Origin of the sequence: Luteimonas rhizosphaerae (genome assembly GCF_002849595.1) — a bacterium.
GTDB classification, from domain to species: Bacteria; Pseudomonadota; Gammaproteobacteria; order Xanthomonadales; family Xanthomonadaceae; genus Luteimonas; species Luteimonas cellulosilyticus.
This window is the reverse complement of sequence record NZ_NRQR01000020.1, coordinates 1-54,819: the sequence shown is the minus strand read 5'-3', so window position 1 is coordinate 54,819 and position 54,819 is coordinate 1. Positions and strand designations below refer to the sequence as shown.

Sequence of the window (54,819 nt, the reverse complement as noted above, 5' to 3'; positions counted from 1 at the left end):
AGCGGTGCGCGCGGCGGCGCGGATTCGGGTGCGGTCTTCGGGCGTCGCGGCGTGCTCATGCGGCAATTAGAAACGATCCGCGGCGGCGACGTGCGGATCGATTCTCCCCGCACTGTTGCGACGCTGGGCCTGAATCCCGCGGATTCCGCGGTTTGTACCCGCGCGGCCGAGCCGGTATCGTGGTTGGCGTTCCATCGCTGTTGCACCGTGAATCGACCGGTGCCTATCCGCTCCACCTCCCTTCATTCCATTCCAAGGAGATCCCCATGGAGATCGCCGCTGCGCGTGTTGCCAGCTTCCATTACACCCTGACCGACGACGCCGGTGAGGTCATCGACAAGTCACCCGAATCGCAGCCGCTGGCGTATTTCCACGGCGCGGGCAACATCGTTCCGGGTCTGGAGAAAGCGCTGGAAGGCAAGCAGGCCGGCGATGCCCTGAAGGTCGAGGTCAAGCCGGAAGAAGGCTATGGCGTGCGCAACGACAGCCTGATCCAGTCGGTGCCGCGCGAGGCGTTCCAGGGCATCGACCAGGTCGAGCCCGGCATGCAGTTCCAGGCACAGACCGGCAACGGCCCGCTGCTGGTGACCGTGGTCGACGTCGACGAGGCGCAGGTCAAGATCGACGGCAACCATCCGCTCGCCGGCAAGACCCTGCATTTCGCGATCGAAGTGACCGATGTGCGCGATGCGTCCGAGGCCGAGAAGCAGACCGGCCAGGTGGCCGCGCCGCAGGCCTGATCCACGCTGCGGTGTCGCGCGACGTGGGCCGGAGCGGCCACGTCGCGCGGCGCGGCGGACCGCGTCCGGCGTCCGCCCGAGCTGCGACCGCGACTCAGCTCGCCACGGCGACCCGTTGCCGCGCCGCCGCGGTATCGCGCACCGGCGGCAAGCCGAACATGCGCCCGTATTCGCGGGTGAACTGCGGCACGCTCTCGTAGCCGACGGCGAAGGCCGCGCTGCGCGCAGAGACGCCGTCGGCGAGCAACAGCCGGCGTGCTTCGATCAGGCGCAGCTGCTTCTGGAACTGCAGCGGCGACAGTGAGGTCACGCTGCGGAAATGCTGGTGGAACGACGACGGGCTCATGCCCGCGACCGCCGCCAGCCGTTCGACCGGCAGCGGCTGGGCGAACTCGGCCCGCAGCACGGCCACCGCACGCGCGACGCGTTGCGCATGCGTGTCGACACCGCCGAGGCGACGGATCGCCGCGCCGTGGCGGCCTGCGAGCAGCCAGTAATGCAGCTCGCGCACCAGCGTCGGGCCCAGCACCGGGATCGCCTCGGGCCGATCGAGCAGCCGCAGCAGCCGCAGCGCGGCGTCGGCGACTTCGTGGTCCGTCGGCTCCACCCGCACCGGCGACGCATCGTCGAGCGGCGCGCCCTGCATCTGCAGCGCGAGGTCGGCGACGAGGGCCAGGTCCAGGGCCAGCACCAGCGACAGATAGGGCGCCGCCAGGCTGGCGCGGGTGATCTGGTTGACCGTCGGCACGTCGGCGGTGATCAGCAGCGAATCGCCCGCCGAGAACGCGAAACTGTGTGCGCCGGCCGTCACCGCCTTGCTGCCCTGGACGACCAGGCAGACCATCGGGTTGGAGATCGCGTGCAGCAGGCCGCTGGGCGCGGTCGCCCGCACCAGCGACAGGCCGGGAATGGCGGTCGGCACGGGCCCGTCGGTCGCCTGCGTGGCCGCGTACTGGCGCACGGCATCGAGAAGTGTCGTCATGCGGGCTACGGTACGCCGCGCGCGACCCGCGCGCATCCCGGTCTGGAGGATCGCGCAAGCAACGGCGAGATTCCGGCAACCCGGGCCGGGGCCGGCGGTCGACACTGTGGCTCCCCCCGACCCGGAGCATCCACATGTCCCACATCACCCTCGTCACCGGCGCCAGCCGTGGCCTCGGCCGCAACACCGCGCTCGCGATCGCCCGCCGCGGCGGCGATGTCATCGTCACCTACCGCGCCAACGCCGACGAGGCCGAGGCCGTCGTCGCCGAGATTCAGGCAACGGGCCGCCGCGCCGCCGCACTGGCCCTCGACACCGGCGACATCACCAGCTTCGCGCCGTTCGTCGAGCGCCTGCGCGCCACGCTGCAGGACACCTGGCAGCGCGATCGCGTCGACCACCTGGTCAACAATGCCGGGCATGGCGACACCGAGGCGCAGTTCGACCGTCTGGTCGACGTGCACTTCAAGGGCGTGTTCTTCCTGACCCAGGCGCTGCTGCCGCTGATCGCCGACGGCGGTCGCATCGTCAACCTGTCCTCGGGACTCACCCGCATGTCGCTGCCCGGCTACGCCGCGTACGCGGCGGCCAAGGGCGCGGTGGAAGTGCTGACCCGCTATCTCGCCAAGGAACTCGGCGGCCGCGGCATCGCCGTCAACACGGTCGCGCCCGGCGCGATCGAAACCGATTTCGGCGGCGGCGTGGTCCGCGACAACCCGGACCTCAACGCGCAGCTCGCCTCGGTCACCGCGCTCGGCCGCGTCGGCGTGCCGGACGACATCGGGCCGATGATCGCCAGCCTGCTGACGCCGGACCAGCGCTGGGTCAACGCCCAGCGCATCGAAGTGTCGGGCGGGCAGGGGCTCTGACGCGCGGCGACGGCGACCGGTGGCGCGACGCGGGATCATGCCGCGCCGTTCCGCGTCCGGTCCGCCGTGCGCCTGCTGTTCGATCCCGTCCATCCGCGTTGTCCCGCGCAGCCCGCCGCCGTGCTCGAGCGGCGGGCCGCGCGCGACATCGTGCTGCGCGGCCGCGGGATGCTGCTGCTCCACACCGCGTGCGACGACGACAGCCCGCCGGGCGGCGGCGTCGAGGCAGGCGCAACGCGGGAAGGCGCGCGTCTGTGCGAACGGCAGGAAGAATCGGGCGCGCGCGATGTGCGCGTGCTGTCGGCTTTCAGCCGCGTCGACGACGCCCGCCCGATCGGGGCGGTTACGACGCGATGCACCTGCAGCCCTTCGCCCATCTCTGCGCGATCGATGCCGAGCCGGACGCGCCGCGTGTCGAGTCCTACGAGCAGGCCAACGGCATGCGCGTGGTCTGGCATGACATCGACGCGGCGATCGCCCACCACCGTGCGGTGATGGCGCGCGGCGATGCGACGATGGGCATGAGCATCGACCGCGAGACCCGGCGGCTGCAGCGCATCGCCGACGACCTCCTGGCGGCGTAGCCGCGCGCCGCGTCAGCGCGGCGCCAGACGCTGCAACGCCAGCCAGCACAGCGCGACCGTCGTCGCATCGCCGAGCGCGCTGTGGCGGCCCAGCACGGGCACGCCGAGGGCGTCGGCGATGTGCTCGAAGGCGAGGTTCGGCGGCACGTCAGGGCGCGCCCGGCGCGCACGCGAGGCGAAGGCATCGGCCAGCTCCACGCGCCGGTTCGGCAATGCGAAGCCGGTGATCGCGCGCACGTGCGGCGCCAGCATCGCCGCGTCGAACTGCAGGTGGTAGCCGAGCAGCGACCGGCTGCCGAGCCACGCCAGGAACTCGCGCACCGCCGGCGTCACTGCGCCGCCATCGGCCGCTTCGCCGGGCAGGATGTGGTGGTGGCGGATCGACTCGATGCCGAACACGCGGTCGGGACGGATGCGGCGCTCGAAGCGTTCGGAGAGCACCGCGCGGCCGTCGCGCACCGGCACCGCGGCGAGGCTGAGGATGTGGTCTTCGCGCGGATCCAGCCCGGTGGTTTCGAGATCCAGGCTGACCCACTCGTCGGCTGGCGGCGCCGCCAGCAGCGCCTGCCAGGGGCCTGCGCCGTGCCGTTGCCGCAGCCACCAGCGTTGCAGTGCGTGCATCAGTCGGTGACGTGGAAACTGCGGCGGATGTGCTCGCGGAATTCCTTGACCACGTGCAGGGCATCGCGCAGCAGCTCGCGATCCAGCCGCCGCAGCCGGCCGGCGTCGACGTGGCTGTCGACCGGCTTGCCGGCATCCAGCGCGGCGAGCTGCGCATCGAGGCGCATGCGCTGGAACACGTGCAGCGCCTGCGGCAGGTCGCGGCCCAGCGCCTCGGACAGCTCGCCGGCGCGCGCCAGCGCCTCGCAGCGCGCCACGCTGCCGGTGGCGGGAATGCCGCGGCGCAGCGCCAGGCAGCGCAGGCCGTGCACCACCGGGAAGATGCCGCTCTTCTTGAGGTCGGTGCCCTCGGCCTCGCTGCGCATGCGGCCGAAAAAGGTCAGCGGCGGGCCGAACTGCAGCGCCGCCCGCGCCAGGTGGTGCAGCAGGATCTCGTCGCCGCCCATCGCCATCAGGCTGGCCTTGACCGGCGCGAACAGCGCGGGATTGCCGGCGACGGGGCGCGCATCGAGCGCGATCGACAGGTCGAGCGCGGCGTCGCCGCCGTAGTGCTGGCGCCAGTGCTCGGTGCGCGCATGCCACTGCGCGGCGGTCATGCGCCAGTGCGGATTGTCGACCATGACCCGGCCCGGACAGGGTGGATACCCGACCTCGGCCAGCGCCTCGCTGAAGGCGGCCATCGCCGCGTCCAGATCGGGCCAGTCCAGATCGTCGGCGACGACGATGGCATTGTCCTGGTCGGTCTTGAGCAACTGTTCGCGCCGGCCTTCGCTGCCCATGACCAGCAGGCAGATGCGGTCGTGGAATTCCGCCGGCACGAGCAGGGCGAACAGCTGGCCCATGATGCGGCTGTTGAGCGCGCTGACCAGATCGCCGAGATAGGGAATGCGCGCGCCGTGCGCGTGCAGGCTGCGCACCAGGCCGGTCATGCCGGACGCGGCCGCGGCGATGTCCTCGCGCGTGCGCGCACGCGCCAGGCGCAGGCTGATCAGGTGCGAGTGGCTGGCGAACTGCGACAGCACTTCGGCCATGCCCAGGGTGCCGGTGATCGTGCCGTCGTCGTCGACGACGACGCGCTCGACATGCCGCTCGGTCATCGCCACCAGTGCCTGGAACAGCATGTCGCCGGTGCCGACACGGATCAGCGGGCGGTGCGCGAGCGGGCCGACGGCGCTCTCCAGCGGCAACCGGGCCAGGGTCAGCGCATCCAGCAGGTCGGTGCGGGTGACGATGCCGGGCGCCTCGTGGGCCGGATCGTCGACCAGCAGGCAATCGACGCGACGGTCGCGCAGGCGGGCGCCGGCCTCGGCGATCGTCGTCGTCGCCGGCACGCGTTCGGCGGGCGCGGGCTGGGCCTCGCCGACGCGGGTGACCAGCAGCTCGGCCGATTCGCGGTGCTCGTTGTTGTCGGCGGCCAGCTGGCCCTTTACTGCCAGGCCTTCGTTGAAGTACGCGGCGAAGCGCGGGTTGTCGGCCAGCAGCCGGCGGAACACGTCGGCCGGAATCAGGAAGCACAGCACGTCGCTGCCGGCGCGGTAACTCAGCCGCGCGCGGCCGACCATGACCGCCCAGGCGCCGAACACGTCGCCGGGGCCGTAGTCGGCGAAGCGGCGCTCTTCGCCGTGATCCAGCGCGTGCGCGTGCACCAGTCCCTTGAGCACCACGAACGCGTGCGGCGAGGGCTGGCCGGCTTCGATCAGCGAGGTGCCGGCGGCATGGAACGCCATGTCGACGCTGGCCTGCAGCCGCGCGCGACCGGCGGCATCGAGCAGATCGAACGGCGGCAGGCTGAGGTCGAGGCCGGGAACGGGATCCATGGCCCATTGTGGACCGATGCCGCGGCCGGGGTCATGTCGCGACGATCGGCGCCGCGCCGCGCTGGCGGGCATGCGCGACGCCGCGCTCCCGCGGATCCGGCCCGTGCCGGACGCCGCGTGCGCGACCTGCGCGCCGGGTCAGCCGGCGCGTGACGCGTGGGGCCCGAGCCCCGACGCCACGATCGCGTGCACGCGCGTGGCCAGCGACTTGCGGTCGAGGTCGTCGTCCAGCGCGATCGGTGCGTGGAAGGTCACGCGCACCCGCGCACCGGAGAGCTGCAGGAAGCGCCGCACGTGCGCGCCCGCGTCCATGTCGCCGTGGAACGCGTAGGCATCGCGCGCGCCGCCGTCGGCCAGCGGCCGGCCATCGACGGCGAGGATCGCCAACGTCACCGGCTGCAGTGTCCAGGCGCCGCCGGCGCGCGGGTCAAGGAACAGCGCGAACAGGCTCGACTTGAATGGCGCGACCTGCACGCCGGACGACGTCGTGCCTTCCGCGAACAGCACCACGTCGTCGCCCGGCCGCAGCTGCGCGGCGACGGCCGCGGCCACGGCAGCCGCATCGCGCCGGCGACGGCTGACGAACAGCGTGCGCCCCAGCGCCCCGATGGCCGGCATGCCGGGCCAGCGCGCCATGTCGTCCTTGGCGATGAAGCGCGCCTGCAGCAGGCTGCCGAGCACCGGGATGTCGAAATGCGACACGTGGTTGGACACGAACAGCGTGCCGCCGCCGCGCCGCGGCGTGCCGACGACCTCGACGCGGATGCCCAGCGCGTGCCGCAGGCTCGCGAACCACAGCCGCGGCAGCACGGTGACCGGGCGTCCGGCGGCGACCCGCATCAGCCACCACTGCGGCGGCATCAGCACGAGGCTGGCGAGCAGCATCAGCAGCAATCTGGCTGCGGTGCGGAGGTGGTGCATGGGCGCTCCTGTCGAGGCGGCGGGCTGCCAGACCGGCTGGGGGCGCATCATCGTCGCGGCATGCGGTGACAGGCAATGTGCACGACGGCCCGCAGGCGCCCGGTTGACCGGGCCTCGCGGGGCGGGCTGCTAGAGTGCGCCGCTTTCCGCCTGCTGGAGCGCCCCATGAAGACCTCTCCCGATGCCCGCTATCCCATCGGCACGCCGGGTGTGCCCTGGGGCGATGCCGAGCGCGACCAGTGGCGCAACCGCCAGGTCCGCAGCCGCCGGTACGCCGACGACGTGGTGCCGGTCGTCGACGCGCTGCGCACGCGCTTCGACGTGATCGAGTACGGGCAGCTGCAGTACGCGCCGGATGTCTATCCCCTGTTCGCGATCCGCAGCCGCGACTGGGATGACGCGCTGCCCTGCGCGCTGGTGACCGGCGGCGTCCACGGCTACGAGACCAGCGGCGTGCGCGGTGCGCTGCAGTTCGTCGACCGCCATGCCGGCGACTATGCCGGCAGGCTCAACCTGCTGGTCGCGCCGTGCATCAGTCCCTGGGGCTACGAGCGCGTGCAGCGCTGGAATCCCGATGCGGTCGATCCCAACCGCGCCTTCCGCGACGGCAGCCCGGCGCCGGAATCCGTCGCGCTGATGCGGCTGGTCGCGCCGTTGCGGCACCGCGTGCGAGTGCACGTGGACCTGCACGAGACCACCGACAGCGACGAATCCGAATTCCGCCCGGCGCTGGCGGCGCGCGATGGCGTCGCATTCGAGCCCGGCGGGATCCCGGACGGTTTCTATCTCGTCGACGACAGTGAAAATCCCCGGCCCGCGTTCCAGCAGGCGATCATCGCGGCCGTCGCGGCGGTGACGCATATCGCCCCGGCCGATGCGCGAGGCCTGATGATCGGCTCGCCGGTCGTCGCGCCCGGCGTCATCGAATATCCGGTCAAGCAACTCGGCCTGTGCGCCGGCATTTCCGGCGCCGACTACGTGACGACGACCGAGGTCTATCCCGACAGTCCCCGCGCGACGCCGGCACAGTGCGACGACGCCCAGGTCGCCGCGATCCGTGCGGCGCTGGATTTCGTGCTGGCGCAGGGCTGAGCCGTTCGGCGAAGAAAATGGATCGGCGCCATGTAGGAGCGCGCTCGCGCGCGACCGGGCATGCCGAGAAACGCCCATCGCGGGCGCGCTCCTACAGGAGCGGATGCCACGATCTTGACCGGCTGGGTAGGACGGAACCGGTAGACGCACTGAAAAGGGGGGCGCTCATACGGAACCTGAGGGCAGACGAAAAACAAAAGGCCAGCGCGGAAGCGCTGGCCTTTCGCCTGTCACATCGCGTTGCAGCGGGCGATCAGAAATCCGCGCGCAGCCCCAGCGAGATCCGGCGGCCCGACAGTTCGTACATCGTCGGGAACGACGGGTCCATCGTGTAGCCGGTCGTCGCCTCGTCGGTCATGTTGATGCCCTTGAGACTCAGCTTGAGGTTCTCGGCCAGGCGCAGGCCGATCGAGACGTCGAGCTGGCCGTAGGCATCGCGATAGATCGGATACATGTTGTAACCGATCGACTCGACGTACTCGCTCTTGTGGTTGTAGGACACGCGGGCGTCGAAGCGGTCGTTCTCGTAGTACGCGGTCAGGTTCCAGGTCTTCTCGGCCAGGCCCGGCATCGGCGTCTGGATGCCGAGATCCGACTCGCCGGCCAGCGAGCTGTCGAGCATCGTGTAGTTGGCGTTGATGCCGAAGCCTTCGAGCACCGGGTGCAGCATCGTCAGCGGCAGCTGCGCGATGAGCTCGACGCCGTCGACCTCGTACGAACCCGCCGCATTGACCGGCTGGTAGACGTCGAAATCGAAGATGCCGTTGAGCGTGCCATTGGCGTTGTAGACGGGGACGTCCTCGACCACGCCGGTCAGCGCGTTGATGACCACGCCGTCGATCTTCTTGCGGAAATACGACGCCGCGAGCAGCCCGCCGTTGTCGAGATACTGCTCGAGGCCGACTTCCCACTGGTCGGCGTAGGTCGGCTTGAGCGCCGGATTGCCGTCGGTGAAGCGGTAGGAGCTCCAGCTCGCGGTGCGCTTGTAGGCGATGTCGGTCATCGCCGGGCGGATCAGCGTCTCCGAGGCCGCGGCGCGCAACAGCAGGCCCGCGCGCAGTTCCGCGGTGAGGTTGATGCTCGGCAGCACGTCGCTGTAGCTGCCGTCCATCGAGATCGGCGTGTCGGTGTAGCCGGTGCTGCCGTCGGGGTTCTGCACCGGGTGGTAGCCGAACGACGTCACCGAGGTGTCGACGTAGCGCACGCCCGCGTTGATGTCGACCGGCACGGGGCCAAGGTCGAACGCGATGTCCGTCATCGCGTACAGCGCGGTCGCCTGTTCGTCGACGCGGTAGTACTGGCTGTCGTCGAACGGGGTCGAGAAGCCGGCATAGCGGAAGGTGTCGCGCGCGTAGTCGTTGCCGATCATCTGCCAGTCGAGATCGCGCGCGGTATAGGCGCCGCCGGGGACGATGTCGCCGATCGGCTGCAGCTGGCTGTCGGCCAGGGTGCGCGTATTGACCCAGCTGTTGTCGCCGGCCGACGGGCCGCCGATCTTGGCCTCGCCGTACTCGCGTTCCTTGGACTTGTCGGTGTGGCGCGCGCCGAACTGCACGCCGCGCAGCGCCGGCAGGAAGGCCAGGTCCAGGGTCTTGGCGATGTTGACCTGGGCCGCGTACTTGTCGTCGTTGATCTGCTCGAGCGTGGTCTCGTAGGCCTCGAACAGGTAGCGCTCGGGCGAGTCGTACATGTCGAAGCCGTTCGACGACGCGCTCGCGATCGTTTCGCCGCTCGGCCCGTTCCAGCGCGTGCGCGACGGCGCGTAGGCGACGTGCTTGAGGTTCGCGTAGTCCAGCGATTTCTTCGCGCCCGAGTAGCCGAGCAGGGCGTCGATGGTCCAGGTGTCGCCGCGCCAGTCGAGCGCCGCGCTGTACTGGCGGAAGTCGGTCTCGTTGCGGCGTTCCTTGCTCAGGAACTCGTGCTGGGTCGCGGTGTAGGACACGTCGCGCAACACCAGGATGCCGTGCTCGGCCAGCGTGGTGTCGTCGTACTCGTGGATGGTCTCGAGCGTGCTGCGGCTGGACGCGGAATAGGCGGCCGCGTCGTACTCGTCCTCGTTGGAATCGTAGCCGCCGACCAGCGCGTCGAAGGTCAGGCTGAAGTCGTTGCTGGGCTTGAACTGCAGCGAGCCCGTCGCGCCCCACTTGTCCTGCTCGTTGAGGAACACGCGGTCGCCGACCTTGTCCTGGAACACGATCAGGTTCGATTCGGCGGTATCGGTGCGGTCGCCGATCTGGCGGCCGGTGTCGCGCTCGATGACGGCCTCGGCCTGCTCGCCGCGCACGCCCGAGGCGCCGAGGAAGCGCGACATCGGCCGGAAGTTGATGCCCGAAGTCGCGTCGGTGCGGTTGGTGCGCTTGGCCTTCGAGAACGACACCAGTGCGCCCCAGTCGCCCCAGGTGTCGGACGCGAGGAACGAGACCTTCGGGTCGTTCTCCTCGGAGATCGAGTTGTGTGCACCTTCGACCGAGGCCACCAGCTGGCGGCTGTTGTAGTCGAACGGACGCGCGGTGGAGATCTTCACCGAACCGGCGATGCCGCCTTCCTCATCCGCCGCCGTCGGCGACTTCTGCACGGTGACCTGCTGGATGATCTCGGACGCGAAAATGTCGAATTCCACTTCGCGGCCGCCGCTGCCCGAGGCTGTGGCGAGATCGTTGATCGAGACATGCGTGTAGTCGGAGGGCAGGCCGCGCACGTTGACGCGCGAGCCCAGGCCCTTGTTGCGTTCGATGGTGACGCCTGGCATGCGCTGCAGCGCCTCGGCGAGGTTCTGCTCGGGGAAATCGGCGACGTCGGTGGCGACGATGGAATCGGAGAAACCGACGTTGTCGCGCTTCAGATCGACCGCCTGCTCGAGGCTGCGGCTGTAGCTGCCGGTCACGGTGACCGCGTCCAGCGACTGGACCGTCGCATCTTCGGCGGCGGTCTGCGCGAGCACGGGCAGCGGCGCGGCGAGGGCGCCGGCCAGCAGGGCGAGATGGATGCGTCGGCTCAGCAGGCAGCGGCGCGGCCCGGGCGTGCTGCGCGCCGGGAGGTCGTACGTCATGCGGGTTCCCCAAGTGGTCGTGATCGTGTGGTGCGAGGTGATGGCGGCGATGCACGCCATCGCGAAAGCGCCCGGAGGCGGCGCCGAGGCTAGCGACGCAAGGTGTTGGTTTTGTTGCAGTGCGGCAGCAGCGTCGTGACAGGCGGGCTGCGTTGGCCTGGCGTTCGGATCGGCACGCACTGGCGCGCAGCGCGCAGGCGAGGGCGGACCGGACTACGATGCGGGTCCCGTCGTCGCCAACCGGAGTCCGTCATGTCGCAGCCGCCCCGCAAGACCGCCCGTGATTTCGATCCGGACGTGCTCGAGCTGTTCGACCAGTACGTGCACGGGGCGATCGACCGGCGCGGATTCCTCAGCGGGGCTGCGCGTGTCGCCGGCGCCGCCGGTGCGGCGGGACTGCTGGCCGCGCTGACGCCGCAGTTCGCGCAGGCGCAGCAGATCGCACCCGACGATGCGCGCCTGGCCACGTCGTACGAGGCGTTCGACGCGCCCGCGGGCAACGGCCGCGGGCGCGGATATCTGGCGCAGCCCGCGGATGCGACCGGGCCGCTGCCGCTGGTGCTGGTGGTGCACGAGAACCGCGGTCTGAACCCGCACATCGAGGACGTGACGCGGCGGATCGCGCTGGCGGGCTACCGCGCGTTCGCGCCGGATGCGCTGTTCCCGCTGGGCGGCTATCCCGGCGACGAAGACCGGGCGCGCGCCCTGTTCGCGACGCTCGACCAGGACAAGGCACGACAGGACTTCATCGCCGCGGCCGGGTGGCTGCTGGCGCGCGAAGGCGGCAACGGGCGCATCGGCGTGGTCGGCTTCTGCTACGGCGGCGGCATGGCGAACTACCTCGCCGCGAAGGTCCCGTCGCTGCGCGCCGCCGCGCCGTTCTACGGCCCGGCAGCGCCGCTCGAGGACGTGCCGGCCATCGAGGCGGAACTGCTGGTCGTGCTGGCCGCCAACGATGCGCGCGTCAACGCGCAATGGCCGGATTACGAGGCCGCGCTGCACGCGGCGGACGTGACCTACACGCTGTTCCAGCCGGCCGGCACCGAGCACGGCTTCAACAACGACACGACGCCGCGCTACGACGAAGCGGCGGCGGCCGAGGCCTGGTCGAAGATGCTGGCGCTGTTCGCGCGCACCCTGCAGACGCCGGCGCCTGCGGCGACATGAGTCCGCGCACGACGACCGGCGCCGCGCGGCCATCGCGCTCGCGGCGTACGATGCCGCCGGCATGCTGAAGCGCGTCCACCATGTCGCCATCATCTGCAGCGACTACGCGCGATCCAAGGCGTTCTACACGGCGACGCTGGGGTTGACCGTCGTCGCGGAGCAGTACCGCGAGGCGCGTCGCTCCTGGAAGCTGGATCTGGCTTTGCCGGATGGCGGCCAGATCGAGCTGTTCTCGTTCCCCGACGCGCCGCCGCGCCCGTCCTGGCCGGAAGCGCAGGGGTTGCGGCACCTGGCGTTCGCCGTCGATGACGTCGCGGCGTGCGCGGCGCGATTGCAGGCGGACGGACTCGTGGTGGAACCCGTGCGCGTCGACCCTGACACCGGACGGCGCTTCGTGTTCTTCGCCGACCCCGATGGCCTGCCGCTGGAGCTGTACGAGGCGTAGGCGGATGGACGGCTTCTTCCGGGTGTTTCAGGCGCGTCCGTCGCGCGCGAGCGCGCGCCTGCAGGCGACTGCCCGCCCAGGTCGTCCCGGGTAGGCACGCGCTCGCGCGCGACCGGCCTCACGCCGCCAGCGAAAAATCCAGCGCCGGCCCCTTCGGCACAATGCCGGTCGGATTGATGTGCCGATGGCTCTCGTAGTAATGCCGCTTGATGTGATCGAAATCGACTGTCGGTGCGACCGCCGGATGCGCGTACAGGCGACGCGTATGGGCCCACAGGGCCGGGTAGTCGACCAGGCGCCGCAGATTGCATTTGAAATGGCCGTGGTAGACCGCATCGAAACGCAGCAGCGTCGTGAACAGACGCCAGTCCGCTTCGGTGAGCACGTCGCCGCACAGCGTGTCGCGGGTGGCGAGCCGGGCTTCCAGCCAGTCCAGTGTCTCGAACACCTGGGTCACCGCGTCGTCGTAGGCCGACTGGCGCTTGGCGAATCCCGCCTTGTAGACGCCGTTGTTGAGCCCGTCGTAGACCCGCGCGTTGACCGCGTCGATCTCGCCGCGCAGCGCGGCCGGATAGTAGTCGCCCGCCGTCGCACCGACCTCGTCGAAGGCGCTGTTGAACATGCGGATGATGTCGGCGGATTCGTTGCTGACGATGCGCCCGGTCGCCTTGTCCCACAGCACCGGCACGGTCACGCGGCCGGTGTAGGCCGGATCGGACGAAACGTAGAGCTGCCAGACGGTGTCCGCCTGCTGCAGCGGATCGGGGATCACGCCGGGACCGGGCGCGAAGGTCCAGCCGTCGTCGGCCATCAGCCAGTGGGTCACCGACAGGTCGATCATCGACTGCAGACCCTTGAGCTCGCGGAAGATTGCCGCGCGGTGCGCCCAGGGGCAGGCGCGGGCGATGTAGAGATGGTAGCGGCCGGGCTCGGCCTTGAAGCCGCCCTCGCCGGTCGGGCCCGCACTGCCGTCGGCGGTGACCCAGTGGCGGAACGCGGAGTCGGGCCGCTGCAGTTTGCCGTCGCTATCGACCAGTGCATCGTCGTCCGTGGTCCAGCGACCGTCGACCAGCATGCCCATGGGGTGCTCCCGTATCCGTTGCAGCGCATCGCGCGAAGTGGACAGGGTCGACGATGCCGCGTCAACGCGGCGTCCGGAGCGGATCCGGCAGATGCGGCGAGACCGGAACTCCGTGTCGCAAGCGCCGGGTGCGACGCCGCGCGCAGCACGCGTCGGGTGACCGGCCTCGCGCGCACGAGCGCGATGGCGAACTGCCGCGCGGCCATGCGTTCGCGCCGTCCCGAGGCGGCACCACGCGGGGCGCAACACGCAACCCGCGCAGCGCTGACTTCCCGGTCACGCGCGCGGCGGCAGACTGCAGCCCCCGGTCCGACCCGAGTTCCCATGCGCAGCCCGCCGCAGAATCCGCACGATCTCAGCCGCCACGACATCCAGGACATCCTGTCGACGATCCACGGCGAGGTGCGCGAGCGGTTCGGCAAACACAAGGGCAAGGTCGCCGACTACATCCCGGCGCTCGCATCGGTGTCGCCGGATACCTTCGGCATGGCCGTCGCCACGCTCGACGGCGATGTCTACACGGTCGGCGAGGCGCACGCGCCGTTCTCGATCCAGAGCATCTCCAAGGTCCACACGCTGACGCTCGCCCTGGATCTCGCGGGCGACGACCTGTGGAAGCGGGTGGGCCGCGAACCCTCGGGCGATCCCTTCAATTCGCTGATCCAGCTCGAGCACGAGAGCGGCATTCCGCGCAATCCCTTCATCAACGCCGGCGCGATCGTCATCGCCGACGTGATCCTGTCGCATTGCAAGGATCCCGAGCAGGAACTGCTCGAGTTCATGCGCGCGCGTTCGGGCAACGACGCCGTCGGCCGCGACGAGGAGATCTGGACGTCGGAGCGCAAGAGCGGCTATCGCAACGTGGCACTGGCGAACTTCATCCGGAGCTTCGGCAACATCGAGAACGACGTGCAGGCGGTGCTGGATTTCTACTACCTGCAGTGCTCGCTGAAGATGAACTGCGTGGATCTCGCGCGCAGCCTGCAGTACCTGGCCGACCGCGGCGCATGCCCCATGACCGGCGAGCAGGTCACCAGCAAGGAGAGGGCGACGCGGATCAACGCGATCATGATGACCTGCGGCACCTACGACGCGGCTGGCGAGTTCGCCTTCCACGTGGGGCTGCCGGCGAAGAGCGGCGTCGGTGGCGGCATCGTCGCGGTGGTGCCGAATGTCCTGAGCGTCTGCGTGTGGTCGCCCGCGCTCGACGACAAGGGCAATTCGCTGCTCGGTGGCTATGCGCTGCACCGTTTCACGCGGATGACGGAACTGTCGGTGTTCTGAGCGGCGCGGCGGCGATCGTTCGCCCGCCGCGCCTGGTCCGAAGCGGGTTCCGGAGATCAGGGACTCTGGTAGTACACGTTGTCGATGAAGAGCTCGACGTTCTGGCCCGGCGGGTCGGCCACGACCATGAACATCTGCTTCACCGCGTGCAGGTCCAGGTCGTAGAAGTCACTGAACGGGATCGTGACCTGGTGCCAGGCGCCGTCCCGGACCAGCCCGTACTGCGGACCGCCGGCGACGAAGTCGACCCAGCTGTCGCCGAACGACGTACTGATGCCGATCTTGAACGTCGAGTCTGTCGTCGTGCGCATGTGGAACTTGAGGCTGCCGTTGGCATAGGCGCTCATGTTGCGCACGTCGTTGAGCACCCCGAGGCCGTACCACGCGCCGGCATTGGCGCGGAACGCCATGCCTTCGTTGCCCTCGAACGGCGACGCCGCGATCGGCGTCAGGTTGTTCCACAGGAACAGTTCGGCGTTGCTGCCGTAATCGAGCGCGCCGGCCAGTCCGGCCTGCTCGGAAAACACGCCGAACCGCCCGGCCGGCGTCGCGGCATCGCTGCCGATGTAGAGCTCGCTGTCCGGATGGTCCTGGTAGAGGCGGATGTAGTCGACCTCCATGCGCCCGGGCAGCGGCGCGGTGATGCCGTTCGGATCGAAGATGCCGGTGTAGGTGCCGCCGACCGCGAGATTGAGCAGCAGAAAGTGCGGTTGGTGGAACTCGTGCAGCGACGCGCCTTCGATGTCCGAGATCGCCATCTCGAAGTACTGCAGGCCGTCGACCGTGACGCGGATGAACTCCGGATCCCAGGTCATGCGGTACGTGCGGTAGTCCTCGTGCAGATTGGTCGGGAAGTCCGCGAAATCGCCATGACTGGCGTGACCGCCGCCGTAGTTCCAGTGCACCGCGCCGCCGACGCGGCGGTTGACCATGCCGGCGGCGATGCCGTCGACGTGGCCGATCTCCATGATGTCGATCTCGCCGCGGTCGGGCCAAACGCCGATCGCGCCGAGCATCCAGTAGGCCGGCCAGATCCCGTTACCGGCTTCGGGGGTCTTGATCCGCGCCTCCAGCGTGCCGTACTTGAAGTGCACGCGCCCCTCGGTCTTCATGCGTGCCGAGGTGAACGGGCTGCCTTCGAAGTTCTCGCGTCGCGCTTCGATGACCAGACGGCCATTCTCGACGCGCGCGTTCTCGGGGCGGCTGGTGTAGTACTGCAGCTCCGAATTGCCCCAGCCGCACAGGCCGATCTGGCAGCCGGTGCCGACGTCGTAGATCCAGTTGCTGCCATTGATGGTGGAGCCGTCGAAATTCTCTTCCCAGACGGGGGTCTGGGCATGTGCGGCGGTGAATGCGCCGGCGCCGAGCAGGGCGGCGGCGGACACGGCGAACAGGCGTGCGCGATCCATACGGAAACTCCTTGTGGTGAACGATGACCCGTGCGGTCGCGAACGACGCTAGGCAGCGCTGACAGCGCTGTCAAAGCGCAAACGGTCGAATGTGCCGAGTTGCGGGCGACATCACGCAATGGTGTTCAGTGCAGGTGAAAGGACCGGGAAAAACGCGTCGCGCGTGTTGCGCGGCAACATCGCAAACGCGCGTGGTTCGCGCGCCGCATTCGGTCGCCCGAGGCGGGCGTGCCCATCAGAAGCGGCCGTCGGCCGGCAGATAGCGCCACGTACCGACGTCCATCTTCGCCAGACCCACGCGTCCGATCCGCAACCGCTTCATGCCGGTGACCTGCAGCCCGACGCGGTCGCACATGCCCTGCAGCTGGCCCGGCCGCACGTGCTTGATCGCGAACCGCAACCGCTGCTCGCTCTGCCAGCTGACCTTGCACGGCGGAATCGGCCAGCCGTTGGCATCCTGGCCGCCTCGCGCGAGCTGTGACAGGCCGTACGGCCCCAGCGTGCCGACGACGTCGACCACGTATTCCTGCTCCAGCAACGCCGCGTCTTCGGTCAGGCGTCGCTTCGCGCGGTGGTCCTGGGTCAGCACCAGCAGGCCGCTCGCGGCGTCCTCGAACGGAAGCGGTGCTTCGAGCCGATGGAAGTGCCGCTTCAGCACCTGCTGGTCGACCGGATCCAGCGGGCTGCGCGTCGCCGGTGTCGCCAGCGCGATCGCCGCGGCGATGTCGAGCCCGGCCGGCTTGTGCAGCAGCAGCGTCGCCGGCTCCGTGTCGCCGAGCCGCGCTCCGGGCGCGAGCACGACGGACTCGTCCTCGACCGGATGCTGCGGCGCGTCCACGACCTCGCCCTCCACTAGGACCCAGCCGCCTTCGATGTACTGGCGCGCGTCCGCACGCGAGCAGTCGAGCAGGGCGGCGAGGTGCTTGTCGAGGCGGATCGGAGGCATCGGGCAGGTCGGTGCAACGGGTCCGGGAGTGTACGCGGCGGGCGCCGTCGGCGCCCCGGGCGCTGACGTAAGCTGTCGGCCCCCGCCGCGATGCCGGAGACCGCATGCGCCCACCGTCCCTCCTGCTGCTGTGTCTGCTCGCCGGCTGCGCGGCGACGCCTGGCGAGCGCCCGGCACCGTCACCGTCCACCCCGTCCGAGGAATCCCGCATGTCCGACGCGCCGCCCCGCGGTACTGCCTTCGCCCTGCCGGCGCGCTACGCCGAGCGCCTCGCGACGACATCGGTGACACCGGCCGACGTCACGCTGCCGGAGGTGCCGGGCCTGCGTCTCGGCACGTTCGCCGGCCTGCAGGCGCTGCTGATCGAGACGCCGCAGTCGACCGCCGCCATCGCGCTGTTCGGCGGCCATCTGCTGTCCTTCGTACCCACCGGTCAGACCGATGCGCTGTGGGTCTCGCCGGCATCGGCCGGGCCGCCGCAACCGATCCGCGGCGGCACGCCGATCGTCTGGCCGTATTTCGGCAAGCAGGACCAGGACGCCGCACTGCCGTCGCACGGGTTCGTGCGCACGATGCGCTGGCAGCTCGACGATGCGCGGCGCGAAGCCGACGGCACCCTCGTCGTGACGCTGTCGCCGCCGGTGTTCGAGGATCTCGACCTGCGCGTGCGGACCGAGTTGCGCATCGGGCGCTCGCTGGAGCAGCGGCTGATCACCGAGAACGTCGGCGACGCGCCGGTGCGCATCACCCAGGCGCTGCACACCTATTTCCGCGTGTCCGACGTCGCGAACGTGCGCGTGCAGGGACTCGACGGGCTGACTTATCTCGACAAGAACGACGGCTACGCCGCGCATCGCCAGTCGGGCGACTGGACGCTGCACGATCCACGCGACCCCGGACGCAGCGACCGGATCTACGGCGGCGCGGGCGGTCGCTATCTGCTGGACGATCCGGCGGCGCAGCGCCGTATCGCGCTCGAGGTCGAGGGCAGCCGCACGCTGGTGGTCTGGAACCCGGGCGAGGCGTCGGCGTCGCGTTCGGCGGAGATGGGCGACGGGTTGTGGCGCCAGTTCCTGTGCCTGGAAGCCGCGAATGCCGGGCCGGAATCGGTCGAGATCGCGCCCGGTGGCCAGCACACGCTGCTGCAGCGGATCCGGGTCGAGCCCCTGCCGGGCTGACGCGATGCGCGAACCCAGCCACGCCGGAGGCGCTGTCGCGAGCTTGGCAGGGCATGCGGTGCAACGAAGTCTTCCGACGCGCGCGTTGCGATGAGCCTGTTTCCCGCCACCTTCGAGACGACGCGCTACCACATGCGGCCGCTGGCAGCCGCGGACAACGCGCGCTACTGCGCGCTCTACACCGACCCCGCCGTGATGCGGCTGATCGCACCGCCGCTGTCGGCATCGGCGGCGCAGGCGGCGTTCGACGCCGTCCTCCGCGCCACGTCGAAGGTGGCGCCAGGCGTGGGCTACTGGACGATCGACCGGCGCAGCGACGGGCACGCCTGCGGCCTGATGGCGGTGGTGCTGTCTCCCGCGCCCCGCACCGCCGAGTACGGCCTGCTGCTGCAGCCCGCATCGCACGCCCGCGGGGTCGCGCGCGAAACCACGGCCGGTCTGCTCGACCGGCTGTTCGCATCGCCGGCGCTCGATCGGGTCTGGACGCGGCACACGCCCGACAACGTCGCGGTCCGCGGGCTGATGCGTGCGCTCGGGTTCGAACCCGACGCTCCCCGCGACGGTCTGCTGCACTGGCAGATGACGCGCGCTGCGTGGCTCGCCCGGGGCGAGATGCCGCCCGCTTTTGCGTCCCGGCCCGGCGCAGGCTAGATTCCGGCGGATCGGGGCGGGGGATGGGACCATGCAAGGGGGAACAGGACGTCTGACCTGCGTCGGACTGGGCATGCTGCTCGGCGCGCATCTCGCGCCGCGTGCGCGCAGCGGCATCGAGCAGGCCGACGTGGTCTTCGTCGCGGCGTCGGATCCGCTGGTCGAGCTGTGGGTGCAGCAGATGCATCCGGATGTGCGCAGCCTCCAGCCCTACTACGCGGACGGGAAATCGCGCCACGCGACCTACCGCGAAATGATCGAGGCGATGCTCGTCGAAGTCCGCGCCGGGCGTACCGTCTGCGGCGCGTTCTACGGACACCCGGGCGTGTTCGCCGAGGTGCCGCACCGGGCGCTCGCCCAGGCCCGGGACGAGGGCTTCGAGGCCCACATGGAGCCGGCAATCTCCGCCGCCGACTGCCTGTACGCGGACCTGGGCATCGATCCAGGCAGCGTGGGCTGCCAGCATTACGAGGCCAGCCAGTTCATGTTCTACCGCCGCGTCGTCGACACCTCGGCCTACCTTCTCCTGTGGCAGGTCGGCGTGGCCGGCGACCGCTCGGTTCGGCGTTCTTCGACGGGGGTGGCGCACCGCCGTCTGCTGCTGGAGCGGCTGGCGGAAGATTATCCGGAGGGGCATGCCGTGACGCTCTATGAAGCTGCTACGCTGCCGGTCGAAGGGCCGCGCATCGAGGGGATGGCGATGGCGGCGCTGGTGGATGCGGTGATGTCGATGCAGACCACACTGGTGGTGCCGCCGGCTCGCGCGATGACGTTGGACAAGGGAATGCTGGACAGGCTCGCCGCACTGGAGCGCGACGCGGCCGGTGTGGCGGAACACGGGTCGATCACCAAGGGGAGAACGCAATGACGACAGCCATCGAGTTTCTCGAGGCAATGGGGCGCAGTGCCGCGCCGCCGGCCGGTGCCGACTTCGAGGCCGCCGTCGCGGGCCTCGGGATCGACACGGCGCAGCGGCAGGCGCTGCTGGCACGCGATACGGCAGCGCTGGCCCGGCTGCTGCGGGGACGCCCGGCATGCGGACGACACGCCCGAGCGGACGCCGGATGAGGATGACGGCCGCGACGATCGCCCGCCCGGCGACGATGCGCCGGAACGCCAGCGCGACTGACGGGTACCGCGGGCGGGACCGGATCATGAAACTCCTTCGTGGCGCGCTGGTCGGCGCTCTCTGTCTCGGCCTGCTGGCGGCATTGCCGCCCGCAGGCGCGGACGAGCGCTCGCTCGACAGCCTGCTCAACGAGGGCAACCGCATCCGCACGGCCGATCCGGCGCAGATGGACCGCCTGCTGCAGGTCCTGGACGGTCGGATCGCCGACGCGGATCCGGCGCAGCGCACCCGCTGGCAACTGCTGCACGCGCATCGCGCCATCACCAAGGGCGAGACCGAAACGGCAATCGCGACGTTGCGCACCCTGGTCGACGGCGACGGTGACGTCGAGACACGTTTCGTCGCCGCCTCGATGCTGGCCAACAGCTACGCGATTCTCCGGCGCTTCGAGGAGGCGCTGGTCATGGTCGACCGGATGCTCGCGCTGCGCCAGCGCGTCGAGGATCGCGCGGTGCTGCATCGCGGGCTCATGGTCGCCGCCGTGGTCTACAACCAGGTCGGCGAATACCGCCTCGGCATGCATTACGCCGAGGACGTCGCCCGCAATGCGCCCGACCCACGGAACCACTGCGCCGCCGGCGGTGTGATCATGGAATCGCATGTCGGCCTGTCGCTGACCGCGGGCGATGCGCAGGGTCAGCAGGCGATCGACCGGTGCGTGACCGCCGGCGAGCCGATCTTCACCGGCTTCGTCCGCGCGCACCTCGCGCGCGAGTGGGACCGGCAGGGGCGCACTCGCGATGCGGCGACGCTGCTGCAGACCAGCCTGGCGGACGTGACCGCGATCGGCTACCCGTTCCTGATCGCGCACTACCAGGCCTTGCTGGCGGATTTCCGCATGACCCTGGGCGAGCATGCGCCCGCGCAGCGGCATGCCCAGCGCGCGATCGACCTGGGCGGCGCCGGCAGTTCCGAGGCCATGGTCACCGCGCACCGGGTGCTGTACGAGCTGGCCGAGCGCCGCGGCGACGCGGTCGAGGCACTGCGGACCTATCGCGCCTACGCCGAGGCGCAGCGCGCCTACACCGAAGACATGAAGTCGCGCGAGATGGCCTACCAGGTCGTCCGCCACCAGTCGTCGCAACAGGCGCAGCAGATCGAGCTGTTGCGCCAGAGGAACCAGCTGCTGGAACTGCAGAAGCGCGTCACCGAACAGCGGGCGCAGAACTGGCTCGTCGCCGCGGCGCTGCTGGTGTTCCTGCTCGCCACCACCGGCTACTGGGCGTTCCGCACCAAGCGCCTGCAGATGCGCATGCAGCGGATGGCCCAGACCGACCCGTTGACCCGCATCAGCAATCGCCACCATTTCAGCGAACAGGCGACGCGGGCCCTGGCCCAGTGCGCGCGGGAGGGGCGGGTCGCCGCGCTGGTCACCTTCGATCTCGATCACTTCAAGCAGATCAACGATCGCTTCGGGCATGCGGCGGGCGACTGGGCGCTGTGCCAGGTGACCAAGGCCTGCGTGCCGTTGCGCGGCCCCGAGGATGCGTTCGGCCGGCTGGGCGGCGAGGAATTCGCGCTGCTGTTTCCGGGCTGCGACGCCAGCGCCGCGCGCCAGACCGCGGCCGCGGCGATGACCGGCTTCGCCGCGATCGACGCCACGGGCTGCGGCTACGACATGCAGCTGACCGCGAGCTTCGGCATCACCGACACCCTGCGTTCGGGCCACGATTTCACCCGCCTGCTGTCGCACGCCGACAAGGCGATGTACCGGGCCAAGCGCTCGGGCCGGAACCGGTTGTGCGTGTACGACACCACGCCGCCGCCGGTGGAAGCGCCGTGCGCCACGCCGCGTCCGCTGCCGCCGCGGTTGCTCGAGGATGTCCTCCACGTCGCCGACGCGGCGAGCCGCGCCCGCCGGGCCGCCTTGCCCTGAGGCGCTCCGTCGCGAGGGGCGGCGGGTACGATCGCGCAGCGTCGCATCCCGACCCACGGTGGCCCGTGGCGCCATGCCGGACTTCCGGCACCCCTCCCGTCACGCCCCGATCGGTATCCTGAGGATCTGATGGTTGCGCCGGTAACGACGCCAGCCACGGCCTGTTCCCTCTGGAGAAACCGATTTGAAGAAGACCCTGTTGTCCGCGGCGACCGCCGTGGCCCTGACGCTCGCGACCCCACTGGCCGCCCACGACAACCACGACTGCCTGGATGCGTCCTGCACGATCCAGTCGCTGTTCCAGACCGGTGACACCACCACCGGCGGGGACGCGGGCGACGTCGTCGCCGCCAAGCGCCTCGGCACCTGGGGCATCGACACCGCCGGCATGGACACCTCGGTCAAGCCGGGCGACAACTTCTTCGACTACGTCAACGGCACCTGGGCGACCAGGCCAAGGTCGCGGCCCTGTACGCCGGCTTCATGGACGAGCAGGCCATCGAGGCGCTCGGCGCCCGGCCGATCGCGCCGAAGCTGGCGGCGATCCGCGCCGCGGACGACAAGGAGGCGCTCGCCGCGCTGATGGGTGCGCAGCAGGCCGACTTCGGCCGCAGCTTCTTCGGCCTCGGCGTGTCCGACGACCAGCGCGATCCGGACCGCTACACGCTGTACATGAGCCAGTCGGGCCTCGGCCTCGGCGATCGCGAGATGTACCTGCGCGAGAATTTCGCCCCGCAGCGCGAGCGTTACCAGGCCTACATCGCGCAGCTGCTGGAACTCGCGGGCTGGGAGAATCCGCAGCAGAACGCCGAAGCGATCCTCGCGATGGAGACCCGCATCGCCGAAGCGCACTGGACCCGCGCCGAAAGCCGCGACCGCGACAAGACCTATAACCCGGTCGACCACCGCGCCCGGCTTCGCCTGGGACGCGTTCTTCGAGGCCGCGGGCGTCGGCCAGGCGCCGCGCGCCGTCGTCCGCCAGGACACCGCGGTCCCCAAGATCGCCGCGATCTTCGCCGACACCGATGTCGCCACGCTGCAGGCCTGGCAGGCGTTCAGCACCGTCGACGGCGCCGCACCGCTGCTGTCGAAGGCGTTCTCGGACGCGCAGTTCGAGTTCCGCTCCAAGTTCCTGTCGGGCCAGCCCGAGCAGAAGGAACGCTGGAAGCGCGGCGTCGCATTCGCCGAAAGCACCATGGGCGAGGCCATCGGCCGCGACTACGTGCAGCTGTATTTCCCGGCCGATGCCAAGGCCAAGATGGACGAGCTGGTCGCCAACGTGAAGGTGGCGATGGGCGTGCGCCTGGACCAGCTCGACTGGATGGGCGCCGAGACCAAGGCCGAAGCGCGCCGCAAGCTCGAGGGCTTCGGCCTCAAGATCGGGCATCCCGACACCTGGCGTGACTACAGCGACCTGCAGGTCGCGCGTGGCGACGTGTTCGGCAATGCCGAGCGGTCGATGGCGTTCGAGTGGGATTACCGCCGCAACCGTCTGGGCAAGGAAGTCGACAAGGGCGAGTGGGGCATGACCCCGCAGACCGTCAACGCCTATTACAACTCGGTCAAGAACGAGATCGTGTTTCCGGCCGCGATCCTGCAGCCGCCGTTCTTCGATCCGGACGCGGATCCGGCGGTGAACTACGGCGCCATCGGCGGCGTCATCGGCCACGAGATCATCCACGGCTTCGACGACCAGGGCCGCAAGTCCGACGGCGAAGGCGTGCTGCGCGACTGGTGGACTGCCGAGGATGCGCGCAAGTTCGAGGCCCAGGCCGCGAAGCTCGGCGCGCAGTACGAGGCGTTCGAGTTCCCGCAGCTGCCGGGCATGCACATCAACGGCAAGGTCGCGATGGGCGAGAACATCGGTGACCTCGGCGGCATCACGATCGCGCTCGAGGCCTATCGTCGTTCGCTCGACGGCAAGCCGGCGCCGGAGATCGACGGCTTCAGCGGCGAGCAGCGCCTGTTCATGGGCTGGGCGCAGGTGTGGCGCACGTTGTGGCGCGACGACGCGCTGCGCCAGCAGCTGGTCAACGGTACCCACTCGCCGGGCCAGATCCGCGCGTTCGCGCCGCTGCGCAACGTCGACGCCTGGTACGACGCGTTCGACGTGTCCGAGAGCGACGCGCAGTACATCGCACCGGAAGACCGCGTCCGTATCTGGTAAGACGGGTGGCAGGTAGACCAGAAGAAGGGGCGCGCAAACGCCCCTTTTTTTGCCCGGGATTCGCGTGCGCCATTGCAGGCGATGCAGCACGACGCAGAGTCCAAGGGCCGTTTCTTGTCGTAGAAGCGCGCGCTCACAAAAGCCGACGCCGCCGCCGATCTGGCAACCGCGCTGAGGACACGGGTCGTGTCGAAAGTCTACCGTTCCGCCCGCTGCAGGCCGCTTTCCCGGCATCCGCCGGAGTGGTACCAGGGACCTCGCAGACTCAACCGGGCGCGTAGTACGTCGGCGCGCCGGGCCCGACCGGCAGGCCGAACACAAAGACCCACAGCATGAACAGTGTCGTCCAGCCGACGAAGAACACCAAGGTGTAGGGCAGCATCATCGCGATCAGCGTGCCGACCCCGAGATTGCGCTGGTAACGCGCGGCGAAGGCCATGATCAGTCCGAAGTAACTCATCATCGGCGTGATCAGGTTGGTCACCGAATCGCCGATGCGGTACGCCGCCTGGATCACCTCCGGGCTGTAGCCGACCAGCATCAGCATCGGCACGAAGATCGGCGCGGTGACCGCCCACTGCGCCGACGCCGAACCCAGCGACAGGTTGATCAGGCCGCACATCGCGATGAAGGCGACGAACACCAGCGGACCGGTCAGGCCGATCGATTCCAGCAGCGTCGATCCCAGCACCGCCATCACCTGGCCGAGCTGGGTCCAGTTGAAGAAGGCGACGAACTGCGCGGCGAAGAACACCAGCACGATGTAGAGACTCAGCGTGCCCATCGACTTCGCCATCGCGTCGATGACGTCGCGGTCGTTGCGGATGCTTCCGGTCAGTGCGCCGTAGACGATGCCGGGGACGGCGAAGAACACCGCCACCAGCACGACGATGCCGGTCAGGAAGGGGCGCAGGCTGCCCAGCGTGTCGTCGACGCCCGGCAGGCGCAGCGCACCGTTCGCGGGCACGACCAGCCACGCGATCAGCGCGGCCATCGCCAGTGCCGCGACGGCCGCCCAGCGCAGCGCGCGGCGCTCGACCGGACCCAGCGGGGACATGTCCACGGGATCGGCATCGGGATCGAGCTGGGTGGGGTCGTAGGGTCCGAGCTTGGGCTCGACGATGCGCGCGGTGACGAACCAGCCCATCGCCGTGACCAGGAAGGTGCTGGCGATCATGAAGTACCAGTTCACCGCCGCATGGACCTCGTACGCGGGGTCGATCAGCTGCGCGGCTTCCTGGGTGATGCCGGCCAGCAGCGGATCCACGGTGCCGATCAGCAGGTTGGCGCTGTAGCCACCCGACACGCCCGCGAACGCGGCCGCGAGCCCGGCGAGTGGATGCCGGCCCAGCGCGTGGAAGATCGCCGCGGCGAGCGGAATCACGACGACGTAGCCCATTTCCGACGCGGTGTTCGACAGGATCGCCGCGAACACGATGACCACGGTGACCAGGTTCTTCGGCGCGCCGAGCACCAGGGTCTTGATCGCCGCGGCGAGCAGGCCCGAGCGTTCGGCGATGCCGACGCCGAGCATCGCGACGAGCACCGTACCCAGCGGCACGAAGCCGGTGAAGTTGGTGACCAGGCCGGTGACGATCCGGCGCAGGCCGTCGGCATCCAGCAGGCTGATGACGCGGATGACGCCGTCCTCGGCGCGCCCGGCGGCGCCATCGGGGCGGGGATCGGGCACGCTGACGCCATAGGCGGCGAGCACGCCGGACAGCAGGACGATCGTCAGCGCCAGCAGTGCGAACAACGTCACCGGATGCGGCAGCAGATTGCCGAGGAACTCGACCGTGTTGAGCAGCCGGGTCGTCGCGCTGGTGCGTCCGGAGGCGGGAGGCGCTGCCTGGGGTGGGGTCATCGTGCCGTCCGTTACGAGGCACGGCAGTCTAGCAAGGCGCTCCGACGCCGCCGGCGCACGCCACCGCCGCAGCGGCGATGGCGTGGCGCGGCATCAGCCGTGGACGCGGAACCGGATCGCGTCGTCGATGAAGGTCTTCTCGCCGATCGGCGCCTCGTGCGAGCCGAACGGCATCTGCGCGCGCAGGCGCCAGCTGGCCGGCAGATTCCACTCCTGCGCGGCGGCAGCGTCGGGCAGCGGGTTGTAGTGCTGCATGCTGGCGCCGATGCCGGCTTCGGCCAGCACGGTCCAGACCGCGTACTGGGCGATCGCGGTCGAATGCTCGGACCACACCGGGAAGTTGTCCGCATACAGCGGGAACTTCGCCTGCAGGTCGGCGACGACGTCCTGATCCTCGTAGAACAGCACCGTCCCCGCGCCCGCCGCGAACCCCGCGAGCTTGGCCTGCGTCGCGGCGAAGGCGTCGGCCGGTACGACAGGCCGCAACGCATCCTCGACCAGAGCCCAGAAGCGCCGGCTCTGGGCACCGAACAGGATCACCGCGCGCGAGCTCTGCGAGTTGAACGACGAGGGCGCCTGGCGGACCGCCTCCTGGATCAACGTGGTGGTGGCGTCCTGCGACAGCGGCAGGGTGGGCCCCAGGCTGTACTGGCTGCGGCGACGACGGGCGTGTTCCAGGAACGATTGCGACATGACGGGTTCTCCAGGGATCCGGGCGACCGGGCAGGGTGCCGGTGCAGAGCGACAGTCTGGCGAGTCCTGGGATCTGGAACGACCGGGCGTACCGGGAAGGATCGTTGCTATATATGGAACGATAATTGGGGAAATCAGCGATTGATCCAATTCGGGAACAATCGTTCAGCCCGCTGGGCCGGACGCCTGGGATGCGCCGAGAACGTGCCCGCGAGCAACCTGCAGTCGGTCGAACGTCGAGATCCGGTCGCTCGGGCGCGCCGCAATCCGTCACCCGCCTTGCGCGGCCTGCCAGTCCAGATGGGTCAGGTAGAGCCGCAGATCGAATTCCAGCTGGTGATAGTCGGGCGCCATATGCAGGCACAACTGGTAGAAGGCCTTGTTGTGGTCGCTTTCCTTCAGATGCGCCAGCTCGTGCACGGCGATCATCCGCAGGAACTCCGCCGGTGCGTCGCGGAAGACCGCGGCGATGCGGATCTCGCGACTCGCCTTCAGCCGGCTGCCCTGGACCCGCGACACGGTCGTGTGCGTGCCCAGCGCGTGCCGCAGCACCTGCAGCTTGCCGTCGTAGAGCACCTTGTGCAGCGGATCGGCCTTGCGCAGGTAGCGGTCCTTCAGCGCCTGCACGTAGTCGTAGAGCTGGCGGTCGTTGCGCACGGCGTGGGCCGTGTCGTAGCGCCGGGCGACGTGGGCGCCGAGCGTGCCGGCGTCCCGCAACGCGCGGACCTGCGCGACGACATGCGGGGGGTAACCGGCGATGTAGGGCAGGGCGTCCATCGCGGCCACGATACCGGCATGCGCCGCACGCGCGCAGTCCGTCGTGGATGCGGGCGGTATCATCGGGGCCATGATCTGGACGGCGGAGCCGGTGCGATGCGCAATCCCCTGCAGGAACAGCTGCTCAAGGCCGGGCTGGTCAAGAAAGGCCAGGTGGCGCAGGTCGTGCGCGACCAGACCAAGGCGCGCCATGGCAAGCAGCCCGCCGCGCCGACGGCCGAGCAGCGCGAGGTCGAACGCCTGCGGCAGGACAAGGCCGAACGTGATCGCGTGCTGGCGGCCGAACGCAACGCGCAGGCGAAGACGCGCGAGCTGCGCCTGCAGGCGCGGCAACTCGTGGTCGATGGCAAGGTCGTGCCGGAAGGCGAACGGGTCTACCGCTTCGCCGATGGCGCCGCATTCCGCAGCCTGCTGACCAGCGACACGCAGTCACGCCTGCTGGCGACCGGGGCGCTGGTGATCGCGCGCCTTGACGACGGCTATGCGCTGCTGCCGCGCACCGTCGCCGACAAGGTGGCGACGCGCGATCCGGAGACGATCGTCGTCGACCACGCCCGCACGACGGGCCCGGCCGATACCGCGGACGACGATGCCTACTACCGCGGCTTCGAAGTGCCGGACGATCTGGTCTGGTGATCGCAACCGGTTCTGGAGCGCCATGAAAAAAGCCGGTCGACGTGCATCGACCGGCCTTTTTTGCGACTGCGGGATGGGTCAGCGATGGATGCGCTGGCAACGGGTCTCGACGATGCGGTCGCCGTTGCTTTCCTGGCGATTGCCCTGGACGTTGCGACCGATCGCACCGCCCGCGACGGCGCCGCCGACCGTTGCGATCTTGCGGCCCGAGCCGCTGCCGATCTGGTTGCCGACAAGACCCCCGATCACGGCGCCTGCCGCCGTTCCGGCGATGCGGTTCGGATCCGATGCGTTGCGCTGCACTTCGACGTCGTCGCAGACCACGCGGCTGCCATCGTTGAAGCGACGGCCTTCGTCTTCCGGCCCGTAGGTCTGGGCGTGGGCGAGGCTGACGGCGGCCAGCGACAGCAGGCCTGCACAGGTGATGGAACGAATGGGGTTCATGATCCGCGGCTCCACGGGGAAAGTGGGGCCGATGCTGGCAGCGGCGTCGCGAATCCCCGGTGAAAGGCGCAGGGAGAGTCGGGGACGGTTCATGCGGCTCCGTGCCCGCGCCATGGTGCGGGCGGTGCGTGGGCAGCGCCTCCCATGCATGCGCTAGGCGTACTGCATCTTCCGGGTCATGCCGCCGTCGACGACGACGTTCTGTCCGGTGACGAAGCCGGCCTGCGACGAGAGCAGGTAGACCGCCAGCGCGCCGATGTCCTCGGGCGTGCCGACACGGCCCGCCGGATGCTGCGCGTGATCGCGCCGCGACAGCGCGGGGCGTCGGCGTGCGGCGGGTTTGCGCCAGGCGTCCGTCGCGATCCAGCCGGGACTGATCGCATTCGTCCGGACCTCGGGGCCTTCGCTGATCGCCAGCGCATGGGTGAACGCGACCAGCGCGCCTTTCGACGCGGCGTAGGGTTCGGTGTGCGGCTCGGACTGCAGTGCGCGGCTGGACGCGATGTTGACGATCGCACCGCGCTGCGCGCGCAACGCCGGCAGCGCGTGCTTGCAGCACAGGAACGCGCCGGTCAGGTGGCTGTCGAGATAGCGCCGCCAGTCGGCGAGCGCGAGCGTCGCGAGATCGTCGACGGCGGGATCGGCGAGGCCGGCATTGTTGACCAGGCCGTCGATGCGGCCGAAGCGCGCCTGCGCCTTCGCGACGAATCCGCGGACCGAGGTCTCGCGCGACACGTCGAGCGTGGCGAAGAACGCCCGGTCGCCGATGTCCCATTCCTGCAATGCGGCCGCGCCGGCGCTGCGGTCGAGATCGCCGATCGCGACCCGTCCGCCTGCGCCGAGGATGGCCTGGGCGATGCCGCGGCCGATGCCCTGCGCGCCACCGGTGACCAGCACCACGTGGTCCCGCAACGGCAAGGCGTCGTGCGACTGGATTGGGGGCGTCAACGACATCGGCGTACTCGGCGTCCGGACTCGGGCGCGCATGCTGCCGCGGGTGCGGCGTCCTGCGCGTGAACGCGTGTCGTCAGGACTCGCGCCGCTTGCGCGGCTTGGCGGCTTCGGGCTTCGGCGGCGGGGCCGGCTCGGCATCGACCTTCATCAGGGTGCGGGTCACGCCCAGCACTTCGATGCGACCGCCGGACTTGCGGAAATCCGCGAGGTCGTCGGCGATGCGCGCGCTGGTCACGGCCGCGCCGCGGTCGTTGGGCTTGCGGCCGCCGAACAGGTGGCTGGTGTTGGAAGGGGGCAGGGCAGGTTTCTTGGCTCGTGGCATGGTCGTCTCCGTCAGTACATGACCAGTGGGATGCCGCGCAAATTGCGATCGGCGTAATCGTCGCGGATCCCGCGGCAGTAGGGGCCGGCCATCACGAACCGGCGGCACACATCGGGGCGCGTTTCGTAGATCGAGCAGCACATGCGCGCCGCGTCGATCGCCACGCACCAGCCTTCTTCGTCGCGCGCCATCACCCGCAGTCCGGCATCGGTGACGTCGGTGAAGCGTTCCGGCACGTCGTCGCCGGACTGCAGCACGACGGTGAGCCGGCAGCAGACCGCATCGCATCTGTCGCAGTCGATCGCATCGCTCATGCAGGCCGGACGCCGGCGCGGCGGTAGTGCAGGATCTGTCCGCGCCCGGCGGCGGTGTCGGCGTCGTCCATCGCGCAGCGCGCTTCGGTGACCTCGAACCCCTGCACGCCCAGCATGCGGGTGAACGGCGCGCTGTTGCCGCGCCCGGGGTCGGTCACCAGCACCTCGGCCTGCGGCCGCGCATGCCGCTCGACGACGCCCGACAGCAACGCCGCGTGGTCGCGTTCGTAGAGCACGTCGCTGGCGATGATCATGTCGAAGTCACCCAGGGTGTGGAGGGGATGGTCCCAGCGCATCTGCCGGTAGTGGATCGCGGGCAGTGCATTGAGCGCGGCGTTGTAGGCGAGGAACGGTTCGGCCAGCGGGTGCACGTCCGATGCCACGACGTCCGCACCGCGACGTTGCAGCACCAGGCTGGCCAGGCCGATCCCGCATCCGATCTCCAGAATGCGCTTGCCGGCGATGTCGGCTTTGTCCATCGCCTGCGCGAGCAGGCGACCGGACGGCCACAACTGGCCGAACAGACACCACTGTGCCGACGAGATGCCGAGGCGCGAGCCGTGGCCATCGGGATCGGCGAACTGCTGGCGATCGCTGAGCACCCGAAGCCGGAATGGATGACCGCCGACCTGGACAGTGAGATTGCGGGTGGCATAACCGGGCACGGCGCGCTTCCTGGAGAGCGTCGTCCGCGAAACGGACGATGACGCGGGAGAGGAAGCGAGGCGGACGACGGCTCAGGTCGCGCGGGACGCGGAACGGGCCTGGCCCGACGGCGGAGTCTAGCATCGCGGGCGTGACGACGCCCGGCGGCGGCACGCTCTGTTCAGGTGCGGAGGTTCGTGTAGCTGGCGTTGCCGAGCCCGGTGCCGATGGTCAGCACGCCCCAGCGCGCGACCGACCGCATCCGCGACGCCTCGCTGAGGCCCTGCACGATGGCGTCGTTGTGCAGCCGGACGACCGGCGCGCGGCCGCCGATGCGGTCGAGCCGCTCGCGCAGCGCATCGGCCAGGCGGAAGTCTTCCGCCTCCCAGTCACCGGGCAGGTTCTGTGCGCCGTGGGTGATCGCGCCATTCGGGTCGATCTGTCCCGGACACGCGATGCCGACGAACGGCGCGAGCCGCATGCGCAGCGTGCGTGCGTGGGTGATCAGGCCGTTGAGCATGGCTGCGGTCCGCGCAACGGCAGCGGCGCGATCGGTCGATTCGTCCGCGTGCCGCCATTGGGTGCGCTCGAGCACCTTGGCGTGGCCGCCGTCATCGCGCGACTCGACACGCGGCGCGACGATGCCGCACCGGATGTTGGTCCCGCCGATGTCGACCGCGAGGAATGCGTCGTGGCGATGCGCACTGGCAGGCGCCAGCGGCACCCAGCCGAGCAGGCCGGCATCGTCGCCATCGTGGCGCAACGGGGTGAGATCGACGCCGGCCCGCGCCAGCTTCAGCAGACGACCGGCGCGGCGCACCGAGAGCGCGCCCGCGCGGCTGCCCGGAAAGCCACCGCCGATGACGACGCGCTTGACGCCGTCCCACTCCGGTTGCGCGAGGAAACACCGGACGACGTCCGCCAGCCGCTGCGCATGGTCTTCGATCGCGGTGTGGACGAGGTGCGCGGCGTCGGCATCGCCGCCGACCAGGACGAGATCGATGTCCTTCTTGGGAATCGCCTCGGTCGGCGTGCGGCCGAAGGGATCCCGATCGTCGCTGAAGGCTGGCGCCGCCGCGCGTCGAGCAGGGCGCGGAACGCGGTCTGGCTGGCGCGATCGCCGATGAAGCCGTCGCCATCCGGTTTCCGCAGCGCGAGATTGCAGCTGTCGATGCGCAGGCCGGGCAGATGGGTGGCGGCATGCCGGTGGCGGTTGTCGCGGGCGCGGGTCATGGGCGGTCGATGTCGGGCGATGGCCGGCATCGTTGCCCGCGACGGGGACAGGAGGCGTGACGGTGGCTAGCATGGGCGAACGTCCCCGCGCCGCCTTCGCGATGTCCCCATCCGGCTCTCCCGTTACGACACATGTCCCGACCCGGGCGGAGGCGATGCCAGCGCTCGCTTCGGTCTGGCCGCGGCTCGCGGCCGCCGGCCTGGTCTGCTTCACGGCTGCCGCGATCGCACTGCATCTGCTGCGCCCGGAGCTCGATCCGGTGCGGAGCCAGATGAGCCTGTATCTGATCGGCGACTGGGGGCCGTTGTTGCAGGCCGCGTACGCGACGCTGGGCATCGCGATGATCGCGCTGGCCTGGGGCCTGTACCAGGCGACGGTGCCGGCGGCCCGCAGCGGCGCACCGCTGCTGCTGTTCGTGATCGGCGGCATGTCGCTGACCACGACGGCCTACGCCTGGATGGATCTGCCGGGCGTCGATGCGAGCTTCGAAGGCCTGGTCCACGGCGTGTCCGCGCAGGCCGCGTTCCTGTGCACGGCGACCGGCATCGTGTTGCAGGCGTGGCGCTTGCGGGTCGATCCGGGCTGGCGCGCGCAGGCGGGCTGGCTGCTGCCATGGGCGCTGCTGTGCTTCGCCTCGGTGTGGATGCTCGCGTTGTGGCGCGAAGCGCCGCGCGGACTCGCGCAGAAAACGGTGATCGCGCTGCTGATCGGCTGGCTCGCCGCGGCCACGGCACTGCTCTGGCGACGGACGCGCGCGCATCGCACGTGATGCGTTCACACCGGCGGGACGAGGGCGTTGCAAGACTCTGCGCCCCCGACACCAGGAGCGCGTCATGATCAAGTGGGCCATCATCTTTGCCGTCATCGGTCTGATCGCAGGCGCGCTCGGATTCAGCGGCGTCGCCGGTGCCTCGATGGGCATCGCGAAATTCCTGTTCTGGGCGGCCATCATCATCGCGGTCATCCTGTTCGTCATCGGACTGACGGCTGCGAGAAAGATCGCGAAATAGCAGCGGCAGCACGCGCCACCCGCACGCCCGCGTCCGCCCCTGGCGACGCGGGCGTCGTGCTGTAGGGACGCCGGGTGATCGCAGCCGTCGTGGCCTCGCGACCACGCGCGCCGACGTCGGCTGCGTTCACGCGGACAGGACCCCACAGTTGGAAGACTGCACGCCTTCGGAACCGCACCCTGTCTCACGCAGTCACGCGCAACCGGATTTTCCCAACCAGGAGCGCGTCATGTTCAAGTGGATTCTTCTCATCGCCTACCGGCTGTTCCGCCGGCGTTCGTCGCGACGGGCCTCGACGCGACGCTGAACCCGGCGCGCGCGTTCGCTGACGAACCGCATCTTCGATTCATCGTGCGATACGACGACGGCTTCGGCCTGTCCGGGGCTGGCGTTTTCGCGAGGGTCGAACGCGCCTGTCATGCACGAGGAACGCCGACCTATGCCTCGTATGGCGGTGGCGTCGCGAGCGCAGCGCCCGATCGGCAATCGCGCGCAGGTCGCGCTCAGAACAGCGCGAGTACCAGTCCGATCACCGTGCCTGAGGCCACCAGCAGGATCAGGCAGTAGCCCATGATGTCCTTGATCTTCAGGCCTGCGATCGCGAGCAGCGGCAGGGCAAAGAACGGCTGCAGCATGCTCGTCCAGGCATCGCCCCAGGCCACGGCCATCGCGACGCGTGGCAGGTCGGCGCCGAGCGCCTGCGCCGCGGGAATCATCACCGGCGCCTGCACCGCCCACTGGCCACCGCCCGACGGCACGAACAGGTTGATCAGCCCCGCCGACAGGAAGGTCCAGGCCGGCAGGCTGCCGGCGGTCGCGAACGAGGCGAACCATTCCGACAGCGTCGTCGCGAGACCGGACTGCACCAGGATCGCCATGATGCCGGCGTAGAACGGGAACTGGACGACGATGCCCGCGCCGCCCTTGATCGCTTCCTGCAATGCGGCCAGCAGACGCGCCGGCGTGCGGTGCAGCACGATGCCCAGCATCAGGAAGCCGTAGTTGACGATGTTGAGGTTGAGCCCGCCGCCGCCGATGAAGTGGTCGGCGAGATAGACCAGCCCGGCGACGCCGACCGCGACCGACAGGACCCAGCCGTGTTCGAGCCGCTCGGCCGGCGTGGCATCGGCGGCGAGGAGCGGTGGCTCGGGATCGTCGGGCGGCGTGAACAGCACGGCGTCCTGGTCGGGCGGCGTCATCGCGCGGTTGACCAGCGGCACGACGACGACCAGCAACGCGATGATCAGCAGGTTGAACGGCGCGAATAGCGTCTGCGACGTCGGCACCAGGCCGATGGCGTCCTGCATAAAATGCCCCTCGGTCGCGATGGTCAGCGGGATCGATCCCGACAGTCCGCCGTGCCAGATGATGAAACCGGAGTACGCGCTGGCCACCAGCAGGCGGTAATCCACGCGCACATGCCGGGCGACTTCACGCGCGAACAGCGCGCCGATGACCAGGCCGAAGCCCCAGTTGATCCAGTTCGCCGCCATCGCCACCAGGGTCACGACGACGATCGCGTTTCGGGGCGTGCGGCAACGCGAGGCCAGCCAGGTGAGGCCGCGCTTGACCGGCGGGGTCTTGGCGAGAATGAAGCCGGTGACCAGCACCAGCAGCATCTGCATCGAGAACCCGAGCAGTTCCCAGAACCCGGTACCCCAATAGCGCACGAGCTCGAGCGGCGCGGTGCGTTCGATCGCCAGCGCGGCGCTCGCCGCGAGCGCGGTGAAGATCAGGACGAAGACGTAGGCGTCGGGCAGGAACCGTTCGACGAGACGGACGGACAGGCGGGTGGCGCGCTGGAACATGGAAGGGGGCCGGCGGGGGACGGCTGCACACGATAACGGCGACGCGTCGCGACCGCAGATAGACCTTGGTCGGTCACCCGCACCGTGGACGCGTCGCCAACCGTCCGGTGCACATGGAAACGGCGCCCGGAGGCGCCGTCGATGTCGGTCCGCACGAGGCCGCAGTCACGCACTGCGGCGCCGGATCAGTACACGCGCGTGCAGTTGCGTTCGGACTGGCCGGCCAGCGACAGCCGCGCCTCGTCGGTGCCGTGGGTCCACAGCTGGTTGCCCGCGTCGTCGGTGTAACGCGCGCCGGAGTCGGCCGACGCGGTATCGAGGGCGTGGGTCACGTCGTCGACGATGAATTTCGCCACCTCGCCTTCGTTCTCGAACGCGACGGTCATGCGCATGCCCTCGCAGTCATAGTCGACCGTGGAGGACGGCTCGGCCGCGGACTCGCGCGCCGCCAGCGATCCCGTGGCGGGAACGTCTTCGGCATCGTCGACAGGTGCCGGCGCCGGCGCAGGCGTCGTCACTGGTGCCGTATCGGCGGCGGGCGTCGGCGGCGGATCGCTGCCGCACGCGGTCAACAGACCGGCGATCAGCAGAAGCGGAAGGGTCTGGCGCATGCGGTCGGCCTCTGGGTTGGGGAGTGTGCAGTCTGGGCCGCGCCGGGTGAATCCCCGGTCGCGGCCCGCGTGCCGCACGTCAGGCGGCGAGTCCGCGCATCGCGTAGCGATGCCGGTCCGCGCCGCTGCCGCTGGTCTGCACCGCGTCGAGGAAGTCGCGTCCCCAGCGCTCGACATCGTAGTGGCTGACGATGTCGAACAGCTGGCGCTGGCGACCGACGGCTTCGTGCTCGGGCATCTTCAGCGCCTGGCGCAGGCCGGCGACCAGGTCCGCCTGGTCGTGCGGATTGGTCAGCACAGCGCCCTTGAGTTCGGCGGCGGCACCGGCGAACTCCGAGAGCACCAGCGTCCCCGCGCTGCCCTCGATGCCGTGGGCGGCGACGAATTCCTTCGCGACGAGGTTCAGGCCGTCACGCAGCGGCGTGATCCACATGACGTCGGCCGCGGCGTAGTGCGCCAGCACTTCCTCAAACGCGAAGCCGCGCGCGAAGAACCGCACCGGCGTCCAGTCGAGCATCGAATGCTGGCCGTTGATCCGCCCCACGGCCTGCTCGATCTGCGTCTGCAGCTGGCGGTAGACGGTCATTTCCTTGGCCGCCGGCACGCAGATCATCAGCATGTTGACCTTGCCCTTGAGCTCGGGCTGGGTCTCGAGCAGGCGTTCGAACGCGAGCAGCTTCTCCAGCGAGCCCTTGGTGTAGTCGAGGCGCTCGACCGAGAGCACCAGCTTGCGACCGCTGAACTCGCGGCGGATCTGTTCCAGTCGCACGCGCACCTTGGGGTGCGCCAGGCCGTCGCGGATGCGCTTGAGGTCGGTGCCGACCGGATGCGCGCCGAGCCCGATCGTGCGGTCGCCGACCCGCAGCCGGGTGGTGACGTTGTCGAGGCCCACGGCGCAACCGTAGGTCAGGAAGCGCGGCGCGCAGCCTTCGCGCGTCAGAACTTCGGTCGGCATCGCGCCGCGCACCACATCGACGAAGTTCTCGACCTGGCGCGGGATGTGGAAGCCGATGTAGTCGCACTGCATCAGACTGCCGAGGATCTCGCGGCGCCACGGCACGACGTTGAAGACGTCGGCGGACGGGAAGTACGTGTGGTGGAAGAACGCGATGCGCACGTCCGGCCGCAGTTCGCGCAGGTAGGCCGGCACCATCCACAGGTTGTAGTCGTGCAGCCAGACGGTCGCGCCCGGTGCGGCTTCGGCGGCGGTCGCCTCGGCGAACTTGCGGTTCACGCGCAGGTAGATCTTCCAGTCTTCTTCGCGGAACCGCGCGCGCTCCCAGAACGTGTGCAGCAGCGGCCAGAACGCTTCCTTCGAGAAGCGCTTGTAGAACGCGTCGACTTCCGTCTTCGACAGAGGCACGCGTGCGACGGTCAGGTTGGGATAGGCATCGGCGTCGACCGGCGTGCGGGTCTCGAACTTGCCGAGCTTGGGATCGTCGACGCTCCACGCGACCCACGAGCCTTTCTGCCCGCTGCCGAAGAAACCGAGCAGGCTGGGAATGATGCCGTTGGGCGACGTGGGCCGGCGGCGATTGCGCTCACCGTCCTCGACGTATTCCTCGTAAGGCAGGCGGTGGTAGACCATCACCAGATCGGACTGGCCGGTGGCTTCGGGCGCGCGGATCTTCAGGTGCGGATCGTCGGCTTCGAGCAGGTCGAAATGCGCGATCGCTTCGAGAATGCCGCCGCAGCCGGGCTCGCGCGCATGGAACACGTTCGCCAGCTGGTTGGTCGCATCGACCAGTGCCGGCTCGGATTCGCCGACGCACACGCCCTGGAAGCCCGAGGTGTACATCGACAGGTCGTTGAGCGTGTCGCCGGCGACCAACACGCGTTCGCGCGGCAGGTCCAGATGATCGGCCAGCGCGGCCAGGGTGCGGCCCTTGTCGGTGTTCAACGGCAGGATGTCGAGATAGCGGTCGGCCGAATACAGCACCGAGCAGTCGAGCTTGCGCGCCGCGGCTTCGATGTCGCCGCGCACGCCCTCGAGCGTGCCGGGTTCGCAGAAATAGGAGCAGCGGCGTTCCTGCGGCACGTCCTGGCGCACCAGGCCAGGAAAGCCGGCCATCGCCTCGGCGACGGCGTGTTCGCCGGGCCAGCGGCGGTCGATGTGGGTCTGCAGCGGCTGGATCGGCTGCAGCGTGCGGCCGTCGACCACCGTGCCGCCGACATCGCAGATCACGTAATCGGGGCGCGGCAGGCTGGGATCGGACAGCAGCGGCATGACGGCTTCGAGGCCGCGGCCGGTGACAAAGGTCAGGCGGATCTCGGGATGGCGGTCGACCAGGCGGTAGAGCTGCTGGCGGTGCGCGGGCGAGCCGGCGAGGAAGGTGCCGTCGAGGTCGGTCGCGAGCATCAGTCGCGGGACGAACGGTGTGTTGGCGGGGGTGAGGTCAGCGGTGGTCGTGTCAGGAATCAATGGGGGTCCTTGTGTTGTGGTTCGGAAAGATCGGGGCCCTCCGGCGCGGGGCCGGTCTCGGGCAGCAGTTCGAGCGCGGACGGCGTGGTCCGCAGCATCGGGTGGAAGTGGGCGGGATGGTCGTTGTCGCGCTGGCGAAGCAGGCGGCGCCCGGCAGCGATCACCGCCATCGCGCCGAGCACGACGGCGAACGATGCCGGGAGCGCGGACGTCCCGTAGCGCGACATCGCCGCGCCCGCGATCGCCGGGCCGATCGCCGACCCGACGCCGTTGAGCAGCAGCAGGCTGGAACAGCCCGACAGCGTGTCCTCGGTCGGCAGGTGATCGAGCAGATGGGCGACGCAGATCGGATAGATCGCGAAGGCCACGCCGCCGAACAGGAAGAACAGGCCGAACAGCGCGATCTGCGATTGCGCGGCGATGAACACCATCGCCACGCCGATCAGCGCAGCGGCCGCGCAGATGAGCGCCAGCGTGGTGCGGCGGTCGCCGCCGTCGGACAGGCGACCGATCGGCCACTGCAGCAGGGCGCCGCCGAGGATCGTCGCGCTCATCAGCGAGGCGATGCCCTGCAGATCGAGGCCGAGGCCGGCCGCGTAGACCGCGCCCATGCCCCAGAAACCGCCCATCGCCACGCCGGCGAGCAGGGCGCCGGACGCCGCGGCAGGCGCCGCGCGCCACAGCGCCGCGACGGCCAGGCGCGGCACGACCGGCAGCGTCGGCTGGGTCATGCGGCTGGCGACGACCGGCAGCGCCGCCAGGCAGATCAGCACGGCGACGATGCTGAAGAGTGCGAACGACGCGGGATCCTGCAGTCCGATCAGCCACTGGCCGGCGGCCAGCGCCAGCAGGTTGACGGCCATGTAGATCGCGAACACCTGGCTGCGCTTCTCCGGCGGCGCCTGCACGTTGAGCCAGCTTTCGATGACCGTGTACAGCCCGACCAGCGCGATGCCGGTCAGCACCCGCAATGCGCCCCAGGCCCAGGGATCGATGAAGATCGGATGCAGCAGGATCGCGGCCGCGCACAGGGCGGCATAGAACGCGAAGGCGCGGATGTGGCCGATCCGCTGGATCAGGCCGGGGGCGAGATAGGTGCCGAGGAAGAAGCCAACGAAGTAGCCCGACATGATCAGGCCCAGCGTCTGGTCGCTGAAGCCCTCCAGCCCGCCGCGCACGGCCAGCAGGGTGCCGAGCAGGCCGCTGCCCATCAGTAGCAGGGCGACGCCGACGAGCAGGGCAGTCAGGGCGCGAACGACAGAGATCGGAGCCTCCGGAACGGGATTCGGCGAAGGTGGGTGAGCATAACACATTGATAAATATGGAAAATACGAGCCTGTTCAGGCGCCTCCAAGATCTGCTGCGATGCAGCAAAAACCGCCGCGGAATCAGATGCTTGCAGCCGCTACGCGGTGGACGCCGCCACGGCGCCGTCTCGGCTAGGCACGTTTTTCGCTCCCGCGAGCGCGTACGTGCCTGCCGGTTCCACTTCCTCTGGACATGCGACTGGCGATGATCGGCGCCTGTCTGAAGGAGTGACTCCATGCGACCGTACCCGCTCGCCGCCGTCCTGCCCGTCCTGTTGCTTGCCGCATGCGGAAGCGAGTCCGATCGCCCGGCCCGCGCCGATGGCGGAGCGCCCGCGGCCGAAGACGCGGTCGCGCGGCCCGGAACAGAGGACGTGATCGTGTCGACGACCGAGCCGTTCTGGCAGGCGCGGGTCGAAGGCGACGTCATCCTGCTGACCGGCGTCGACGCCCCCGCGCGGCGCCTGCCCGGCGCCAGCGATGCGATGACCTCGGACGGACGCCGCATCGCCGCACGTGATGCAGCCGGCGAGGTCGTCGTCATCGTGCGCAAGATGCGCTGCGAGGACGCCATGTCGGGCGCCGAATTCCCGATGACCGGCCTGCTGACGATCGATGGTGTCGGCCCGATCCACGGGTGCGCGCGTCCCGCGTCGATGCCGCCACCGATGCCGCCGGAAGGCGATGCGGCGTCGGACACCGCGGCGATCCCTGCGCGCTGGCAGGGCCGCTGGGGCGCGGATGTCGCGGCCTGCGCCGATCCCGACGTCAGCATCGAAGGCCTGACGGTCGCAGCCGACGCGTTGCGCTTCCACGAAAGCATCGCCGTGCCGACCGCGGTCGAGCCGGTCGGCGACGACGCGATCCGCGTCACGTCGGACGACGCGGGCGAAGGCGAGCAGTGGACCGCGACCCGGACCCTGCGTCTGGAGGACGGTGACGAGACCCTGGTCGTCGCCGGCGCCGACGGCGCGTCGATGCGCCGGGTGCGCTGCGAGGAATGATCGGGATTCCACACGCGAATTCCAGCGCGTCTCCCGTCCGTATCGAATGCTCGGACTTCCCGTGAGAAAAAACCGCCACGCGCGGGCATGCTGCATCCCTGGCGGTCGGTGCCCGCCTGTGCGCTGACCGCGACATGGCGCGGTGTCGAGTTGTCTTTTCCGACAGCTGGCATTCCGGCTGTCCGCTGTCGGGCGCGGCAGCCGCACACCGGACGGCAGGCGAGCTGGAAGCAGCGCCTGGTGTCTGCTGAGTCGCTTCCTGCATTCGATGCGAGCGATCAGACTGCGCCGGCGTGGATCACCTCGCGCACGCCATCGAGCCAGATGTCCGTCGGCGCGTCGGCGTCGTCCGTGGCGGCGAACCGCAGCAGGGCGTTGTGGCCTTCGTCGCCGGCGGCGTCGCGGAAGGCTTCGATCGTCGGGCGGGCGGATACGCTGCCGGAGACGCGGCGACCGTCTTCGAACAGCAGCTCCACGCGCGCGTCGTCGTCGAGTCGGTCGATCAGCGCCTGCAGACGTGCGATGTCGGCTTGCGAAGTCAGGATGCGGGGCGGGGTGTGGCTCATGCGCGGATCCTCCGGAAAATGCCGATGCTCGCGCGTGCCTCGCTTACGCGCAGTGAGGAACGGCGCGCCGTCTCCTCGCCGCGTTGACGCCGTGCCGACTAGGCTGCGCCATCCCCACGACAGGCACGCCCATGGACCAGACCGTACATCCGTTCTCCGAGCTCTTCGCGCAGCTCGGCCTGCCGGACGACGAAGCCTCGATCCGCAAGTTCATCGCGACGCACTCGCCGCTGCCGGACGACGTGCGCCTCGAGGAGGCATCGTTCTGGACCCCGGCGCAGGCCGCGTTGCTGCGCGAGGAGCGGATCGAGGATGCCGACTGGATCGTGGTCATCGACCAGCTCAACGTCGCGCTGCACGCCAGGCCCGAGGTGGAAGGCGAGGGCACGACCGGCTGAGATCGCCGGCAGCAGGTGACCCGAGGTCCGGGCAATCCGCGCGGCGCCTCGGGCGCAGCGCTCGTCAGGGATACGGATGCGCCAGCAGGCGGTCGTATTCGATGCGGATCACGCCGTAGCACTCGCAGGCGCGGGCGATCAGGCCGTCGCGTTCCAGCACCTGGATCAGGCCGCGGCTGTAGCGGATGCAGCCGTCTTCCTGCAGGCGGCGCGCGGCTTCGGTCACGCCCTCGCGGCGCACGCCGAGCAGTTGCGCGATCTGCTCCTGGGTCATCTTGATCTCGGTCGAACCGATCCGGTCATTGACCAGCAGCAGCCAGCGCGTGAGCTGCTTCTCGACGGTGTGGTGCTGGTTGCAGACCCCGGTCTGCGCGGTCTGCGTCTGCAGCGCCTGCATGTAGCGCAGCATGATCGCCTGGAAGGCCCCGCAGCGACGGAATTCCGCCGCGGCCAGATCGCCGCGCATCGCCAGCGCTTCGCCGCCGACCTTGACCACGTTGCGCGCCGGCGTCGTGCGGCCGTCGGTCAGCATCGCCAAGCCGACAGCGCCTTCGTTGCCGACCATCGCGATCTCGCTGCTGTCGCCGTTCTCGAGCACATAGGTCTTCGAGACGATGCCCTCGCGCGGGAAATACAGCATGTTCTGCGGCGCGTGCGGCTCGAACAGCACCTTGCCGGCCTGCCACTCCACCAGCTGGAGCTCCTCGCCAAGGCGGTCGCAGACATCCGACGGCAGATGCTGGAGAAGGCGGTTACGGGGCGACCAGGGCGTACGGGTGATCATGCGGTGCGGCGGGTCCGGTAGGCGGGCGGCAGACCATTCTCGTGCCTGAATAGGGCGAAGTATGTGCGAAATCGCGCTTACGTCGGATCAAGCGCCTGAACAGGCGTGCGTTAACGCACAGACGACGCGCGGGCGCGGGCGAATGCTGGGCCGCGGCGCCGGAGACATGTTCATGAACATGGCGCCGCCGCCGTTGCCCGACGCCACCGTAGCAAAGGACCGAATTGAACGTCGAAGATGTCGAGCTGTGCCGCGTCTATGGACAGATGTCGCGCGAGTACTACGGCGATCTGCCGTGGGACGCGTGTCTGCCGCGGCTGCAGGACGGCTGGATCCGGGTGCGCCGCGATCCGACCCTCGACTGGCACGAGGTCGAACCGCTGATCCGTGCGTTTTGGGAGGGCCCCGAATGAGCCGACCGCTCAGTCGTCGCGGCCGGTGCGCAGGGTGACGTCCTCGTTCTCTTCGTCGACGCGCAGATGCATCTCGATCGGACGGCAGCACACGGCGCAGTCCTCAATGTAGTCCAGGTCCCCCGCGCTCGCATCGACCATGGTGTCGAAGCGCTCGCCGCAATAAGGGCAATCGACGCCCAGCCAGAAGGTGTTGTCCATGCGCGCATCGTGCGGCGCTGCGTGTCTGCATGGCGTGGCGAGGCATGCGACGGCGGTGCGTTCCGCACCGCTGCCGTCACGTGGATGGCGCGCGTCGCCGGGTAGCGTGGGGCTTTCCGCGTCGCGAGGTCCGTCATGTCCGATTCCCCGAACTTCAAGCCGTACACGGGTCCTGCTGGCGGTTGGGGATCGGTCGGTTCGCTGCTGCATCGGGCCACCGACGGCGAGACAAGATCGATCGAAGGCACGCGCCAGCTGGCGCGGCAGAACAAGGTGGACGGCTTCGCCTGCGTCAGTTGTTCATGGGCCAAGCCGGCCAGCGCGCACACCTTCGAGTTCTGCGAGAACGGCGCCAAGGCGACCTTCTGGGAACTCGACCAGGGCCGGGTCGATGCGGCGTTCTTCACCCGTCATACCGTGTCCGAACTGCGGACCTGGGCCGACCACGACCTGGAGACGCAGGGCCGCATCGTCGAGCCGATGCGCTACGACGCCGCCAGCGACCGCTACGTGGCGGTGTCCTGGGACGAGGCGTTCGCGCTGATCGGCAACGAGATGCGCGGGCTCGATCCCGACAGCGCCGTGTTCTACGCCTCCGGCCGGGCGTCGCTCGAGACCTCGTACATGTATGCGCTGCTGGCACGCATGTACGGCAACAACAACCTGCCCGACAGCTCCAACATGTGTCACGAAAGCACGTCGGTCGGGCTGCCGCGCAGCATCGGCGTGCCGGTCGGCACGGTCCTGCTCGAGGACTTCGAGCACTGCGACTGCATCCTGTCGTTCGGCCAGAACGTCGGCGTCAACAGTCCGCGCATGCTGCACCCGCTGCAGGAAGCGAGCCGCCGCGGCGCGACGATCCTGACCTTCAACCCGCTGTACGAACGCGGCTGGGAGCGCTTCACCAATCCGCAGGAACCGGTGGCGATGGCGACCGGCCAGTCGACCCGGATCAGCGGCGGGTACTTCCAGGTCCGCGCCGGCAGCGATCTGTCTGTGATCCACGGCATCGCCAAGGCGCTGCTGGCGCTCGACGACCACGCCCGTACCTCGGGCCGGGAGCGCGTGCTGGACGTCGATTTCATCGAGACGCACACCCACGGATTCGACGCCTTCGCCGCGTCCCTGCGTGCCAGTGACTGGGCGGCGCTGGAGGCCGAGTCCGGTTTGCAGCGCGCCGACATGGAGGGCGTCGCCGGCGCCTATGCCAGCGCCAAGGCGGCGATCCTCGTCTACGGCATGGGTCCGCATGCTGTGCAATCTGGCGCTGATGCGCGGCAACGTCGGTCGACTCGGCGCAGGGATGTGCCCGGTGCGCGGGCACTCCAACGTGCAGGGCCAGCGCACGGTCGGCATCACCGAAAAACCCGAGCTCGCGCCGCTCGACCGGCTGCAGGCGCAGTACGGATTCTCGCCGCCGCGGCACAAGGGTCTCGACACCGTGGAAACGGTGGAGGGCATCCTCGACGGCTCGGTCCATGCCTTCATCGGCTTGGGCGGCAATTTCGCCCGCGCCGCGCCCGAGACCGGACCGCTGGAAGCGGCGTGGTCCTCGATGGCGTTGACGGTGCAGATCGCAACCAAGCTCAACCGCAGCCATCTGCTGTGCGGCAGGACCGCCTTGCTGCTCCCTTGCCTCGGCCGGATCGAGCGCGATGACCAGGCCAGCGGTCCGCAGACCGTGACCGTCGAAGACAGCACGACCTGCATCCATGCCTCGGTCGGCGTCAGCGAGCCGGCCGATGTGCGGCTGCGCTCGGAGCCCGCGATCGTGGCCGGCATCGCGCGCGCGATCCTGCCGCCGGACAATGCGGCGCCGTGGCAGGCCTGGGTCGACGATTACGCGACCATCCGCGATGCGATCGAAGCGACGTATCCCGAACCGTTCCGCGCCTTCAATGCACGCCTGCACACGCCGGGCGGGTTCCCGCGGCCCAATCCGGCGCGCGAGCGCGAATGGAAGACCGACAGCGGCAAGGCCGAATTCCACGTGCCAGAGGTGCTGTCGGCGACGGGCTTCGCGGATGCGCCCGGCCGCTTCCGGCTGATGACGATCCGCAGCAACGACCAGTTCAACACCACCGTCTACGGCTACCACGACCGCTTTCGCGGCATCGACGGAACGCGCCGGGTCGTGCTGATGCATGCCGACGACATCGCGGCGCTGCAGCTGGACGAAGGCGAGGAGATCGCGCTGGTCACCGACGTCGACGATGGCGTGTCCCGCGCCGTCGGGGGCCTGCGCCCGATCGCCTATGCGATCCCGCGCGGCTGCATCGCCGCGTACTACCCCGAATGCAATCCGCTGATTCCGGTCGCGCACCACGCGATCGACAGCCACGTGCTGGCCGCGAAATCGGTGCCGGTGCGCATCGTGCGCAGCAGCGACGCGCCGGTGCCCGCCGGTCCCGCACCCCACTGACGGGGCGCAGCGCGCGAGGGGTGGCGACGGCCAGGACGCCGTCGCACGGCTTGTCCTCGACGGCGCGCGGCCCGTAGTCTCGCGGCTTCGAACGGGAGACGACATGCGAGGTTCCATCCGGATCGCGATCGGCGTCAGCGCCGTGCTGGCCTGCGCCGCATGGGGACCTGCCCACGCCGCGCCGGCCTGCGACATCGGTGCAGCCGGACAGACCCGCACCGTGGCGTTGCCCGGCGGTTCGCGTTCGATGGCACTGCACCGTCCATCGGGCAGTGTGACGGGCCCGCTCCCGCTGCTGGTGCTCTTGCACGGCAGTGGCGGTACGGGCGCCGGCATCCTCGGTCATTCGGCGCTCGCCGGCACCGCCGATGCGCGCGGTTTCATCGTCGTCGCGCCCGATGCCGGCATTCCGCTCGACCAGGGTTTCGCCTGGCACGTGCCGGGCGTGCCCACGGTGACCGGTGAAATCCCCGGCCGCGACGCGGCCGACGATGTCGCGTACCTGCAGCGCGTCATGCGGTGGCTGACCGACGCGGGCTGCGCCAATGCCAGCCGAACCTACGTCGCCGGCCTGTCGGGCGGCGGCCGCATGACCTCGTGGCTGGGCTGCGTCGCCTCCACGCGCATCGCGGCGATCGCGCCAGTAGTGGGGCTGCGCGCCGGCAATCCGCTGGCCTCCAATCCTGCGCGGCCGGACCCGGCCACCTGCCGGCCACGCCTGCCGATGCCGGTGATCGCGTTCGCCGGCGCGCTGGACGACACCAATCCGATCGGCGGTGGCGGGGCGAGTTACTGGCAGTACGACATGCACGCGGCGCAACGGCGCTGGGCCCAGCTCAACCGGTGCACGGCCGCGCCGACCACCGAATGGGCCGGGACGGGAACGTACGTGGAGCGCTATTCCGGCTGCCGCGGTAACGCCGACGTCGAGGCCTGGGTCCGGGTCGAAAGCGGGCACAGCTGGGTGGCCGACAACGAGGCCCTGTGGGATTTCGTGTCGCGTTATCGGCGCTGAGGTTCGGCACGCGCGCAGCGACGGCGGCGAAGCCGCGCCGGGGCTTGCCCCGGCGCGTGGATCCGCTTCAGAGCATCGCCAGTTCGACGTTCGTCAGTGTGTGGTTGTACTGGTCGCGCAGGCGGACCTTGCGTTCCATGTCGTCGAGGATCGCGCCGCTGAAATCGAGACCGGTGAGCTCTTCGATCATGTTGATGCCGCCGGGCGTGTCGACGTTGATCTCCATCAGCTTGTCGCCGACGATGTCGAGCCCGGCGAAGTACATGCCGTCGCGCATCAGCTTGGGCGCGACGATTTCCGCCAGACGCAGCGCGTCCTCGTCCGGAACCGCCATCTCGTACTTGCCGCCGGCGCTGATGTTGCTGCGCGCGTCGCCGCTGTCGTTGTAGCGCCGGATGCAGGCGTAGGTGCCGTCGACCTGCAGCGGCCGGCCGTTGAGGGTCAGCAGGCGCAGGTCGCCGTCCTTCGCCCTGGGCAGGTATTCCTGCACGATCGCGTAGCCGTCGCGCATCACCGCGTCGATCATCTGGTTGAGGTTGCCGCCGCTGTCGGGCGTCACCACGAACACGCCCTGGCCGCCGGAGCCCTGCAGCGGCTTGATCACGCCGTAGCCGTCGTGGGTCGCGATGAAGGACTTGATCTCCTCGCTGTCGCGGGTGATGCAGGTGACCGGACGGACCTCTTCGGGAAAATGCTGGAAGTAGGTCTTGTTCGACGCGTCGGTCAGGTGCGCGGGATCGTTGAGCACGATCGTGTGGCGCAGTGCGACCAGCTGCGCGAACAGCAGGCCGCTGTTGGGCGCCCACGGACGTTCCAGCGCTTCCTCGGCAGGATCGCTGCGCAGCATCAGCACGTCGAGCTCGCCGACGGCGAGCCGCTCGGTCTGGCAGTTGGCGCCCTGCAGGTCCGCCAGCAGCGCGTCGTCGTCTTCGTAGTGGTCCTGGCAGGGCAGGTGCGCGTGCGCGCGGACCGCGCCGTTGGCGTCGTAGGTGAAATCGCCCAGGCCGATCAGCGCCACCCGGTGGCCGCGGTTGATCGCGTGGCGGGCAAGCCGGATCGTCGTGTAGTTGTTCTTTTCGGTGGCGACATCGTTGACGACGAAGCCGAGTTTCATGGGGGGCATGGGCGCTGGTCCGGAGGGCAGTGGGAGTGATGTAGCGCCTGCACCGGCGTCTTGCGACACGCGGCCAGGCGTTCGGAGAAATCGTCGGCGATGCTGTAGCGCGGCAGCAGGGCCGGCGGCACCATCCAGTCGTCGTCGAGCAGCTGGTCGAGCAACTCGAGCTGGGACAGCGCGAACTTGCCGACGAACAGCGCTTCGAACGCGCCGCCGGCGTGCAGGTAGGCGAGCAGGTCGCGCACGCCGCGCAGGTAGACCGCGTCCTTCGTCAGCCCGCCGCCACGGCGGGCGCGGACGGCGACGTCGAAGGCATCGTCGGTCGGCAGCGTGTGGGTTTCGTGCAGACGCTGGAAGATCGCCGGCGGCTACTCGGCGTCGATCGCCAGCGGCGCGGCGACCACGCGGGCGGCGAGCACGCGCAGGCGCTCGCCCGGCAGATAGCCGGTCAGGTATTCGGCGAGCACGCCGAGACCTTCCTGGGTCGGGTCGTATTGCGCCAGTCCGACTTCCAGCTGCTTCAGCGATTGCTTGCGGCCGTTGTGGCGCGTGACCACGTGGGTGCCGATCTCGTGCTGGATCAGTGGCTGCACGCGCGCCTGCGGCAGGCGGATGTTGCCGTCGATGTAGAAGGTGCCGTGTGACACCATCAGCATCGAGCTGATGTCGGTATCGATGACGACGTCGATGTGGAAATCCGGCGCCTGGGTGCGGTACCACGCGATCTCGTCCTCGACCGCGCTGCGCGCGTGACCGTGTCCAGGGTCTCGGTGGCCAGCGCCAGCAGGGCGTCGTCGACGTCGCCGAACAGGGCGATGCTGGCCTCGATGAAGGCGTCGGTGTCGCGCAGGTGCACCAGGCGGATCATGCGGTCGAGTTCGCGCTGCTTTTCACCGAGCAGCGCCTGCAGGGCGGGCGCTTCGATATCGGCGATCGGCAACGCGTCGAGCTCCGCCTGCACCGCAGGCAGGTCGCTTTCCAGATCCACGTAGCGCAACGCCGGTTCCACGCTGCGGCCGGCAGCGTCGAAGTCGCGCCACAAGCTGGCGCCGTCGATGGGCGAGAGTGCGAGCAGCCAGTCGACCTTGGCATCGAGGCGGGCCAGGACTTCGTCGACGTGCGCGGCGATCGGCGGCAGCGGCCGCGCGACGGCCGCCGGGGTCAACGGCACTGCAGGAACTCCGGGCGCACGGCGTCCACCGCTTTCTGCAGGCCGTCGCGCAGCGCATACAACGCGGCGATATCCGCCTGGCCCGTCCACTCGTCCATGAAGATCTTCTTGTACTCGGGCGAGATCGTGCAGACCTTGTCGCCCCAGGTCGCGTAGACCCATTCCGGAAAATGGCCGCCGGTGGGAAAGCGGACATTGGCACGAACGTCGGGCAGGGCGTTGCGCACCGGGTGGCGACGCAGCACGTTGGCGAAGCGTTTGGCGGTGTCGCCCCAGCGATCGGGATCGAACGTGGTGAAGCCGAGCTCGATATCAGGATTGCCCGCCGCCGGCGCAGGCGCGGCATCGGCACCGTCGCGACGGTGGTTGTAGCTGTGCAGATCGATCAGCAGCGCGCAGCCCCATCGGTCGACGGTGCGGTCGAGCAGCTCGCCGAACATCGCGTAGAAGCGGTCGTGCAGCGCCAGCGACGTGGCGATCTCGTCGTCGGGCAGCGGCGACTGCTGCCAGACATCGAGACCCCAGCACGCTTCGGGCGAGGCGTAGACGGCTTCGTCGCGCGAACGGTTGAGGTCGACCTCGAAGCGTGACGTACGCACGCGCAGACGGATGTCGCCGACGGTGGTCAGCAGGCCGGTGAGGGGATCCTCCTCGCGCCGGCGGCCCTCGTCGTCCAGTTTGACGCGCGCCTGCAGCGACTCGCGCAGCAGGTGGCCGTCGTGCACCGCGGTCGCGATGACCGGGCCGTCGGAGACGATCAGATCCCAGGCCGGATCGGGCTGGCGCAGGGCGGGCGGGGTGTCGGAGGTGAAACGGGTTGTGGTGTCGCGGCGGGTGTCATCTGGCATGTGGCGCATGATCGCAGCGGCGGAATGAGGTCGCCGTGACCATCGACGCGACAGGCCTTGACGCGCGTTTAACCTACAATCCGCGCTTCCCCGCGCAGGCTCCGTCGATGTCGCCCAAGGCCACCGTCTACAAAGCAGAGTTGCAGGTCAGCGACATGGACCGGCATTACTACGCCTCGCACGACCTCGTGCTGGCGCAGCATCCCTCGGAGACCGAGGCCCGCCTGATGGCGCGCCTGATCGCGTTCGCGCTGTTCGCCGAGGAACGCCTGGAATTCGGTCGCGGCCTCAGCAACGAGGAAGAACCCGACCTGTGGCGCCGCGATTACACCGGCGACATCGAGCGCTGGATCGACCTCGGCCAGCCCGACGAGAGCCGCATCCGCAAGGCGAGCAGCCGCGCGCGCGAGGTCATCGTCGTCAACTACAGCGGCAACGCGGCGGGTATCTGGTGGGACAAGATCGCCAACTCGCTCACCCGCCTGAAGAACCTGACCGTGGTCGATCTCGATCCGGCCTCGATCGAGGCGGCGACCGGTCTGCTGCAGCGGAGCATGCGTCTCACCGCGATGATCCAGGACGGCGAACTGCAACTGATGAGCGAGTCCGAGACCATCGCGATGACGCCGACCTGGCGGGTCCGCGCCGCCGGCTGAGCGAGTGCGCGGCGCGTCGGGCCCGGGGGCGCGTCGCGTCCGCTGCAGCAGGTGCGCTGGTGATGCCGCGGACCTTCCAGCACACGTGTTGCGCAAGAATTCGGTGTTCCGGCGGGGCTGCGCGCCGGCCGCACGTCGCTGCGACCGGCACCGCCGACGCGCCGCGTTCGAGCGCGGTTCGGGTGCGGCGGGGGATTTGGCCGCACAATGCCCGACCCTCACCGGAACGCGCCGGCCCCATGAAAATCCCGCAGGGACTGCAACCGCTGATCGACGACGGCATCATCGATGCCGTGCTGCGCCCGCTCAAGAGCGGCAAGGAGGCCGCGGTCTACGTCGTCCAGGTCGGCGACGACGTGCGATGCGCGAAGGTCTACAAGGACATGGCGCAGCGCAGTTTCCAGGCGCGCGTGCAGTACCAGGAAGGCCGCAAGGTCCGCGGCAGCCGCGAGCAGCGGGCGATGGGCAAGGCGACGAAGTTCGGCCGCCGCGAGCAGGAAGCGGTGTGGAAGACCACCGAGGTCGACGCGCTCTACACGCTGGCGGATGCCGGCGTGCGCGTGCCGCAGCCCTACGGTTTCTTCCACGGCGTGCTGGTGATGGAACTGGTGACCGACGCCGAGGGCTTCAGCGCGCCGCGCCTCGGCGAAGTGGAACTCGAGCCCGAGCAGGCGCGCGCATGGCACCTGCAGCTGGTACGCGACGTGGTCCGCATGCTGGTGCTCGGCATGATCCACGGCGACCTGTCCGAGTACAACGTGCTGGCCACGCCCGACGGCCCGGTGCTGATCGATTTCCCGCAGGTCGTCACCGCTGCCGGCAACAACAATGCGCGCGCGATGCTGCTGCGCGACGTGCACAACATGCGCGATTCGATGGCCCGCTTTGCGCCCGAGCTTGCCGAGACCCACTACGGCGAAGAGATGTGGGCGCTGTTCGAGGCCGGTGAGTTGCGCGCGGACAGCCCGCTGACCGGCCAGTTCGTGTTCGACACCCACACCGCGGACACCCGCGCCGTGCTGTGGTCGATCGAGGATGCGCGGCAGGTGGCGTTGATCCGCCAGCAGGGCCGCGACGAGGCCGATGCTGCCGATTGAGCGGCGCGCGCCATGTCGGCGGTTGCGGGTCGGCCGGCGCCTTCGGAAGCAGGCGGCGTCCGTCCATGCCCCTCATGCATCGCCCCTGCGAGACATCGGTCGGACAGCGGCGATGTCACGGCGACTTCCGAGTGGCGACCTCCGGAAGCTCGACGTTGCCGGGACGATGTCATGAGATGCGAAGCCATCAACGGCGAGCGCATGGGAGACAACAGGACGCGCCTGCGCCACGTTGCGCGTTCAAGCCGCTCTCCCGCCTGCGGGCGAGCCGTCGGGGTGGGGGCGTTGCATGCCGATGCGCGCTTCACGCCAGGGCACGCATCGGCATGACGTCGAACCCGCCATGACCCGTTCGCAATTCCCGCGTCTCGACGGCGTCCCCGCCAGTCGCCTGCAACTGCCGCCGGGTCCCTGGCGCACCGTGCTCGATGCGCTGGTCGCGCGGTTTCCGCAGGTACCTGCCGAAGTCTGGCGCGATCGCATCGCCCGCGGCCGGGTCCTCGATGCGAACGGCGATCCGATCATGGCGGAGACGCCATTCCGCGTCGGCGCCGAGATCGGCTACTACCGCGAAGTCGTCGCCGAGCCGGTCCGCGCGGCCGCCGAGCGCATCCTGCACGGCGATACGGATCTCGTGGTCGCCGACAAGCCGCACGGCCTGCCGGTCGCGCCGACCGGAGCCTTCGTCACCCAGACGCTGCTGACCCGCCTGGTCGCGCAACTCGGCAATCCTGCGCTGGCGCCGTTGCACCGGATCGATCGCGGCACGGCGGGCCTCGTGCTGTTCTCGGCGAATCCGGCGACGCGCGCCGCCTACCAGGCGCTGTTCCGCACGTCCCGGATTCGCAAGACCTACCACGCGGTGGCGCCGCCGCTGCCGGCGCTCGACTTTCCGACGACGCGACGCAGCCGCATCGAACGCGGTACGCCGTTCTTCCGCATGCGCGAAGTCGACGGTGCGCCGAACAGCGAAACGCGCGTCGACGTACTCGAACGCGGCACGACGTCCTGGCGCTACGCGCTGGTGCCGGTCAGCGGGCGCAAGCACCAGCTGCGCGTGCACATGGCCGCGCTCGGCGCGCCGATCCTGCACGATCCCTGGTATCCCGACGTGCGCGAGGACGCCGACGGTTCGCGGCCGCTACAGTTGCTGGCCCGCGCGCTCGCCTTCGATGATCCGCTCGACGGTCGCCCGCGTGCGTTCGAATCGGAATTCCGACTGTCGGACGTGCGCTAGGCAGGTCACGTGTTGTCAGCGATCGACGCGATCGGCATCGCGGTGTAGGCCGCTCATGAGCACGCAATCCCGCAGGCCCGCAGGCCTCGCACGGCAGTCGGTGAAGGAAGCCACGCGCGCAACGCCGCACACGCGATGCAGCCGGCCTCAGGCCGTGGTCCCGCCACGCCGCAACCACGCCAGCACCCCGTCCGCCGCGACCGCCGCGCTGGCGAAGCAGGCCGTGAGCAGATAGCCGCCGGTCGGCGCCTCCCAGTCCAGCATCTCGCCGGCGACGAAGACGCCGGGCAGGGCATCGAGCATCAGATCGTCGTTCGTCGCCTCGAGCCGCACGCCGCCTGCGCTGCTGATCGCCTCGGCCAGCGGGCGGGGCGCCGTGAGCAGCAGCGGCAGGCGTTTGAGCGTCGCGGCCAGCGTGGCCGGATCGTCCAGCGCGGGCGCGTCGAGCACCTCGTAGACCAGCCCGGCCCTGGCGCCCTCGATCCCCGCCTCGCGACGCAGCTGCTCGCTGCGGCTGCGGCGGCCGCGGGGCTTCGACAGGTCGGCCTGCAGACGCGCCAGCTCGCGTCCCGGCACCAGGTCGAGCTGCAGCAGCGCATGACCATCGCGCGCGATCAGATCGCGAAGCGTCGCGGAGACGGCGTAGATCGCGCTGCCCTCGATGCCGGTCGCGGTCAGTACGCACTCGCCCTGCAACTGGTGGGCGACACCGTCGAGGTCGCGCCAGTGCAGCACGACCGGCTTCAGGGGTGCTCCGGCGTGACGCTGGGCCAGATGTGCGCTCCAGCCGACGTCGAAGCCGCAGTTCGCCGCCTGCAGCGGCGCCACGTTCACGCCACGCGCCTGCAGCAACGGGTGCCAGGCGCCGTCCGAGCCGAGCTGCGGCCAGCTGCCACCGCCCAGCGCCAGCAGCGTGGCATCCGCGGCGTGGGCGATCTGGCCGGTCGGCGTGTCGAAACGCAGGACGCCGTCCGCATCCCAGCCCTGCCAGCGGTGCTGCATGTGGAACCGCACGCCGGACTCGCGCAGCTGCCGCACCCAGCCGCGCAGCAGCGGCGCGGCCTTGAGGTCGACCGGGAACACGCGACCCGACGAGCCGACGAAGGTGTCGACGCCCCGCGCAGCAGCCCAGGCGCGCAGCGCGTCCGCGTCGAATCCGTCGAGCCAGCGCCCGATGGCGGCCGCGCGTGCCGCATAGCGGGCGTCGAAGCCGGGGCGCGGCTCGGAGTGGGTGAGATTGAGGCCGCCCTTGCCGGCGATCAGGAACTTGCGGCCGACCGAGCCCTTGGCATCGAACAGGTCGACCTCGACTCCCGCCGCGCGGGCGCGTTCGGCGGCGAACAGGCCCGCGGGTCCACCGCCAACGATGGCGAGGCGGGGCGGTCGGGCAGGCAGGGAGGCGGGTTCAGGCATCGCGCCATTATGCGGGCCGGCATGCCGGGCCCGGAACCACGCCTGCGCTCATGCGCCGGTGACGCACCGCTTGCTACGCTCGCGGTCCCCTCGGAACCGACGCACGCAGGAGATTCGCATGGCCACCGGTTGGGCAGGCGACAGCGCGGTGCAGGACCAGATCGATGCGACGGTGAAGGATGCGATCCAGCGCGCCCGCCGCCAGTTGCAGACCGGTCCCGGTCTGACCCATTGCGAAGAATGCGAGGCGCCGATTCCCGAGGCGCGACGCGCGGCCGTGCCCGGCGTGCGCCTTTGCGTACAGTGCCAGGCGGCACGCGATGCGGCGCAGGACGGCGGGGGCGGCGTCAACCGTCGCGGCAGCAAGGACAGCCAGCTTCGCTGAGGGATGTCTGCGCGGATCGCTCAGCGTCCGCCGACGAAGGCGAGGTAGTCCTCGATCGTGTCCTGCACGCTGGCTTCGAACAGCTGCGTGCCGTGTTCGATGCTCGCCAGCGACGGGTCGGACCCGATCCGCCCGTCCGGAAAACGGCGGCGATAATCCTGCGCATCGGCGATCGGGCCGGTCGGCGCGAGCCGAGGATCCAGCGTCATCGGACGCGCCCGATCCGGATGCGCGTGCCAGGTCAGCGAGATCTCCGACGGTGTCGCGTGACTGCCCTCGCTGCTGCCGTACAGCTCGCGCGACAGTGCCTGCACGCGCCGGCCCATGTACCAGTTGGCGATCTTCAGCGACGGCGTGGACGCCGTGCCCGCCAGGCTGGCATCCGCGTACAGATCGGCGAAGGCCGCCTGCATCGTCGCCACGTTGCCGCCATGGCCGTTGAAGAAATACACGTGGCGGAACCCGTGCCGGGCCAGGGACTGGACCACGTCGCGGATCACCGCGATCAACGTCGTCGGACGCAGCGTCAGCGAGCCGGGGAAGCCGAGGTGATGCTGGGCCATGCCGATGCTCAGCGTCGGTGCCACGAGCACTTCGAAGCGCTCGCCGACCGCGTTCGCAACGACCTCGGGGCAGATCGCATCGGTGCCGATCAGGCCGTTCGGGCCGTGCTGCTCGGTCGATCCGATCGGCACGATGATGCCGCTGGAATGGCCGAGATAGGTCTCGATCTCGGGCCAGGTGCTCAGTTGCAGGCGCATGGAGGTCCTCGGCGGGCGGGGACCTGCAGCATACCTGTCGTGGATGACCGGACCGGGCGGGTCGCCACAGCCCGCGCCGTCGCCCTGGACGCGCGGTTCCTGGCGCTCCGGACCGCAGCGCGCTGCGCTCAGACGTCGAGCGGGTCGTCATGGACGCGCGCCGCGGGCACGCTCGACGGACGCTGGCCGCGCCAGCGGCGCACGGTCCGCTGGAAGAACAGGCTGTTGGGAATCTGCAGCGTGGTGCCCGCGTGCGGGCTGTCCTCGTGTTCCTGCAGCGTC

General features: G+C 69.7%; 56 protein-coding genes and 3 pseudogenes (1 of these 59 only partly in view). 29 read left to right on the top strand and 30 right to left on the bottom strand.

Annotated features, from left to right (window positions below):
* Positions 1–59, bottom strand: the 5' portion of a protein-coding gene (gene rlmF / locus CJ022_RS09770; RefSeq protein ID WP_101926464.1) for a 23S rRNA (adenine(1618)-N(6))-methyltransferase RlmF. Its footprint begins 949 nt before the window's first position; 59 of the gene's 1,008 nt are visible here — the first part of the coding sequence; it begins with the start codon at positions 57–59; its stop codon lies off the left edge, out of view.
* 207 nt (positions 60–266) lie between these two features.
* On the opposite strand from rlmF, the gene CJ022_RS09765 reads away from it, so the two are divergent.
* The gene (locus tag CJ022_RS09765; protein ID WP_101926463.1) at positions 267–740 is read left to right on the top strand and encodes an FKBP-type peptidyl-prolyl cis-trans isomerase; all 474 of its coding nucleotides are present in this window, start codon (positions 267–269) and stop codon (positions 738–740) included.
* A 94-nt stretch (positions 741–834) separates the two neighbouring features.
* On the opposite strand, the gene CJ022_RS09755 is transcribed toward CJ022_RS09765, so the two are convergent.
* Positions 835–1,722, bottom strand: coding sequence for an AraC family transcriptional regulator (locus CJ022_RS09755; RefSeq protein WP_101926462.1), 888 nt, complete (start codon positions 1,720–1,722; stop codon positions 835–837).
* 134 nt (positions 1,723–1,856) lie between these two features.
* On the opposite strand from CJ022_RS09755, the gene CJ022_RS09750 reads away from it, so the two are divergent.
* Together CJ022_RS09750 and CJ022_RS09745 are read left to right on the top strand one after the other, a co-directional pair.
* Complete coding sequence (locus CJ022_RS09750; RefSeq protein WP_101926461.1) at positions 1,857–2,591, top strand: SDR family NAD(P)-dependent oxidoreductase; 735 nt, start codon at positions 1,857–1,859, stop codon at positions 2,589–2,591.
* Positions 2,592–2,944: 353 nt separating this feature from the next.
* Complete coding sequence (locus tag CJ022_RS09745) at positions 2,945–3,175, top strand: hypothetical protein (RefSeq protein ID WP_101926460.1); 231 nt, start codon at positions 2,945–2,947, stop codon at positions 3,173–3,175.
* Positions 3,176–3,187: 12 nt separating this feature from the next.
* Here CJ022_RS09745 and CJ022_RS09740 read toward each other — a convergent pair whose 3' ends face one another.
* From CJ022_RS09740 to CJ022_RS09730, 3 genes are all read right to left on the bottom strand, one after another.
* Complete coding sequence (locus CJ022_RS09740) at positions 3,188–3,796, bottom strand: exonuclease domain-containing protein (protein WP_101926459.1); 609 nt, start codon at positions 3,794–3,796, stop codon at positions 3,188–3,190.
* The gene (locus CJ022_RS09735; protein ID WP_158238390.1) at positions 3,796–5,613 is read right to left on the bottom strand and encodes a putative nucleotidyltransferase substrate binding domain-containing protein; all 1,818 of its coding nucleotides are present in this window, start codon (positions 5,611–5,613) and stop codon (positions 3,796–3,798) included. The genes CJ022_RS09740 and CJ022_RS09735 overlap by 1 nt, the downstream gene beginning before the upstream one ends.
* Positions 5,614–5,751: 138 nt before the next feature.
* Positions 5,752–6,534, bottom strand: coding sequence for a lysophospholipid acyltransferase family protein (locus CJ022_RS09730; protein WP_233198686.1), 783 nt, complete (start codon positions 6,532–6,534; stop codon positions 5,752–5,754).
* Positions 6,535–6,699: 165 nt separating this feature from the next.
* On the opposite strand from CJ022_RS09730, the gene CJ022_RS09725 reads away from it, so the two are divergent.
* Positions 6,700–7,626 (top strand): M14 family metallopeptidase, encoded by a 927-nt coding sequence (locus CJ022_RS09725; RefSeq protein WP_101926457.1) that lies wholly within the window; start codon positions 6,700–6,702, stop codon positions 7,624–7,626.
* A 253-nt stretch (positions 7,627–7,879) separates the two neighbouring features.
* Here the strand turns inward: CJ022_RS09725 and CJ022_RS09720 are convergent, their stop codons facing one another.
* The gene (locus CJ022_RS09720; RefSeq protein ID WP_101926679.1) at positions 7,880–10,675 is read right to left on the bottom strand and encodes a TonB-dependent receptor; all 2,796 of its coding nucleotides are present in this window, start codon (positions 10,673–10,675) and stop codon (positions 7,880–7,882) included.
* A gap of 252 nt (positions 10,676–10,927) precedes the next feature.
* On the opposite strand from CJ022_RS09720, the gene CJ022_RS09715 reads away from it, so the two are divergent.
* Complete coding sequence (locus CJ022_RS09715; RefSeq protein ID WP_101926456.1) at positions 10,928–11,842, top strand: dienelactone hydrolase family protein; 915 nt, start codon at positions 10,928–10,930, stop codon at positions 11,840–11,842.
* 61 nt (positions 11,843–11,903) lie between these two features.
* Positions 11,904–12,287, top strand: coding sequence for an SMU1112c/YaeR family gloxylase I-like metalloprotein (gene gloA2 / locus CJ022_RS09710; protein ID WP_101926455.1), 384 nt, complete (start codon positions 11,904–11,906; stop codon positions 12,285–12,287).
* A 118-nt stretch (positions 12,288–12,405) separates the two neighbouring features.
* On the opposite strand, the gene CJ022_RS09705 is transcribed toward gloA2, so the two are convergent.
* Positions 12,406–13,368: a glutathione S-transferase family protein gene (locus CJ022_RS09705; RefSeq protein ID WP_101926454.1), complete on the bottom strand. Its 963-nt coding sequence runs from the start codon at positions 13,366–13,368 to the stop codon at positions 12,406–12,408.
* Positions 13,369–13,692: 324 nt separating this feature from the next.
* On the opposite strand from CJ022_RS09705, the gene CJ022_RS09700 reads away from it, so the two are divergent.
* Positions 13,693–14,652 (top strand): glutaminase, encoded by a 960-nt coding sequence (locus CJ022_RS09700; RefSeq protein WP_101926453.1) that lies wholly within the window; start codon positions 13,693–13,695, stop codon positions 14,650–14,652.
* A 56-nt stretch (positions 14,653–14,708) separates the two neighbouring features.
* Here CJ022_RS09700 and CJ022_RS09695 read toward each other — a convergent pair whose 3' ends face one another.
* Positions 14,709–16,061 carry a glycoside hydrolase family 16 protein gene (locus tag CJ022_RS09695; protein ID WP_101926452.1) on the bottom strand — a complete coding sequence of 451 codons (1,353 nt, stop codon included), beginning with the start codon at positions 16,059–16,061 and terminating at the stop codon, positions 14,709–14,711.
* 235 nt (positions 16,062–16,296) lie between these two features.
* On the bottom strand, positions 16,297–17,007 hold the full coding sequence (locus CJ022_RS09690; RefSeq protein WP_101926451.1) for an RNA pseudouridine synthase: 711 nt from the start codon (positions 17,005–17,007) through the stop codon (positions 16,297–16,299).
* A 218-nt stretch (positions 17,008–17,225) separates the two neighbouring features.
* Between CJ022_RS09690 and CJ022_RS09685 the strand changes: the two are divergent.
* From CJ022_RS09685 to CJ022_RS17515, 8 genes and pseudogenes are all read left to right on the top strand, one after another.
* Positions 17,226–18,185 (top strand): annotated as a pseudogene (locus CJ022_RS09685) (D-hexose-6-phosphate mutarotase); the annotation flags it as partial.
* 90 nt (positions 18,186–18,275) lie between these two features.
* On the top strand, positions 18,276–18,836 hold the full coding sequence (locus CJ022_RS09680; protein WP_101926450.1) for a GNAT family N-acetyltransferase: 561 nt from the start codon (positions 18,276–18,278) through the stop codon (positions 18,834–18,836).
* Positions 18,837–18,867: 31 nt separating this feature from the next.
* On the top strand, positions 18,868–19,704 hold the full coding sequence (locus CJ022_RS09675; RefSeq protein ID WP_101926449.1) for an SAM-dependent methyltransferase: 837 nt from the start codon (positions 18,868–18,870) through the stop codon (positions 19,702–19,704).
* Positions 19,701–19,904: a hypothetical protein gene (locus CJ022_RS09670; RefSeq protein WP_101926448.1), complete on the top strand. Its 204-nt coding sequence runs from the start codon at positions 19,701–19,703 to the stop codon at positions 19,902–19,904. Before CJ022_RS09675 ends, CJ022_RS09670 begins: the two co-directional genes overlap by 4 nt.
* Positions 19,905–19,990: 86 nt before the next feature.
* Positions 19,991–21,841 carry a tetratricopeptide repeat-containing diguanylate cyclase gene (locus CJ022_RS09665; RefSeq protein ID WP_158238389.1) on the top strand — a complete coding sequence of 617 codons (1,851 nt, stop codon included), beginning with the start codon at positions 19,991–19,993 and terminating at the stop codon, positions 21,839–21,841.
* A 184-nt stretch (positions 21,842–22,025) separates the two neighbouring features.
* On the top strand, positions 22,026–22,424 hold the full coding sequence (locus tag CJ022_RS17525; RefSeq protein ID WP_233198682.1) for a hypothetical protein: 399 nt from the start codon (positions 22,026–22,028) through the stop codon (positions 22,422–22,424).
* Positions 22,325–23,171: pseudogene (locus CJ022_RS17520) on the top strand (peptidase M13); the annotation flags it as partial. The gene CJ022_RS17525 and the pseudogene CJ022_RS17520, both read left to right, overlap by 100 nt.
* Positions 23,163–24,008: a M13-type metalloendopeptidase gene (locus tag CJ022_RS17515; protein WP_343125142.1), complete on the top strand. Its 846-nt coding sequence runs from the start codon at positions 23,163–23,165 to the stop codon at positions 24,006–24,008. The pseudogene CJ022_RS17520 and the gene CJ022_RS17515, both read left to right, overlap by 9 nt.
* A 265-nt stretch (positions 24,009–24,273) precedes the next feature.
* Here the strand turns inward: CJ022_RS17515 and CJ022_RS09655 are convergent, their stop codons facing one another.
* The 3 genes from CJ022_RS09655 to CJ022_RS09645 all read right to left on the bottom strand — a co-directional run bounded on the left by CJ022_RS09655 (position 24,274) and on the right by CJ022_RS09645 (position 27,342).
* On the bottom strand, positions 24,274–25,872 hold the full coding sequence (locus CJ022_RS09655; RefSeq protein ID WP_101926446.1) for an AbgT family transporter: 1,599 nt from the start codon (positions 25,870–25,872) through the stop codon (positions 24,274–24,276).
* Between the two features lie 93 nt (positions 25,873–25,965).
* Positions 25,966–26,565, bottom strand: a complete 600-nt coding sequence (locus CJ022_RS09650; RefSeq protein ID WP_101926445.1) for a nitroreductase family protein — start codon at positions 26,563–26,565, stop codon at positions 25,966–25,968.
* A gap of 270 nt (positions 26,566–26,835) precedes the next feature.
* On the bottom strand, positions 26,836–27,342 hold the full coding sequence (locus tag CJ022_RS09645) for a M48 metallopeptidase family protein (protein WP_101926677.1): 507 nt from the start codon (positions 27,340–27,342) through the stop codon (positions 26,836–26,838).
* Between the two features lie 96 nt (positions 27,343–27,438).
* On the opposite strand from CJ022_RS09645, the gene CJ022_RS09640 reads away from it, so the two are divergent.
* A complete protein-coding gene (locus tag CJ022_RS09640) occupies positions 27,439–27,978 on the top strand; it encodes a DUF2058 domain-containing protein (RefSeq protein WP_101926444.1) in 540 nt (179 codons plus the stop codon).
* A gap of 78 nt (positions 27,979–28,056) precedes the next feature.
* Here the strand turns inward: CJ022_RS09640 and CJ022_RS09635 are convergent, their stop codons facing one another.
* The 6 genes from CJ022_RS09635 to CJ022_RS17510 form a co-directional block, all read right to left on the bottom strand.
* Complete coding sequence (locus CJ022_RS09635; protein ID WP_101926676.1) at positions 28,057–28,422, bottom strand: glycine zipper 2TM domain-containing protein; 366 nt, start codon at positions 28,420–28,422, stop codon at positions 28,057–28,059.
* Between the two features lie 153 nt (positions 28,423–28,575).
* On the bottom strand, positions 28,576–29,376 hold the full coding sequence (locus tag CJ022_RS09630) for an SDR family oxidoreductase (protein ID WP_101926443.1): 801 nt from the start codon (positions 29,374–29,376) through the stop codon (positions 28,576–28,578).
* 73 nt (positions 29,377–29,449) lie between these two features.
* A complete protein-coding gene (locus CJ022_RS09625) occupies positions 29,450–29,698 on the bottom strand; it encodes a hypothetical protein (protein WP_101926442.1) in 249 nt (82 codons plus the stop codon).
* An 11-nt stretch (positions 29,699–29,709) separates the two neighbouring features.
* Complete coding sequence (locus CJ022_RS09620; RefSeq protein WP_101926441.1) at positions 29,710–30,012, bottom strand: YkgJ family cysteine cluster protein; 303 nt, start codon at positions 30,010–30,012, stop codon at positions 29,710–29,712.
* On the bottom strand, positions 30,009–30,677 hold the full coding sequence (locus CJ022_RS09615) for a class I SAM-dependent methyltransferase (protein WP_101926440.1): 669 nt from the start codon (positions 30,675–30,677) through the stop codon (positions 30,009–30,011). The genes CJ022_RS09620 and CJ022_RS09615 overlap by 4 nt, the downstream gene beginning before the upstream one ends.
* 161 nt (positions 30,678–30,838) lie before the next feature.
* Positions 30,839–31,177: a hypothetical protein gene (locus CJ022_RS17510; protein WP_233198681.1), complete on the bottom strand. Its 339-nt coding sequence runs from the start codon at positions 31,175–31,177 to the stop codon at positions 30,839–30,841.
* Here CJ022_RS17510 and CJ022_RS17505 point away from each other — a divergent pair.
* From CJ022_RS17505 to CJ022_RS09600, 3 genes are all read left to right on the top strand, one after another.
* A complete protein-coding gene (locus tag CJ022_RS17505) occupies positions 31,154–31,960 on the top strand; it encodes a hypothetical protein (protein WP_233198679.1) in 807 nt (268 codons plus the stop codon). The two genes, CJ022_RS17510 and CJ022_RS17505, sit on opposite strands and share 24 nt — an antisense overlap.
* 154 nt (positions 31,961–32,114) lie before the next feature.
* Positions 32,115–32,660: a DUF998 domain-containing protein gene (locus tag CJ022_RS09605; RefSeq protein WP_233198718.1), complete on the top strand. Its 546-nt coding sequence runs from the start codon at positions 32,115–32,117 to the stop codon at positions 32,658–32,660.
* Between the two features lie 64 nt (positions 32,661–32,724).
* Positions 32,725–32,901: a DUF1328 domain-containing protein gene (locus tag CJ022_RS09600; RefSeq protein ID WP_101926438.1), complete on the top strand. Its 177-nt coding sequence runs from the start codon at positions 32,725–32,727 to the stop codon at positions 32,899–32,901.
* A gap of 503 nt (positions 32,902–33,404) precedes the next feature.
* Here the strand turns inward: CJ022_RS09600 and CJ022_RS09595 are convergent.
* The 4 genes from CJ022_RS09595 to CJ022_RS09580 all read right to left on the bottom strand — a co-directional run bounded on the left by CJ022_RS09595 (position 33,405) and on the right by CJ022_RS09580 (position 38,989).
* Positions 33,405–34,709, bottom strand: coding sequence for a short-chain fatty acid transporter (locus tag CJ022_RS09595; RefSeq protein ID WP_101926437.1), 1,305 nt, complete (start codon positions 34,707–34,709; stop codon positions 33,405–33,407).
* Positions 34,710–34,894: 185 nt separating this feature from the next.
* Positions 34,895–35,320 (bottom strand): MliC family protein, encoded by a 426-nt coding sequence (locus CJ022_RS09590; protein ID WP_101926436.1) that lies wholly within the window; start codon positions 35,318–35,320, stop codon positions 34,895–34,897.
* Between the two features lie 79 nt (positions 35,321–35,399).
* Positions 35,400–37,742, bottom strand: a complete 2,343-nt coding sequence (gene ggpS / locus CJ022_RS09585; protein WP_233198678.1) for a glucosylglycerol-phosphate synthase — start codon at positions 37,740–37,742, stop codon at positions 35,400–35,402.
* Positions 37,739–38,989, bottom strand: coding sequence for an MFS transporter (locus CJ022_RS09580; protein WP_425490793.1), 1,251 nt, complete (start codon positions 38,987–38,989; stop codon positions 37,739–37,741). Before CJ022_RS09580 ends, ggpS begins: the two co-directional genes overlap by 4 nt.
* A gap of 434 nt (positions 38,990–39,423) precedes the next feature.
* Here CJ022_RS09580 and CJ022_RS09575 point away from each other — a divergent pair, with 434 nt between their 5' ends.
* On the top strand, positions 39,424–40,053 hold the full coding sequence (locus CJ022_RS09575; RefSeq protein ID WP_158238387.1) for a hypothetical protein: 630 nt from the start codon (positions 39,424–39,426) through the stop codon (positions 40,051–40,053).
* Positions 40,054–40,331: 278 nt separating this feature from the next.
* On the opposite strand, the gene CJ022_RS09570 is transcribed toward CJ022_RS09575, so the two are convergent.
* Positions 40,332–40,619, bottom strand: coding sequence for a DUF3247 family protein (locus CJ022_RS09570; RefSeq protein ID WP_101926433.1), 288 nt, complete (start codon positions 40,617–40,619; stop codon positions 40,332–40,334).
* A 131-nt stretch (positions 40,620–40,750) separates the two neighbouring features.
* Here CJ022_RS09570 and CJ022_RS09565 point away from each other — a divergent pair, with 131 nt between their 5' ends.
* Positions 40,751–41,017, top strand: a complete 267-nt coding sequence (locus tag CJ022_RS09565; RefSeq protein ID WP_101926432.1) for a DUF2789 domain-containing protein — start codon at positions 40,751–40,753, stop codon at positions 41,015–41,017.
* 64 nt (positions 41,018–41,081) lie between these two features.
* On the opposite strand, the gene CJ022_RS09560 is transcribed toward CJ022_RS09565, so the two are convergent.
* Positions 41,082–41,801, bottom strand: coding sequence for a Crp/Fnr family transcriptional regulator (locus tag CJ022_RS09560; protein WP_101926431.1), 720 nt, complete (start codon positions 41,799–41,801; stop codon positions 41,082–41,084).
* Between the two features lie 224 nt (positions 41,802–42,025).
* Between CJ022_RS09560 and CJ022_RS09555 the strand changes: the two genes are divergently transcribed.
* Positions 42,026–42,214 (top strand): hypothetical protein, encoded by a 189-nt coding sequence (locus CJ022_RS09555; RefSeq protein ID WP_101926430.1) that lies wholly within the window; start codon positions 42,026–42,028, stop codon positions 42,212–42,214.
* A gap of 9 nt (positions 42,215–42,223) precedes the next feature.
* On the opposite strand, the gene CJ022_RS09550 is transcribed toward CJ022_RS09555, so the two are convergent.
* The gene (locus CJ022_RS09550; RefSeq protein ID WP_101926429.1) at positions 42,224–42,415 is read right to left on the bottom strand and encodes a CPXCG motif-containing cysteine-rich protein; all 192 of its coding nucleotides are present in this window, start codon (positions 42,413–42,415) and stop codon (positions 42,224–42,226) included.
* A gap of 273 nt (positions 42,416–42,688) precedes the next feature.
* Here CJ022_RS09550 and CJ022_RS17500 point away from each other — a divergent pair, with 273 nt between their 5' ends.
* From CJ022_RS17500 to CJ022_RS09540, 3 genes are all read left to right on the top strand, one after another.
* On the top strand, positions 42,689–44,074 hold the full coding sequence (locus CJ022_RS17500; protein ID WP_233198677.1) for a molybdopterin-dependent oxidoreductase: 1,386 nt from the start codon (positions 42,689–42,691) through the stop codon (positions 44,072–44,074).
* Positions 43,983–44,837 carry a molybdopterin dinucleotide binding domain-containing protein gene (locus tag CJ022_RS17495; protein WP_233198676.1) on the top strand — a complete coding sequence of 285 codons (855 nt, stop codon included), beginning with the start codon at positions 43,983–43,985 and terminating at the stop codon, positions 44,835–44,837. The genes CJ022_RS17500 and CJ022_RS17495 overlap by 92 nt, the downstream gene beginning before the upstream one ends.
* A gap of 103 nt (positions 44,838–44,940) precedes the next feature.
* On the top strand, positions 44,941–45,852 hold the full coding sequence (locus CJ022_RS09540) for a CE1 family esterase (RefSeq protein ID WP_101926428.1): 912 nt from the start codon (positions 44,941–44,943) through the stop codon (positions 45,850–45,852).
* 67 nt (positions 45,853–45,919) lie between these two features.
* On the opposite strand, the gene CJ022_RS09535 is transcribed toward CJ022_RS09540, so the two are convergent.
* The 3 genes and pseudogenes from CJ022_RS09535 to CJ022_RS09515 form a co-directional block, all read right to left on the bottom strand.
* The gene (locus CJ022_RS09535; RefSeq protein WP_199171482.1) at positions 45,920–46,975 is read right to left on the bottom strand and encodes an ATP-grasp domain-containing protein; all 1,056 of its coding nucleotides are present in this window, start codon (positions 46,973–46,975) and stop codon (positions 45,920–45,922) included.
* Positions 46,963–47,957: pseudogene (locus CJ022_RS17490) on the bottom strand (tyrosine/phenylalanine carboxypeptidase domain-containing protein). Before CJ022_RS17490 ends, CJ022_RS09535 begins: the two are co-directional and overlap by 13 nt.
* 173 nt (positions 47,958–48,130) lie before the next feature.
* The gene (locus tag CJ022_RS09515; RefSeq protein ID WP_158238385.1) at positions 48,131–48,988 is read right to left on the bottom strand and encodes an N-formylglutamate amidohydrolase; all 858 of its coding nucleotides are present in this window, start codon (positions 48,986–48,988) and stop codon (positions 48,131–48,133) included.
* Positions 48,989–49,095: 107 nt separating this feature from the next.
* Here CJ022_RS09515 and CJ022_RS09510 point away from each other — a divergent pair, with 107 nt between their 5' ends.
* From CJ022_RS09510 to CJ022_RS09500, 3 genes are all read left to right on the top strand, one after another.
* Positions 49,096–49,644: a YaeQ family protein gene (locus CJ022_RS09510; protein ID WP_101926422.1), complete on the top strand. Its 549-nt coding sequence runs from the start codon at positions 49,096–49,098 to the stop codon at positions 49,642–49,644.
* Positions 49,645–49,883: 239 nt separating this feature from the next.
* Positions 49,884–50,741 (top strand): PA4780 family RIO1-like protein kinase, encoded by an 858-nt coding sequence (locus tag CJ022_RS09505; protein ID WP_101926421.1) that lies wholly within the window; start codon positions 49,884–49,886, stop codon positions 50,739–50,741.
* A 343-nt stretch (positions 50,742–51,084) separates the two neighbouring features.
* Positions 51,085–51,978, top strand: a complete 894-nt coding sequence (locus tag CJ022_RS09500) for a pseudouridine synthase (protein WP_101926420.1) — start codon at positions 51,085–51,087, stop codon at positions 51,976–51,978.
* A 147-nt stretch (positions 51,979–52,125) separates the two neighbouring features.
* On the opposite strand, the gene CJ022_RS09495 is transcribed toward CJ022_RS09500, so the two are convergent.
* The gene (locus tag CJ022_RS09495) at positions 52,126–53,391 is read right to left on the bottom strand and encodes a TIGR03862 family flavoprotein (RefSeq protein WP_101926419.1); all 1,266 of its coding nucleotides are present in this window, start codon (positions 53,389–53,391) and stop codon (positions 52,126–52,128) included.
* Positions 53,392–53,509: 118 nt separating this feature from the next.
* Between CJ022_RS09495 and CJ022_RS09490 the strand changes: the two genes are divergently transcribed.
* Positions 53,510–53,776, top strand: coding sequence for a DksA/TraR family C4-type zinc finger protein (locus CJ022_RS09490; protein ID WP_101926418.1), 267 nt, complete (start codon positions 53,510–53,512; stop codon positions 53,774–53,776).
* A 20-nt stretch (positions 53,777–53,796) separates the two neighbouring features.
* Here the strand turns inward: CJ022_RS09490 and CJ022_RS09485 are convergent, their stop codons facing one another.
* Entirely contained in the window at positions 53,797–54,537 is a 741-nt protein-coding gene (locus tag CJ022_RS09485; protein WP_101926417.1) for a creatininase family protein, read from the bottom strand.
* Positions 54,538–54,819 lie beyond the last annotated feature (282 nt).

Coding starts and splice junctions, on each gene's coding strand:
- CJ022_RS09745 (WP_101926460.1), top strand. CDS start 2,945: ATGCACCTGCAGCCCTTCGCCCATCTCTGCGCGATCGATGCCGAGCCG.
- CJ022_RS09725 (WP_101926457.1), top strand. CDS start 6,700: ATGAAGACCTCTCCCGATGCCCGCTATCCCATCGGCACGCCGGGTGTG.
- CJ022_RS09665 (WP_158238389.1), top strand. CDS start 19,991: ATGAAACTCCTTCGTGGCGCGCTGGTCGGCGCTCTCTGTCTCGGCCTG.
- CJ022_RS09515 (WP_158238385.1), bottom strand. CDS start 48,988: ATGCCAGATGACACCCGCCGCGACACCACAACCCGTTTCACCTCCGAC.
- CJ022_RS09675 (WP_101926449.1), top strand. CDS start 18,868: ATGCAAGGGGGAACAGGACGTCTGACCTGCGTCGGACTGGGCATGCTG.
- CJ022_RS09650 (WP_101926445.1), bottom strand. CDS start 26,565: ATGTCGCAATCGTTCCTGGAACACGCCCGTCGTCGCCGCAGCCAGTAC.
- CJ022_RS09705 (WP_101926454.1), bottom strand. CDS start 13,368: ATGGGCATGCTGGTCGACGGTCGCTGGACCACGGACGACGATGCACTG.
- CJ022_RS09565 (WP_101926432.1), top strand. CDS start 40,751: ATGGACCAGACCGTACATCCGTTCTCCGAGCTCTTCGCGCAGCTCGGC.
- gloA2 (WP_101926455.1), top strand. CDS start 11,904: ATGCTGAAGCGCGTCCACCATGTCGCCATCATCTGCAGCGACTACGCG.
- CJ022_RS09730 (WP_233198686.1), bottom strand. CDS start 6,534: ATGCACCACCTCCGCACCGCAGCCAGATTGCTGCTGATGCTGCTCGCC.
- CJ022_RS09550 (WP_101926429.1), bottom strand. CDS start 42,415: ATGGACAACACCTTCTGGCTGGGCGTCGATTGCCCTTATTGCGGCGAG.
- CJ022_RS09570 (WP_101926433.1), bottom strand. CDS start 40,619: ATGAGCCACACCCCGCCCCGCATCCTGACTTCGCAAGCCGACATCGCA.
- CJ022_RS09630 (WP_101926443.1), bottom strand. CDS start 29,376: ATGTCGTTGACGCCCCCAATCCAGTCGCACGACGCCTTGCCGTTGCGG.
- CJ022_RS09720 (WP_101926679.1), bottom strand. CDS start 10,675: ATGACGTACGACCTCCCGGCGCGCAGCACGCCCGGGCCGCGCCGCTGC.
- CJ022_RS09535 (WP_199171482.1), bottom strand. CDS start 46,975: ATGCCCCCCATGAAACTCGGCTTCGTCGTCAACGATGTCGCCACCGAA.
- CJ022_RS09740 (WP_101926459.1), bottom strand. CDS start 3,796: ATGCACGCACTGCAACGCTGGTGGCTGCGGCAACGGCACGGCGCAGGC.
- CJ022_RS09765 (WP_101926463.1), top strand. CDS start 267: ATGGAGATCGCCGCTGCGCGTGTTGCCAGCTTCCATTACACCCTGACC.
- CJ022_RS09495 (WP_101926419.1), bottom strand. CDS start 53,391: ATGCCTGAACCCGCCTCCCTGCCTGCCCGACCGCCCCGCCTCGCCATC.
- CJ022_RS09485 (WP_101926417.1), bottom strand. CDS start 54,537: ATGCGCCTGCAACTGAGCACCTGGCCCGAGATCGAGACCTATCTCGGC.
- CJ022_RS09680 (WP_101926450.1), top strand. CDS start 18,276: ATGAGCCTGTTTCCCGCCACCTTCGAGACGACGCGCTACCACATGCGG.
- CJ022_RS09505 (WP_101926421.1), top strand. CDS start 49,884: ATGAAAATCCCGCAGGGACTGCAACCGCTGATCGACGACGGCATCATC.
- CJ022_RS09500 (WP_101926420.1), top strand. CDS start 51,085: ATGACCCGTTCGCAATTCCCGCGTCTCGACGGCGTCCCCGCCAGTCGC.
- CJ022_RS09560 (WP_101926431.1), bottom strand. CDS start 41,801: ATGATCACCCGTACGCCCTGGTCGCCCCGTAACCGCCTTCTCCAGCAT.
- CJ022_RS09750 (WP_101926461.1), top strand. CDS start 1,857: ATGTCCCACATCACCCTCGTCACCGGCGCCAGCCGTGGCCTCGGCCGC.
- CJ022_RS09635 (WP_101926676.1), bottom strand. CDS start 28,422: ATGAACCCCATTCGTTCCATCACCTGTGCAGGCCTGCTGTCGCTGGCC.
- CJ022_RS09715 (WP_101926456.1), top strand. CDS start 10,928: ATGTCGCAGCCGCCCCGCAAGACCGCCCGTGATTTCGATCCGGACGTG.
- CJ022_RS09640 (WP_101926444.1), top strand. CDS start 27,439: ATGCGCAATCCCCTGCAGGAACAGCTGCTCAAGGCCGGGCTGGTCAAG.
- CJ022_RS09590 (WP_101926436.1), bottom strand. CDS start 35,320: ATGCGCCAGACCCTTCCGCTTCTGCTGATCGCCGGTCTGTTGACCGCG.
- CJ022_RS09620 (WP_101926441.1), bottom strand. CDS start 30,012: ATGAGCGATGCGATCGACTGCGACAGATGCGATGCGGTCTGCTGCCGG.
- CJ022_RS09700 (WP_101926453.1), top strand. CDS start 13,693: ATGCGCAGCCCGCCGCAGAATCCGCACGATCTCAGCCGCCACGACATC.
- CJ022_RS09670 (WP_101926448.1), top strand. CDS start 19,701: ATGACGACAGCCATCGAGTTTCTCGAGGCAATGGGGCGCAGTGCCGCG.
- CJ022_RS09600 (WP_101926438.1), top strand. CDS start 32,725: ATGATCAAGTGGGCCATCATCTTTGCCGTCATCGGTCTGATCGCAGGC.
- CJ022_RS09510 (WP_101926422.1), top strand. CDS start 49,096: ATGTCGCCCAAGGCCACCGTCTACAAAGCAGAGTTGCAGGTCAGCGAC.
- CJ022_RS09645 (WP_101926677.1), bottom strand. CDS start 27,342: ATGGACGCCCTGCCCTACATCGCCGGTTACCCCCCGCATGTCGTCGCG.
- CJ022_RS09625 (WP_101926442.1), bottom strand. CDS start 29,698: ATGCCACGAGCCAAGAAACCTGCCCTGCCCCCTTCCAACACCAGCCAC.
- CJ022_RS17510 (WP_233198681.1), bottom strand. CDS start 31,177: ATGCTCAACGGCCTGATCACCCACGCACGCACGCTGCGCATGCGGCTC.
- CJ022_RS09595 (WP_101926437.1), bottom strand. CDS start 34,709: ATGTTCCAGCGCGCCACCCGCCTGTCCGTCCGTCTCGTCGAACGGTTC.
- CJ022_RS09695 (WP_101926452.1), bottom strand. CDS start 16,061: ATGGATCGCGCACGCCTGTTCGCCGTGTCCGCCGCCGCCCTGCTCGGC.
- CJ022_RS09490 (WP_101926418.1), top strand. CDS start 53,510: ATGGCCACCGGTTGGGCAGGCGACAGCGCGGTGCAGGACCAGATCGAT.
- CJ022_RS09655 (WP_101926446.1), bottom strand. CDS start 25,872: ATGACCCCACCCCAGGCAGCGCCTCCCGCCTCCGGACGCACCAGCGCG.
- CJ022_RS17515 (WP_343125142.1), top strand. CDS start 23,163: ATGGGCGCCGAGACCAAGGCCGAAGCGCGCCGCAAGCTCGAGGGCTTC.
- CJ022_RS09755 (WP_101926462.1), bottom strand. CDS start 1,722: ATGACGACACTTCTCGATGCCGTGCGCCAGTACGCGGCCACGCAGGCG.
- CJ022_RS09735 (WP_158238390.1), bottom strand. CDS start 5,613: ATGGATCCCGTTCCCGGCCTCGACCTCAGCCTGCCGCCGTTCGATCTG.
- CJ022_RS09690 (WP_101926451.1), bottom strand. CDS start 17,007: ATGCCTCCGATCCGCCTCGACAAGCACCTCGCCGCCCTGCTCGACTGC.
- CJ022_RS09540 (WP_101926428.1), top strand. CDS start 44,941: ATGCGAGGTTCCATCCGGATCGCGATCGGCGTCAGCGCCGTGCTGGCC.